54 protein-coding genes, 1 tRNA gene and 1 pseudogene (2 of these 56 only partly in view) are annotated in these 56370 nt (G+C 56.4%); 36 read left to right on the top strand and 20 right to left on the bottom strand.

Going from position 1 to position 56370, the window contains the following annotated elements; translation table 11 throughout:
• On the top strand, positions 1-620 hold the 3' portion of the coding sequence (gene fbpC / locus BWI76_RS06035) for a ferric ABC transporter ATP-binding protein (protein ID WP_004133729.1). The gene continues 427 nt to the left of window position 1, outside the view; the window shows 620 of its 1047 coding nt (coding positions 428-1047); its start codon lies beyond the left edge, outside the window; it ends in the stop codon at positions 618-620.
• A gap of 89 nt (positions 621-709) precedes the next feature.
• On the opposite strand, the gene mmuM is transcribed toward fbpC, so the two are convergent.
• Together mmuM and mmuP are read right to left on the bottom strand one after the other, a co-directional pair.
• Positions 710-1642, bottom strand: coding sequence for a homocysteine S-methyltransferase (gene mmuM / locus BWI76_RS06030; protein WP_004133731.1), 933 nt, complete (start codon positions 1640-1642; stop codon positions 710-712).
• Entirely contained in the window at positions 1629-3035 is a 1407-nt protein-coding gene (mmuP, locus tag BWI76_RS06025) for an S-methylmethionine permease (RefSeq protein ID WP_024359090.1), read from the bottom strand. The genes mmuM and mmuP overlap by 14 nt, the downstream gene beginning before the upstream one ends.
• Positions 3036-3264: 229 nt before the next feature.
• On the opposite strand from mmuP, the gene BWI76_RS06020 reads away from it, so the two are divergent.
• The 4 genes from BWI76_RS06020 to eutC all read left to right on the top strand — a co-directional run bounded on the left by BWI76_RS06020 (position 3265) and on the right by eutC (position 8508).
• Complete coding sequence (locus BWI76_RS06020) at positions 3265-4647, top strand: glycoside hydrolase family 28 protein (RefSeq protein WP_004133734.1); 1383 nt, start codon at positions 3265-3267, stop codon at positions 4645-4647.
• A 308-nt stretch (positions 4648-4955) separates the two neighbouring features.
• Entirely contained in the window at positions 4956-6335 is a 1380-nt protein-coding gene (gene eat / locus BWI76_RS06010; RefSeq protein ID WP_004133736.1) for an ethanolamine permease, read from the top strand.
• A gap of 11 nt (positions 6336-6346) precedes the next feature.
• On the top strand, positions 6347-7735 hold the full coding sequence (locus tag BWI76_RS06005) for an ethanolamine ammonia-lyase subunit EutB (RefSeq protein WP_004133738.1): 1389 nt from the start codon (positions 6347-6349) through the stop codon (positions 7733-7735).
• Positions 7732-8508 carry an ethanolamine ammonia-lyase subunit EutC gene (gene eutC, locus BWI76_RS06000; RefSeq protein WP_004133740.1) on the top strand — a complete coding sequence of 259 codons (777 nt, stop codon included), beginning with the start codon at positions 7732-7734 and terminating at the stop codon, positions 8506-8508. The genes BWI76_RS06005 and eutC overlap by 4 nt, the downstream gene beginning before the upstream one ends.
• A gap of 260 nt (positions 8509-8768) precedes the next feature.
• Here the strand turns inward: eutC and BWI76_RS28285 are convergent, their stop codons facing one another.
• On the bottom strand, positions 8769-8912 hold the full coding sequence (locus BWI76_RS28285) for a hypothetical protein (protein ID WP_162685300.1): 144 nt from the start codon (positions 8910-8912) through the stop codon (positions 8769-8771).
• Between BWI76_RS28285 and BWI76_RS05995 the strand changes: the two genes are divergently transcribed.
• Genes BWI76_RS05995 through BWI76_RS05975 form a run of 5 tightly spaced genes read left to right on the top strand, consistent with a single transcriptional unit; the run spans position 8905 to position 13437 of the window.
• A complete protein-coding gene (locus tag BWI76_RS05995) occupies positions 8905-10011 on the top strand; it encodes an ABC transporter substrate-binding protein (protein ID WP_024359092.1) in 1107 nt (368 codons plus the stop codon). The genes BWI76_RS28285 and BWI76_RS05995 overlap by 8 nt on opposite strands.
• Positions 10012-10031: 20 nt before the next feature.
• The gene (locus BWI76_RS05990) at positions 10032-10931 is read left to right on the top strand and encodes a branched-chain amino acid ABC transporter permease (protein WP_004129493.1); all 900 of its coding nucleotides are present in this window, start codon (positions 10032-10034) and stop codon (positions 10929-10931) included.
• The gene (locus BWI76_RS05985) at positions 10931-11980 is read left to right on the top strand and encodes a branched-chain amino acid ABC transporter permease (protein WP_004133743.1); all 1050 of its coding nucleotides are present in this window, start codon (positions 10931-10933) and stop codon (positions 11978-11980) included. Before BWI76_RS05990 ends, BWI76_RS05985 begins: the two co-directional genes overlap by 1 nt.
• Positions 11967-12749: an ABC transporter ATP-binding protein gene (locus BWI76_RS05980; RefSeq protein WP_004133745.1), complete on the top strand. Its 783-nt coding sequence runs from the start codon at positions 11967-11969 to the stop codon at positions 12747-12749. Before BWI76_RS05985 ends, BWI76_RS05980 begins: the two co-directional genes overlap by 14 nt.
• Positions 12742-13437 (top strand): ABC transporter ATP-binding protein, encoded by a 696-nt coding sequence (locus BWI76_RS05975; protein ID WP_004129484.1) that lies wholly within the window; start codon positions 12742-12744, stop codon positions 13435-13437. Before BWI76_RS05980 ends, BWI76_RS05975 begins: the two co-directional genes overlap by 8 nt.
• 107 nt (positions 13438-13544) lie before the next feature.
• Here BWI76_RS05975 and BWI76_RS05970 read toward each other — a convergent pair whose 3' ends face one another.
• Positions 13545-13727: a hypothetical protein gene (locus BWI76_RS05970; protein ID WP_004129481.1), complete on the bottom strand. Its 183-nt coding sequence runs from the start codon at positions 13725-13727 to the stop codon at positions 13545-13547.
• A gap of 313 nt (positions 13728-14040) precedes the next feature.
• Here BWI76_RS05970 and BWI76_RS05960 point away from each other — a divergent pair, with 313 nt between their 5' ends.
• The 4 genes from BWI76_RS05960 to BWI76_RS05945 are packed head-to-tail and all read left to right on the top strand — an operon-like array spanning position 14041 to position 17104.
• Positions 14041-14850, top strand: a complete 810-nt coding sequence (locus BWI76_RS05960) for an ABC transporter substrate-binding protein (RefSeq protein WP_004133747.1) — start codon at positions 14041-14043, stop codon at positions 14848-14850.
• A 13-nt stretch (positions 14851-14863) separates the two neighbouring features.
• Positions 14864-15682, top strand: a complete 819-nt coding sequence (locus tag BWI76_RS05955) for an amino acid ABC transporter ATP-binding protein (protein WP_004133749.1) — start codon at positions 14864-14866, stop codon at positions 15680-15682.
• Positions 15679-16431, top strand: coding sequence for an amino acid ABC transporter permease (locus BWI76_RS05950; RefSeq protein ID WP_004133751.1), 753 nt, complete (start codon positions 15679-15681; stop codon positions 16429-16431). The genes BWI76_RS05955 and BWI76_RS05950 overlap by 4 nt, the downstream gene beginning before the upstream one ends.
• Positions 16421-17104, top strand: coding sequence for an amino acid ABC transporter permease (locus BWI76_RS05945; RefSeq protein WP_049087351.1), 684 nt, complete (start codon positions 16421-16423; stop codon positions 17102-17104). The genes BWI76_RS05950 and BWI76_RS05945 overlap by 11 nt, the downstream gene beginning before the upstream one ends.
• A 27-nt stretch (positions 17105-17131) precedes the next feature.
• Here the strand turns inward: BWI76_RS05945 and BWI76_RS05940 are convergent, their stop codons facing one another.
• The 6 genes from BWI76_RS05940 to ecpR form a co-directional block, all read right to left on the bottom strand.
• The gene (locus tag BWI76_RS05940) at positions 17132-17836 is read right to left on the bottom strand and encodes a fimbria/pilus periplasmic chaperone (RefSeq protein WP_064371482.1); all 705 of its coding nucleotides are present in this window, start codon (positions 17834-17836) and stop codon (positions 17132-17134) included.
• Positions 17805-19418, bottom strand: a complete 1614-nt coding sequence (ecpD, locus tag BWI76_RS05935; protein WP_223226924.1) for a fimbrial adhesin EcpD — start codon at positions 19416-19418, stop codon at positions 17805-17807. Before ecpD ends, BWI76_RS05940 begins: the two co-directional genes overlap by 32 nt.
• Before the next feature lie 19 nt (positions 19419-19437).
• Positions 19438-21963 (bottom strand): fimbrial biogenesis outer membrane usher protein, encoded by a 2526-nt coding sequence (locus BWI76_RS05930; RefSeq protein ID WP_024359098.1) that lies wholly within the window; start codon positions 21961-21963, stop codon positions 19438-19440.
• A gap of 25 nt (positions 21964-21988) precedes the next feature.
• Positions 21989-22657 carry a hypothetical protein gene (locus BWI76_RS05925; RefSeq protein WP_004133761.1) on the bottom strand — a complete coding sequence of 223 codons (669 nt, stop codon included), beginning with the start codon at positions 22655-22657 and terminating at the stop codon, positions 21989-21991.
• A gap of 60 nt (positions 22658-22717) precedes the next feature.
• Positions 22718-23305, bottom strand: coding sequence for a common pilus major fimbrillin subunit EcpA (ecpA, locus tag BWI76_RS05920; RefSeq protein WP_004133763.1), 588 nt, complete (start codon positions 23303-23305; stop codon positions 22718-22720).
• 152 nt (positions 23306-23457) lie between these two features.
• Positions 23458-24000, bottom strand: coding sequence for an ECP biosynthesis operon DNA-binding transcriptional regulator EcpR (gene ecpR, locus BWI76_RS05915; RefSeq protein WP_004133765.1), 543 nt, complete (start codon positions 23998-24000; stop codon positions 23458-23460).
• Between the two features lie 926 nt (positions 24001-24926).
• Between ecpR and phnC the strand changes: the two genes are divergently transcribed.
• From phnC to phnE (BWI76_RS05895), 4 genes are all read left to right on the top strand, one after another.
• A complete protein-coding gene (gene phnC / locus BWI76_RS05910) occupies positions 24927-25769 on the top strand; it encodes a phosphonate ABC transporter ATP-binding protein (protein WP_004133767.1) in 843 nt (280 codons plus the stop codon).
• Positions 25770-25792: 23 nt separating this feature from the next.
• Entirely contained in the window at positions 25793-26734 is a 942-nt protein-coding gene (gene phnD, locus BWI76_RS05905; RefSeq protein WP_029669800.1) for a phosphonate ABC transporter substrate-binding protein, read from the top strand.
• 69 nt (positions 26735-26803) lie between these two features.
• Complete coding sequence (gene phnE, locus BWI76_RS05900; RefSeq protein ID WP_004132516.1) at positions 26804-27676, top strand: phosphonate ABC transporter, permease protein PhnE; 873 nt, start codon at positions 26804-26806, stop codon at positions 27674-27676.
• Positions 27673-28554: a phosphonate ABC transporter, permease protein PhnE gene (gene phnE, locus BWI76_RS05895; protein WP_004132520.1), complete on the top strand. Its 882-nt coding sequence runs from the start codon at positions 27673-27675 to the stop codon at positions 28552-28554. The genes phnE (BWI76_RS05900) and phnE (BWI76_RS05895) overlap by 4 nt, the downstream gene beginning before the upstream one ends.
• A gap of 144 nt (positions 28555-28698) precedes the next feature.
• Here phnE (BWI76_RS05895) and BWI76_RS05890 read toward each other — a convergent pair whose 3' ends face one another.
• Positions 28699-29361, bottom strand: coding sequence for an HAD family hydrolase (locus BWI76_RS05890; RefSeq protein ID WP_004132522.1), 663 nt, complete (start codon positions 29359-29361; stop codon positions 28699-28701).
• Between the two features lie 214 nt (positions 29362-29575).
• Complete coding sequence (locus BWI76_RS05885; protein ID WP_004132524.1) at positions 29576-30385, bottom strand: sulfite exporter TauE/SafE family protein; 810 nt, start codon at positions 30383-30385, stop codon at positions 29576-29578.
• Positions 30386-30485: 100 nt separating this feature from the next.
• Between BWI76_RS05885 and BWI76_RS05880 the strand changes: the two genes are divergently transcribed.
• Positions 30486-31283: an AraC family transcriptional regulator gene (locus BWI76_RS05880; protein WP_004132526.1), complete on the top strand. Its 798-nt coding sequence runs from the start codon at positions 30486-30488 to the stop codon at positions 31281-31283.
• Positions 31284-31290: 7 nt separating this feature from the next.
• Here BWI76_RS05880 and BWI76_RS05875 read toward each other — a convergent pair whose 3' ends face one another.
• The 3 genes from BWI76_RS05875 to BWI76_RS05865 are packed head-to-tail and all read right to left on the bottom strand — an operon-like array spanning position 31291 to position 35410.
• Complete coding sequence (locus BWI76_RS05875) at positions 31291-33078, bottom strand: aryl-sulfate sulfotransferase (RefSeq protein WP_004132528.1); 1788 nt, start codon at positions 33076-33078, stop codon at positions 31291-31293.
• Positions 33079-33101: 23 nt separating this feature from the next.
• Positions 33102-33845 (bottom strand): ABC transporter ATP-binding protein, encoded by a 744-nt coding sequence (locus tag BWI76_RS05870; RefSeq protein ID WP_004132530.1) that lies wholly within the window; start codon positions 33843-33845, stop codon positions 33102-33104.
• Positions 33842-35410, bottom strand: a complete 1569-nt coding sequence (locus tag BWI76_RS05865; protein ID WP_064371484.1) for an ABC transporter permease — start codon at positions 35408-35410, stop codon at positions 33842-33844. Before BWI76_RS05865 ends, BWI76_RS05870 begins: the two co-directional genes overlap by 4 nt.
• A 222-nt stretch (positions 35411-35632) precedes the next feature.
• Between BWI76_RS05865 and BWI76_RS05860 the strand changes: the two genes are divergently transcribed.
• Positions 35633-36700 carry an ABC transporter substrate-binding protein gene (locus BWI76_RS05860; RefSeq protein WP_024359105.1) on the top strand — a complete coding sequence of 356 codons (1068 nt, stop codon included), beginning with the start codon at positions 35633-35635 and terminating at the stop codon, positions 36698-36700.
• Here BWI76_RS05860 and BWI76_RS05855 read toward each other — a convergent pair.
• On the bottom strand, positions 36697-37641 hold the full coding sequence (locus BWI76_RS05855) for a LysR family transcriptional regulator (protein WP_004132534.1): 945 nt from the start codon (positions 37639-37641) through the stop codon (positions 36697-36699). The genes BWI76_RS05860 and BWI76_RS05855 overlap by 4 nt on opposite strands.
• A gap of 330 nt (positions 37642-37971) precedes the next feature.
• On the opposite strand from BWI76_RS05855, the gene BWI76_RS05850 reads away from it, so the two are divergent.
• Positions 37972-38535, top strand: a complete 564-nt coding sequence (locus BWI76_RS05850) for a C40 family peptidase (protein WP_004099299.1) — start codon at positions 37972-37974, stop codon at positions 38533-38535.
• A gap of 53 nt (positions 38536-38588) precedes the next feature.
• Here BWI76_RS05850 and phoE read toward each other — a convergent pair whose 3' ends face one another.
• Positions 38589-39641 carry a phosphoporin PhoE gene (gene phoE / locus BWI76_RS05845; RefSeq protein WP_004129421.1) on the bottom strand — a complete coding sequence of 351 codons (1053 nt, stop codon included), beginning with the start codon at positions 39639-39641 and terminating at the stop codon, positions 38589-38591.
• Between the two features lie 290 nt (positions 39642-39931).
• Between phoE and proB the strand changes: the two genes are divergently transcribed.
• The 6 genes from proB to BWI76_RS05815 all read left to right on the top strand — a co-directional run bounded on the left by proB (position 39932) and on the right by BWI76_RS05815 (position 46583).
• Entirely contained in the window at positions 39932-41035 is a 1104-nt protein-coding gene (gene proB, locus BWI76_RS05840) for a glutamate 5-kinase (RefSeq protein ID WP_004099297.1), read from the top strand.
• 10 nt (positions 41036-41045) lie between these two features.
• Positions 41046-42299 (top strand): glutamate-5-semialdehyde dehydrogenase, encoded by a 1254-nt coding sequence (gene proA, locus BWI76_RS05835; protein WP_004132541.1) that lies wholly within the window; start codon positions 41046-41048, stop codon positions 42297-42299.
• A gap of 112 nt (positions 42300-42411) precedes the next feature.
• Positions 42412-42487: transfer RNA gene (locus BWI76_RS05830), tRNA-Thr, on the top strand.
• Between the two features lie 163 nt (positions 42488-42650).
• A complete protein-coding gene (locus tag BWI76_RS05825) occupies positions 42651-43835 on the top strand; it encodes a tyrosine-type recombinase/integrase (RefSeq protein WP_004132543.1) in 1185 nt (394 codons plus the stop codon).
• A complete protein-coding gene (locus BWI76_RS05820; protein ID WP_004132544.1) occupies positions 43832-45928 on the top strand; it encodes a DEAD/DEAH box helicase in 2097 nt (698 codons plus the stop codon). The genes BWI76_RS05825 and BWI76_RS05820 overlap by 4 nt, the downstream gene beginning before the upstream one ends.
• 1 nt (position 45929) lies before the next feature.
• Complete coding sequence (locus BWI76_RS05815; protein WP_074168710.1) at positions 45930-46583, top strand: DUF2290 domain-containing protein; 654 nt, start codon at positions 45930-45932, stop codon at positions 46581-46583.
• Between the two features lie 510 nt (positions 46584-47093).
• Here the strand turns inward: BWI76_RS05815 and BWI76_RS05805 are convergent.
• From BWI76_RS05805 to BWI76_RS05795, 3 genes are read right to left on the bottom strand one after another with little or no spacing between them, the layout of a single operon-like run.
• Positions 47094-47660, bottom strand: a complete 567-nt coding sequence (locus BWI76_RS05805) for a phage polarity suppression protein (protein ID WP_004132548.1) — start codon at positions 47658-47660, stop codon at positions 47094-47096.
• A 17-nt stretch (positions 47661-47677) separates the two neighbouring features.
• Positions 47678-47923 (bottom strand): ogr/Delta-like zinc finger family protein, encoded by a 246-nt coding sequence (locus BWI76_RS05800; protein WP_004132551.1) that lies wholly within the window; start codon positions 47921-47923, stop codon positions 47678-47680.
• Positions 47920-48657, bottom strand: a complete 738-nt coding sequence (locus tag BWI76_RS05795; RefSeq protein ID WP_004132553.1) for a hypothetical protein — start codon at positions 48655-48657, stop codon at positions 47920-47922. The genes BWI76_RS05800 and BWI76_RS05795 overlap by 4 nt, the downstream gene beginning before the upstream one ends.
• A gap of 551 nt (positions 48658-49208) precedes the next feature.
• On the opposite strand from BWI76_RS05795, the gene BWI76_RS05790 reads away from it, so the two are divergent.
• From BWI76_RS05790 to fabF, 9 genes and pseudogenes are all read left to right on the top strand, one after another.
• Complete coding sequence (locus BWI76_RS05790) at positions 49209-49475, top strand: helix-turn-helix transcriptional regulator (RefSeq protein ID WP_004132554.1); 267 nt, start codon at positions 49209-49211, stop codon at positions 49473-49475.
• Positions 49472-49804, top strand: a pseudogene (locus BWI76_RS28645) (ash family protein); the annotation flags it as partial. The gene BWI76_RS05790 and the pseudogene BWI76_RS28645, both read left to right, overlap by 4 nt.
• Positions 49805-49828: 24 nt before the next feature.
• On the top strand, positions 49829-50023 hold the full coding sequence (locus BWI76_RS28640; RefSeq protein ID WP_004132556.1) for a host cell division inhibitor Icd-like protein: 195 nt from the start codon (positions 49829-49831) through the stop codon (positions 50021-50023).
• Positions 50020-50247 (top strand): hypothetical protein, encoded by a 228-nt coding sequence (locus BWI76_RS05780; RefSeq protein WP_004098168.1) that lies wholly within the window; start codon positions 50020-50022, stop codon positions 50245-50247. Before BWI76_RS28640 ends, BWI76_RS05780 begins: the two co-directional genes overlap by 4 nt.
• The gene (locus BWI76_RS05775) at positions 50244-50564 is read left to right on the top strand and encodes a DUF5375 domain-containing protein (protein WP_004098169.1); all 321 of its coding nucleotides are present in this window, start codon (positions 50244-50246) and stop codon (positions 50562-50564) included. The genes BWI76_RS05780 and BWI76_RS05775 overlap by 4 nt, the downstream gene beginning before the upstream one ends.
• Positions 50565-50575: 11 nt before the next feature.
• Positions 50576-52909, top strand: coding sequence for a primase-helicase zinc-binding domain-containing protein (locus BWI76_RS05770; RefSeq protein ID WP_004132558.1), 2334 nt, complete (start codon positions 50576-50578; stop codon positions 52907-52909).
• A 1039-nt stretch (positions 52910-53948) separates the two neighbouring features.
• Positions 53949-54209: a hypothetical protein gene (locus BWI76_RS05765; RefSeq protein WP_004132560.1), complete on the top strand. Its 261-nt coding sequence runs from the start codon at positions 53949-53951 to the stop codon at positions 54207-54209.
• Between the two features lie 1017 nt (positions 54210-55226).
• Entirely contained in the window at positions 55227-55784 is a 558-nt protein-coding gene (locus tag BWI76_RS05760) for a winged helix-turn-helix transcriptional regulator (protein WP_024359106.1), read from the top strand.
• 97 nt (positions 55785-55881) lie between these two features.
• Positions 55882-56370, top strand: the start of a protein-coding gene (gene fabF, locus BWI76_RS05755; protein ID WP_049085663.1) for a beta-ketoacyl-ACP synthase II. It continues 783 nt past the right edge of the window; only the first 489 of its 1272 coding nucleotides appear in the window; it begins with the start codon at positions 55882-55884; its stop codon lies off the right edge, out of view.

The following is a 56370-nucleotide window of genomic DNA, read 5'->3' as shown; positions in this document are numbered from 1 at the left end:
AGCGCGTGGCGCTGGCGCGCGCCCTGATCCTCAAGCCGAAGGTGCTGCTGTTTGACGAGCCGTTGAGTAACCTCGACGCCAACCTGCGGCGCAGCATGCGCGATAAGATCCGCGAACTGCAAAAGCAGTTTGATATCACCTCGCTGTACGTGACCCACGATCAGAGCGAAGCCTTTGCGGTTTCCGATACCGTGCTGGTGATGAACAAGGGGCATATCATGCAGATCGGCTCGCCGCAGGAGCTTTACCGCCAGCCCGCGTCGCGATTTATGGCGAGCTTTATGGGCGACGCCAACCTGTTCCCGGCCGCCTTCAGCGAGGATTTTGTCGATATTTATGGCTATCGGCTGCCGAGGCCGCCGCATTTTGCCGCCCACGGCGAGGGCAGCGTCGGCGTGCGCCCGGAGGCGATCACCCTGAGCGATCGCGGCGAGGAGAGCCAGCGCTGCACGATCCGCCACGTGGCCTATATGGGGCCGCAGTATGAGGTGACGGTAGAGTGGCACGGGCAGGAGATCTTATTGCAGGTTAACGCCACCCGTCTGCAGCCGGACGTCGGCGAGCACTATTATCTCGAAATCCATCCGTACGGGATGTTTGTGTTAGCGGATGCCGGGTGATTGAGGCCGGGTAGCGCTCACGCTTAGCCGGCCTACGGTTCGTGCAGGTTGTAGGCCGGGTAAGGCATCAGCCGCCACCCGGCACAAACTCAACGCTGCGCGTTCAATTCGGCAATATCCTTCGGCGTCGTGCGGCAGCAGCCGCCAATCAGCTTCGCTCCCGCCGCCAGCCACTGGGGTAAATATCCCGCCAGCGTTGCACAGGCTTCGCCGTGGTGATGCCAGGTTTTGGAGACCGGGTCATAGTGCTCGCCGGAATTAGGATAAACCACCAGCGGCAGCGCCGTCAGGCTATGCAGATGCGCCAGCGCGGCGGTGGTGTTCTCCAGCGCGATACAGTTAATTCCCAGCGCCACCACCTGCGGATAGTTTGCCAGCACACCAATTACTTCCCGCAGCGGCGTGCCGTCGCTGAGGTGCTGCGCATCGCGCAGGGTAAACGAGAACCACGCGCGCGCGCGCGGATACGCGGTCAGCAGCTCCGCCAGCGCTTTAATCTCGGCGAAGTTGGGTAGGGTTTCGCAGGCCAGCAGATCGGCCCCGGCGTCGAGCAGCGCTTCCACGCGCGGACGATGAAACGCCTGAAATTCTTCATGGCTGCGGAGATAATCGCCGCGATACTCCGAGCCGTCCGCCAGGTAGGCGCCGTACGGCCCGACCGAACCGGCAACCAGCAGCGCGCCCGCCTGCGGGTTTTCCGCCAGGTACGCCTCCCGCGCCTTGCGGGCCAGCTCGACGCTTTTGCCGATCAGCGCTTTCGACTGCGCTTCATCCAGCCCGCGGGCGGCAAAGCCCGCCGGCGTCGCCTGATAGCTGGCGGTGATCGCCACCTGCGCGCCGGCGCGGAAATAGTCGAGGTGAACTTCGCGGATAAGCTCCGGGTTGTCGACCAGCACTTTCGCCGACCACAGGCTGTCGGCAAGATTACAGCCGCGCGCTTCCAGCTCCGTCGCCATCGCGCCGTCCAGCAGGATAAAGGGCCTTGCGTCAAGGAGGGCGGTTAACGGATTATTCTGCGACATGTTGAGGCTCCTGGGTGAGTTTCCGTGAACGAGTCAGATAATACGCACCATAACACAGGGCCACGAACGGGATCCCGCACCACAGCGCAATCCTCTGACTCGGGTCAAACGCCAGACCCACGCAGGCCACCAGGCAAAGGACAAATCCCAGCGCCGGCACCAGCGGATACCACGGCGCGCGGTAGTGCAGTTCGCTTAGCGCCTTCCCCTGCTGCAGATGACGGCGGCGGAACATAAAGTGCGAGGCGCAGATGCTCAGCCATACCGCCACCACCGCAAAGCCGGAAATCGCCGACAGCGCGACAAACACCGTATCCGGGGCCACGACGCTGGAGAACAGCGCCAGCACGCCGCCGAGCATGCTCACCGAAATCGCCGTCAGCGGCACGCCGTTCCTGGTCAATTTGGTAAAACAGGCCGGCAGCGTGTTTTCATTGGAGAGCGACCACAGCATCCGCCCGGAGGCGTAGAGGCCGGAGTTGGCCGCCGACAGAATCGCCGTCAGGATCACGAAGTTAAAAATATCCGCCGCGTAAGGAATGCCGACCTTTTCGAACACCAGCACAAACGGGCTCTTCTCTACCCCCGCCTGCTGCATCGGGATCAGCGCCGCCAGCACGAAGACGGTGCCGATAAAAAAGATAATCAGCCGGGCGATGGTGGTGCGAATGGCCACCGGAATGACTTTATGCGGATTTTCCGTTTCCCCGGCCGCAATGCCGATAAGCTCGGTGCCGGAGAAAGCGAAGTTGACCGCCACCATGGTCATCAGGATCGGCAGACCGCCGTGCGGGAACCAGCCTTCGGCGGTGATATTGCGCAGCCCCGGCGCCGGCGAGCCATCCTGCATCGGAATAATGCCAAAGATCGCCGCCCCGCCGAGAATGATAAAGGCAATAATGGTGATCACTTTCACCAGCGAGAACCAGAATTCACCTTCGGCAAAGAAGCGGGTAGAGATAACGTTGAGGGCGAAAATCACCGCGCAGAACACCACGCACCAGACCCATACCGGCACCTGCGGGAACCAGTACTGCATGCAGAATCCGGCGGCGGTGAAGCTGGAGCCAAGCGCCACGGTCCAGGTCAGCCAGTAGAGCCAGGCCACGGTATAGCCGGTCGCCGGGCCGAGATAGCGTGCGGCGTAGACGTGAAACGCCCCGGTTTCCGGCATCGCCACCGAGAGTTCGCCCAGACACTGCATCACCAGCCAGACCACCAGCGCGCCGATCAGATAGGCCAGCAGCGTGCCCGCCGCTCCGGTGGTGGAGATGATATAGCCGGTATTAAAGAATAACCCTGTGCCAATAACGCCACCCAGCGACAGCATGATCAGGTGGCGGGTCTTCATGGTGCGCTTAAGCTGCCCACCTTGTTGTTGTGTTGTTTGCATTTGACCCCATGGGCGTATAGACATCTAAACATCCAGATAAGAGATTCCTTATACCCCGCCTGTCGCCAAATTGCAAAGCCGCCGGGCCTGTCATCTATGCATTCGCCCAAATCATCATCGCCACTTATGGGCAGAATAACGACAAAAGAGAAACCGTGATCGCCGCACTCAATAAATCAAAACACTGGTGATAATTTTACAAAACAATAAACCAGAAAAGGATAATGCCATGATACCCCGCGCTTTGCCTCTGTGGGCCGCCGCTGCCGCCGTCGGCCTTCTACCGCTGCACGCCGCTCAGGCCGCGAGTTCCGTGAAGTTTCCCGATAAAGTCTGTGATATCACCCACTACGGCGCAGAGGGCCACCGGCTGCAAATCGCGCTCAACACCGATGCCATTCAAAAAGCGATTGATGACTGCGCTGCCGCCGGAGGGGGAACGGTGCGGGTGCCGAAAGGCAATTTCCTGACCAACCCGCTGTTTCTGAAAAACAATATTCAGCTTAAGCTGGAGAAAGACGCCACCCTGGTGGCCTCAACCGAAGAGGCCGCCTATCGCGGCGATGATAAAACCCGATACGCCGAAGCGGAGAACGGCTGGCTGCCGTTTATCAGCATCGCCGACGCGCAAAACGTGGCCATCGTCGGTGAAGGCACTATCGACGGCCAGGGCGCAGTATGGTGGGAGCGCTGGCGGGAAAATATCCGCGCCACCGGCAAGAAAGGCGGTACCGACCGGCCGCGGCTGATTTATATCACCCGCGCCAGCAACGTGCTTATTGACGGCGTGACCCTCACCCATTCACCCAGCTTCCACGTCGTCACCCGCTACGCGCACGATGTCGATATCAACGGCACGCGTATTCTTTCACCGTGGCATGCGCCAAACACCGACGCCATCGACCCTATCGATAGCCAGAATATCCGTATTACCAACAACTATATCGACTGTAACGACGACCATATTGCCATCAAGGCGGAGAAAGCCGACCCGCGCTTCCCGGACGGCGTGGTGGATAACATCTATATCGCCAACAACACTCTGAAGCAGGGGCGCGGGATCTCCATCGGCAGCGAGAGCGCAGGCGGCGTGAATAACGTGCGGGTGGAAAACAATACCTTCGAAGGTTCGATGTACGGCATTCGGATTAAAAGCCCGCGCGGCAAAGGCGGCGAGGTAAAAAATATCGTCTACCGCAACACCAGAATGCATAACGTTGAGGTGCCGCTGGTGTTCTCCGCTTATTACAAAGCCGCGCCGATTGTGCAGGCCGAGGTCGATAAGCTGCTGCAGGCGGGCGGCTTTACCCTCGGCGAACAGATCTATCCGCCGGACAGCGACCCGAAACAGCCCTTCGACAAATACAAGACCCCGCACTTCAGCAATATCACCGTTGAGAATTTAACCTCCACCGGCGACAGCAAAGCGGCGGCCTATATTATCGGTACCCCGGAAGCGCCGCTCAGCGGTTTCCATTTTAGCAACGTCAATATTGAAGCCGACCGCGGCCTGCGCATTCGCAACGCCGAGCTGGAGAGTAAAGGACTTAACCTGCAGGTGAAAGCAGGCCCGGTAATTCAAAAAGACGCTGGCGCCATCGTGCACCAGTAACGCCACATTTGCGGGCAGCTGCACCACGGCGACTCTCCCGCCGGGCGCGGTCTGCCCTTTTATCGATCGTCGTTGGCTTAGAGCCTATCCCAACAGGCGTAATCGTTGCAGACAGTTTGCACACGGACAGCGCGCAAGAACCAGAACGTACACGTAGTACGTGAGGACTCTGAGCACTGCCCAGGGCCAAACTGGCAAATAATATAGCCCTAATGGGATAGGTTCTTAAACCGCCGCGTTTATCAGCGGTATGCCCTGGCATTCTCTTTGCAACTCTCCCGATATCTTTATCTGGCGAGGCAACGAACATGACAGAGCAAACCACAACGCTAAAAAGAACGCTCGGCAGTTTCCGCTTATGGGGGATCGCCGTTGGGCTGGTTATTTCCGGGGAGTATTTCGGCTGGAGCTACGGCTGGTCCCAGGCCGGGACGCTGGGCTTTATGATCGTCGCGCTGGCCATCGCCGCGATGTACTGCGCCTTTATTTTTAGCTTTACCGAGCTGACCACCGCCATTCCGCATGCGGGCGGGCCATTTGCCTACGCCTACCGCGCCTTTGGCCCGACCGGCGGATTTATCGCCGGCTTCGCGACCCTGATTGAATTCGTCTTCGCCCCGCCCGCCATCGCCATGGCCATCGGCGCCTACCTTAACGTGCAGTTTCCGGCGCTCGACCCCAAATGGGTAGCCTGCGGCGCCTATATTATCTTTATGACGCTGAATATTCTCGGCGTGGGCATTGCCGCCACCTTTGAGCTGGTGGTGACGTTATTAGCGATCTTCGAGCTGCTGGTATTTATGGGCGTGGTCGCGCCGGGCTTCTCGTGGAGCCACTTTACCGCTAACGGCTGGGCGGGCGCGGAGAGCTTCAGCGGCCTGGCGCTGCCGGGCATGTTTGCCGCCATCCCGTTTGCTATCTGGTTTTTTCTGGCGATTGAAGGCGCATCGATGGCCGCCGAAGAGGCTAAAGATCCGCAGCGCACCATTCCCCGGGCGCTGGGCGGCGGCATTCTGACCCTGACCGTACTGGCGATTGGCGTGATGATCTTTGCCGGCGGCGTGGGCGACTGGCGAACCCTGGCCAATATTAACGACCCGCTGCCGCAGGCGATGAAAATGGTGGTCGGCAACAGCAGCGGCTGGCTGCATATGCTGGTGTGGCTGGGGCTGTTCGGCCTGGTGGCGTCGTTCCACGGCATTATCATGGGCTACTCGCGACAGATTTACTCGCTGGCGCGCGCGGGCTATCTCCCCGCCAGCCTGGCAACGCTGAACCGCCGCACCCGCACGCCGCATCTGGCGATCCTCGCCGGCGGCGTGGTCGGCATCGCCGCCATTTTCTCCGATTCGCTGATCACTATTAGCGGGATGCCGCTGACCGCCTGTATCGTCACGATGTCGGTATTTGGCGCTATTGTTATGTATATCACCTCGATGGCGGCGCTGTTTAAACTGCGCCGCAGCGAGCCGAAGCTGATTCGACCGTTCCGCGCGCCGCTCTATCCATGGGCGCCGGCCTTCGCCCTGGCGATGGCGGTACTCTGCCTGGTGGCGATGGTCTGGTACAACCCGCTGCTGGCGCTGATTTTCGCCGCCATGATGCTCGGCGGCTATCTGTGGTTTCGCAAGACCGCAGCGGCCCGCCAGCGCGCGGCGGTGGATCCGCAGCTGCGTACGGTCTCCTGAGGAGGCGACACATGTATAAAACTACGCTATCGGGCCAGGTATGGCGCTTTGATAGTCTGAAAACGCTGATGGCGAAAGCCTCTCCCGCGCGTTCCGGCGACGCGCTGGCGGGGGTTATCGCCGGATCCGCCGAAGAGCGGATGGCGGCAAAAATGGCGCTGGCGGAGGTTCCGCTCACCGAGATTCTCGATAATCCGCTGATCCCCTACGAGCAGGATGAGGTGACCCGGCTGATCCTCGATACCCATGACGCCCGGGGCTTCGCGGCGATTCGTCATCTGACGGTCGGCGATTTTCGCGACTGGCTGCTCGACGACGCCACCGACGAAGCGGCGCTGCGCCAGGTCGCCCGCGCGATAACCCCGGAGATGGCCGCCGCGGTCAGCAAGCTGATGCGCAATCAGGATCTGATCCTCGCCGCCAGCAAATGCCGGGTGGTGACCCGTTTTCGCAACACTATCGGCCTGCCGGGGCGCCTGAGCGTGCGCCTGCAGCCCAATCACCCGACCGATGATATGAAAGGCATCGCCGCCAGCATGCTCGACGGCCTGCTGTACGGCGCCGGGGACGCGGTGATCGGCATTAACCCGGCCAGCGACAGCCTGCCGGTGCTGGCGCAGCTTAACCATATGCTCGACGATATTATTCAGCGCTTCGCCATCCCCACCCAGTCGTGTATTTTGACCCACGTCACCAACACCCTGCAGCTGATTGAGCGCGGCGCGCCGGTGGATCTGGTGTTCCAGTCGGTGGCCGGTACCGAAGCCGCCAACAGCGGTTTCGGCATTAATCTGGCGCTGCTGCAGGAGGCCAGAGAAGCGGCGCTTAGCCTGAACCGCGGCACGCTGGGCAACAACGTGATGTATTTTGAAACCGGCCAGGGCAGCTGCCTTTCCGCCAACGCCCACCACGGCGTTGATCAGCAGACCTGCGAAGCCCGCGCCTACGCCGTCGCCCGCCATTTCGAGCCGCTGCTGGTCAATACGGTGGTGGGCTTTATCGGCCCGGAGTATCTGTACGATGGTAAGCAGATTATCCGCGCCGGGCTGGAAGATCATTTCTGCGGCAAGCTGATGGGGCTGCCTATCGGCTGCGACGTTTGCTACACCAATCACGCCGAAGCGGATCAGGACGATATGGATACCCTGCTGACGCTGCTGTGCGCCGCCGGACTGACCTTTTTGATCGGCGTGCCGGGGGCTGACGATATTATGCTCAACTACCAAAGCACCTCGTTCCACGATGCCCTTTACGCCCGCCGTCTGCTGGGTTTGCAACATGCGCCTGAGTTCGCCGACTGGCTAACGAAGATGCAGATTATTGACCGCCACGGCGCGCTGCGTCTGACCGATGCCCGCCATCCGCTGCTTTCCGTCCTGCCGCAAGGAGAACCGGTATGAACCCTCCCGACGCCTGGAACCCGCTGCGCGAATTTACCGATGCGCGGATTGCGCTGGGCCGCAGCGGCGCCAGCCTGCCAACCCGCGAAGTGCTGAATTTCGGCCTCGCCCACGCCCGGGCGCGCGACGCTATCCACCAGCCTTTCGCCAGCGACCAGTTAGTCCAGCCGCTGGCGGAGCTGGGGCTGTCGACGCTGACCGTGCGTAGCGCCGCCAGCGATCGCCATATTTATCTGAATCGCCCGGATCTCGGGCGACAGCTGAACGAGGAGAGCCGCGCCGACCTCGCCGCCAGCGGCGCACGCCCCGCCGACCTGCTGCTGGTGATTGGCGACGGGCTATCGTCGTACGCCGTGCAGCGCCAGGCGGTGCCGCTGATCCGCGCTCTGCTGCCGTACCTGAAAACCCTCGAGCTGAGCCTCGCCCCGGTGGTGCTGGCGCACCAGTCGCGGGTCGCGCTCGGCGATGATATAGGCGAAACGCTGAAGGCCAGAGCGGTGGCAATATTAATTGGCGAAAGGCCCGGGCTCTCCTCGCCGGACAGCCTCGGGGTGTATTTAACCTGGCAGCCGCATCGCCAGCGGCTGGAGTCGGAGCGCAACTGTATTTCTAATATTCGTCCGGAAGGGCTGAGCTTTGATGCCGCCGCTTTTAAGCTGGCCTGGCTGCTGGAGCAGGCCTTTTTGCGGCGGCTTACCGGGGTGCGCCTGAAAGATGAAAGCGATAATCCGGCACTGCATGGAAAAATAAAACCTTTGAGCCAATTAAAATAATAAGTCACGCGAGCAGCAGAATAGATTTTTAATATTATCGGGCGCACCTGAATATTATATTCTGGCGCGCGCTAAAATTGCGGGTTTTCCAGGCCGGGTAAGGCGTCAGCCGCCACCCGGCAAAATGCGTTCAGCGTACCCAAAACAGGGTTGTCATCAGCCTTATGCCCTTTCCTGCAGGTAATAAGAATATTGCATGAGTAAAAATGAAACGGACGTTGTAAGGTAATTCTGCGCATTAAATATATCTCGTTATCTATTCAACATAACAGCCAATAATTCGCCGGGTACGCTGGCGAATTATTTTTCAATGTTATGCAGTCATTGATGGTTAAAGATAAATAATCGACCGACGGTGAGGTAGCAATGAACAAGTTTTCCGGGAAAGCGTCTTTAATGGCCACGCTGGTTGCCGCGTGGGTCGGTGCCAGCAGCGCGCAGGCGGCTGAAATTAAAATCGGCGTGGTATTGCCGCTGAGCGGCGCGCTGAGCGGCTACGGTCAGCCTTCGCAAAAAGGGCTGGATATTATCCAGAGCATTACGCCGACGTTAAAAAACGGCGACACCGTGAAGCTTATCGTGATTGACGATAAGAGCGACAAGGTCGAAGCCGCTAACGCCATGCAGCGCCTGGTCTCCAGCGATAAAGTCGACGCGGTGATCGGCGAAGTCACCTCCTCCAATACCCTGGCGATGACCAAAATCGCCGACGACAGCAAAACGCCGCTGGTCTCCTCAACCGCCACCAACGACCGCGTCACCCGCAACCATCCTTACGTCAGCCGGGTCTGCTTCTCCGACAGCTTCCAGGGCGTGGTCGGCGCTAACCTCGCCTCGCGCGATCTGAAGGCCAAAACCGCCGCCATCGTCTTCGACAGCAGCAACGACTACTCCGTCGGCCTGGCGAAGGCCTTCCGCACGCAGTTCCTGAAAAACGGCGGCACCATACCTATCGAAGTTCAGGCCCCTGGCGGCAGCAAAGACTTTAAGGCCCAGTTGGCCAGCGTGAAGGCGAAGAACGTCGACATGATTTATATGCCGATTTACTACACCGAAGGGGCGCTCATCGCCGTACAGGCTAAACAGCTGGGGCTGAGCAAACCGGTGGTCGGCGGCGACGGACTGGCGGCGGATCAGGTCTTTTTTGACGTTGGTAAAGACGCGGTCAACGGCTATATGACCACCGACTACTACTCGCCGAACGCCAAAGAGCAAACGCCGGCGGGCGAGGTGTTTATCAAAGCCTGGGAAGCCAAATACCAGCAGCCGACCCATACCTGGGGCGCAATGGCGGCGGACGCTTATAACGTCATTATCAACGCCATGAACCAGTGCAGCGACCCGCACGACCGGGTTTGCGTTAACGAAAAAATTCGCGCCACTAAGGACTTCCAGGGCGTGACCGGCACGCTGACGTTACAAAACGGCGACGCTATCCGCAGCGCGGTCATCAACGAAGTGAAGGATGGCAAGCTGGCGTTTCGTACCGTGGTTAATCCTTAAGGTTTTATAAGGGATATCAGATGGATGGTGCCATTTTTCTCCAGCAAGTGGTCAATGGAATGAGCCTTGGGGGCATGTACGCCCTGATTGCCATCGGTTATACGATGGTTTATGGGGTGCTGCGCCTGATCAACTTCGCCCATGCGGACGTGATGATGGTCGGGGCGTTTACCACCCTGTTTTTGTTTTCTTCCATTGGGCTACCCTTCGGGGTAGCCGTTTTCCTGACCCTCGCGCTGTGCGGCCTGTTCGGGATGCTGATCGACCGGGTAGCCTATCGCCCGCTGCGCCAGGCCTCCAAAATCTCAATGCTGATCACCGCCATCGGCGTCAGCTTCTTCCTCGAAAACCTGTTCAACGTGCTGTTTGGCGGCAGCTCGCGCTTCTTTTCCGCACCGGACTTTTTCAATAACACCCGCGCCTTTGGCGACGTGATTATCACCAACGTGGCGTGGATCGTGCCGCTGATTACCGTCCTGCTGCTGCTGGCGATCCTCTGGCTGCTGTACCGTACCCGCTACGGGATGGCGATCCGCGCGGTGGCCTTCGACGTCAATACCGTGCGCCTGATGGGCATCGACGCCAACCGCATTATCTCACTGGTGTTCGCCCTCGGCAGCAGCCTCGCGGCGCTGGGCGGGGTGTTCTACTCCATCAGCTACCCCACCATCGACCCGCTGATGGGGGTACTGATTGGCCTGAAGGCGTTCGCCGCCGCGGTACTCGGCGGGATCGGCAGCGTCACCGGCGCGGTACTCGGCGGCTTTATTCTCGGCTTTACCGAAGTGGTGGCGGTCGCCCTCTTTCCCGAGCTGGGCGGCTACAAAGACGCCTTTGCCTTTATGTTCTTGATTCTGGTCCTCTTGTTCCGCCCGGTTGGCATTATGGGCGATGAACGTCTGGAAAGGAGCCGTTTCTGATGCTCAACGCTACGACTACCGCCGGGGCGCAGCTGCGCAACCTGGTCATTATTGTTCTCTGCGTCGCGCTGCTGGCCGGGATCAACGTCGTCTTCAACGACTACATTATTCGCGTCATCAGCACTATTTTTGTCTTTATGATCCTCGCGGTCAGCTACAACCTGATCAACGGCGTGACCGGGCAGCTGTCGCTGGAGCCCAACGGCTTTGTGGCGGTCGGCGCTTACGTCACCGCCCTGCTGATCCTCTCCAGCGACAGCAAGCTGGATATGTTTGAGATGGCCGCGCCCAGCCCGTGGATCCTCGTGCTGCACGCCGGTTTCCTGCCCGCCTTGCTGATTAGCGGCCTGTGCGCGGCGGCGCTGGCGGTGTGCCTGGCCCTGCCGGTCTTCCGCGTGCGCGGCGACTACCTGGCGATTGTGACCCTCGGCTTCGGCTTTATCATTAAAATCCTCGCTATCAACAACCCGCAGATCACCAACGGCGCGATTGGCCTCAACGACATCCCGCAGCAGCCGCACCTGCTGTTCTGGTGCGGACTGTTCGCCCTGCTGGCGACCGGGATGATTCTGCAGCTGGTGTGGTCGAAGTACGGGCGAATGATGAAGGCGGTGCGCGACGACGAAGACGCCGCTATCGCCATGGGGGTGAACACGTTTCGCATTAAAACCTGCGCCTTCGCCACCAGCGCCTTCTTCGAAGGGATCGGCGGCGGCCTGCTGGCCTCGCTGCTGACCACCATCTCGCCGGGCCTGTTCGACTTTATGCTCACCTTCCAACTGCTGATTATTATCGTGCTCGGCGGCCTGGGCAGCACTACCGGCGCGCTGCTCGGCACCGTGCTGGTGGTCGGCAGCGGCGAGTGGCTGCGCTTTCTCGACCAGCCGCTCCAGTTCTTCGGTCACGATCTGGGCGCGTATCCGGGGCTGCGAATGGTGGTGTTCTCGCTGCTGCTGCTGATCATCATGCTGTTCGCCCGCGAAGGTCTGCTGGGCAAAAAAGAGATTTGGCAAGTGGGCAAAAGGGGCCGCGGCTATGGCGCAAAATAAGGTCATTTTAGAGGTACAGGACGTGACCATGCAGTTCGGCGGCCTGCGGGCCATCGACAGCGTCAGTTTCCACGTCGACGAGGCGGAAATTTTTGGCCTGATTGGCCCTAACGGCGCGGGCAAAACCACGATGTTTAACGTGATTACCGCCAACTATAAACCGACCAGCGGCAGCGTGACCCTGGCGGGAAAATCGCTAAAAGGGCTGAAGCCGAACCGGGTGGTCAACGCCGGGATCGCCCGCACCTTTCAGAATATCCGCCTGTTTAACTCGATGACGGTATTAGAAAACGTGATGGTCGGCCTCGACAGCGCCAGCCGCTATTCGCTGCTGGAAGCGGCGCTGCATATTGGCCGCTACTTCCCCGCCGAGCGGGCGGCAAAGGCCAAAGCGATGGCGATTCTGGACGATATCGGCATCGCCCATTTCGCCGACGTGCAGGCCACCAACCTCAGCTACGGCAACCAGCGCAAGGTGGAGATCGCCCGCGCGCTGGCGACGTCGCCAAAATTACTGCTGCTCGACGAACCCGCCGCCGGAATGAACCCGAAAGAAACGGAAGAGCTGGCGGATCTGATCTTCCGCATGCGCAACGACTACCGGCTCAGCGTGCTGCTGATCGAGCACGATATGCCGTTCGTCAACAAGCTGTGCGAGCGGGTGATGGTGCTGGAGTACGGCAAACCGCTGTTCAGCGGCCTGATGTCCGAAGCCATTCAGGATCCGGACGTGATTTCCGCCTACCTGGGGGACGTTCGTTATGCTTAGCGCGCGCGAGTTAAAAGTGTTTTACGGCGTGATTCAGGGGCTGAAAGGGGTGGACATTGATATTCACGACCGGGAGATTGTGACCCTTATCGGCAGTAACGGCGCGGGGAAAACCTCCACCCTCAACGGGATCGTCAACCTGGTGCGTTCCACCGGGCGGGTCAATTTTCTCAACGAGGATATTTCCCGCAGCCAGACGCATCAGATTGTGCGTAAGGGGCTGGCGCTGGTGCCCGAGGGGCGACGCATCTTCACCAACCTGACCATCGAAGAAAACCTGCGCATGGGGGCCTACAACAACCTCGCCGGCTTTCCCCGCCTGCGCGATCGCATGTACAGTCTGTTTCCCCGGCTGAAAGAGCGGCGTACCCAGATGGCGGGGACCATGAGCGGCGGCGAGCAGCAGATGCTGGCGATCGCCAGAGCGTTGATGAGCGAGCCGGTACTGCTGATGCTCGATGAGCCAAGCCTCGGACTGGCGCCGAAAATTGTCGGTGAGCTGTTCGCAACGATTAAGCAGCTGCGGGAGGAGAATATTACCGTGCTGCTGGTGGAGCAAAACGCCACGGCGGCGTTGACCATCGCCGATCGCGCCTATGTGCTGGAGAATGGGAAGATTATGCTCTCTGGCCCGGCGGCGGAGGTGCTGGCGAATCCGGAGATTAAGCGGATGTATCTTGGGGGATAAAGCTGTTCAGGGCTGCGGCATCGCTTCCTGCGTCGCCGCAACCGCAAACAGCCTCGCGCTACACAAAGCACACCTCGTTCCAGTAGGCTTCACGCGTCCTGCGCCGCTCAGTATGTTTTATCATGGCGAAACCACCTTGTTTCTACGTTGCCAAGCTCAATTCCGTAGAGACTGGCGACCGGTAATATCGCCTCCATAATGCGTTGGGTATCCTGCTGCCCGGCTTCTCCGCCAGATCCAGATAAAGAAGCCAGCCAGCCCGTTATGCGTTGCCACAGCGCCACTTTCATTTTTCTCCTCCGTCGGGAAGCGTTTTTGCCTCGGTCTATTTCAACCACAGTTGACGGCGGGCAGGAAATATCAATTCCGGATTTGTAATTCTGTGGGATGCATATTAAGGGGGAGAGGATCTTCCCGGAGGCGGTGCTGCGCACCTGTCCGGGCTACTTTCCCCAGTTTGGTAGCCCCATGCGGGTAAACAATATCCACAGTTTTGTTAAGTTCTTTTTCGTTATAGATAAGAACTTTTTCTTCTTTGCCGCCGACGGGCGATTTGTGGGAGCGTGATAAACACAAAACAAAACAGGGATTCAGGGGAAAACTATGCGCATTGCAAAAACAAAAATCGCGCTGGCGCTGGGCATGCTGGTGCTCGCCGCGCAGGCTCAGGCCGATCAATTAGCCGATATCAAAGCCGCCGGGGTGGTCAAAGTCGCCACCTTCGACGCCAACCCGCCGTTCGGCTCGGTAGACCCAAAAACGCATAAAATCGTCGGCTACGACGTGGACTTCGCCGAAGCGCTGGCGAAATCTCTCGGCGTTAAGCTGGAGCTGGTCGCCACCAACCCGGCCAACCGTATTCCGCTGCTGCAGTCCGGTAAGGCCGACCTGATCGTCGCCGATATCACCATCACCCCGGAGCGCGCCCAGGTGATTGATTTCTCAACGCCTTACTTCGTGACCGGCCAGCAGTTCCTCGTCCCGGCGAAATCCCCGGATAAGCTTGATGATTACAGCAAAGCGCGCATCGGCGCGGTAAAAGGCACTACCGGCGAACAGGCGCTGCATCAGCGTTTCCCGCAATCGCGCGTACTCTCTTATGACGACATTCCGCTGGCGCTGACCGCCCTGCGCAACGGCAACGTGCAGGCCATTACCCAGGACAGCACCATCCTCGCCGGACTGCTGGCGGAAGCGCCCGACAAGGCCAACTTCAAAATCATCCCCGACCTGCTGAGTAAAGAAGAGATTGGCGTCGGCGTGAAGAAAGGCGAACCGACCCTGCTGAAAGCGGTAAATGACGAGCTGGTCAAGCTGGAAAAATCCGGTGAAGCGGCAAAAATTTACGACGTCTGGTTTGGCCCGAGCACCAAAACCCCGCAGCCGCGCGCCTTTACTATCGAAGCTAAATAAGCAGAAAAAGATTATGTTATCGGCTCTATTTTCACGCTCCGCGGCATCGTCCGCGGATTTTTCGCATCTGCAGCGCGCCAGCATTGAGTTCCGCGATGTCGCCAAAAGCTACGGCGATCATCGGGTGCTGAACGGCGTAAATTTACAGGTTGAACCCGGCGAAGTGGTGGCGATCCTCGGCCCTTCGGGATCGGGCAAATCCACCCTGATCCGCCTGATCAACCAGCTGGAATCCCTCAGCGGCGGCGAGATTTTGATCGACGGTAAACCGACGCGCCAGCTTACCGGCAGCGCCCTGCGCCAGCTGCGCAGCCGGGTCGGCTTCGTCTTTCAGCAGTTTAATCTCTACGCCCACCTGACGGCGCAGGAGAATATCACCCTCGCGCTGGAACGCGTCCACGGCTGGGGCAAAAGCGCCGCCCGCGAGCGCTCGCTGGCGCTGCTCAGCCAGGTTGGCCTCGCGGATAAAGCCGGGCAGATGCCCGCCCAGCTCTCCGGCGGCCAGCAGCAGCGGGTGGCGATCGCCCGCGCCCTCGCCTCCTCGCCGCAGATTATTCTGTTTGATGAACCTACGTCGGCGCTGGACCCAGAGATGATCGGCGAAGTGCTGCAGGTGATGAAAACCCTCGCCCACAGCGGGATCACCATGGTGGTCGTGACCCACGAAATGCAGTTCGCCCGCGAAATTGCCGATCGGGTGGTGTTTATCGACGGCGGCGATATTCTCGAAGTCGCGCCGCCGGCCGAGTTTTTCGCCCGACCGCAGCACGCCCGCACCCGCCGTTTCCTGCAGAAGGTGCTCGACCCGCTGCACCAGGAGAGTGAGGCGTGATCCCGCATCTTGACTGGCATGGCGTGCTGAGCGGGCAGCCGCTGCAGTGGATAATCTCCGGCTTTCTCACCACCGTCTGGGTGAGCGTCGCCGGGATGATTCTGGCGACCGTGCTGGCTATCCTGCTGCTGGCGCTGCGTCTCGGCGGCGGCCGGCCCGGACGCTGGCTGGTGGCGGCCTGGGTATCGCTGTTCCGCAATACGCCGCTGCTGGTGCAGCTGCTGTTCTGGTATTTTGCCGCCTGGAATCTGCTGCCGCTGGGGGCGCGCGATTTTATTAACGACGACCACAGCTGGTCGATTCTGCCGGGCAACGTCTGGTGGCTGACGCCGGAGTTTCTCTGCTCCATGTGGGGGCTTGGGGTCTTTACTTCGGCGTTTCTGATCGAAGAGATCGCCTCCGGGCTGCGCGCCGTTAGCCACGGTCAGCGGGAAGCGGCGCTGTCGCAGGGGTTTACCCCCTGGCAGGAACTGCGCCACATTCTGCTGCCGCAGGGGCTGGCAAACGCCTGGCAGCCGATTATCGGCCAGTATCTGAATCTGATGAAGCTCTCTTCGCTGGCGAGCGGCATCGGCTTCGCCGAACTCACCTACCAGGTACGGCAAATCGAGAGCTACAACGCGCATGCGCTGGAGGCGTTTGCCGTCGGCACCGCGCTGTATCTGGCGCTTGGGGTGGTGATGGGCGTGGCGCTGACGCGTCTCGGCCCGGGAAGAAATCAGCAAAGGAGAGCCGGGTATGAACGCTAATCTGGCGGTGATCGTTGATAACCTCGATTATCTGCTGTGGGGACGGCTGGCGGACGGTATTCCCGGCGGCGTGGTGCTGACGCTGCTGATGGCGATCGGCGCCGCCGCGCTGGCTTTGCCGGGCGGGGTCCTGCTGGCGGGGATCGCCTGGCGCTACGACGGGATCGTGCGGCGGCTGCTCTTCCTGTGGGCGGAGGTTATTCGCGGCATCCCGCTGATCTTCGTGATTTTCTGGCTGTGGTATCTGCTGCCCATGCTCACCGGCAGCGATCTGCCGGGCGCGGTCACCGTCACGGTGGCACTGGCGTGGTTTACCGCCGCGTCGGTGATGCATTCGGTGCTGGCGGGCCTGCAATCGCTTCCCGGCGGGCAATACGAAGCGGCGCTGACCCAGGGTTTTACCCCCGGACAGACGCTGCGCCTGATCCTGCTGCCGCAGGCCCTGCGTAACGTTCAGCCCTCGCTGGTAGGAATATTGATCGGCCTGCTCAAAGACACGTCGCTGGCGTTTATCGTCAACGTACCGGAATTGACCACCGTTGCCGGCCAGGTCAATAACCGAGTGCAGATATACCCTCTGGCGATATTTGTCTTTACCGGCGCGGTTTATTATCTACTGTGCTGCGGCCTGAGCCTGCTGGCGAACCGTCGCTATGCCGGTCGTGCGGCTTAGCGACGAAGTGCGAAAAAAGCTGCCCGGTTACTTAACCGGGCAGTCTTTGGTCATCTTAATAAATTTATCGTTATAGATTATGTAGTGGTTCCCTGGTTGGCGCAGCGAAGCCTGGCGAACAACGTCCCCGGGCCGTAAATACCATGCGTCTCCTTCCTCTTCCGTCGTATCACACCCGGGCTTGATCAGCAGCTTAAACCAGGTATTCCCGGTATTGCTGACGGTACCCGCCGCACGATCGTAGGCCCACTTGAACTGCACCTCGCGCGGGCGAACAACGAGAATTGTGTCCATCACTACCACCGGATCCATACTCACTTCCGTCCCGCTTTGATTACGCATCACGTAATTGCGGGTGGGTATTTCACGGAACGACACCCGGTAATAGCGCTCACGGTTATCTTTCGGGCCGTGGTAGTAAAACTTAAAATATTCGCTCTCCCCCGCCTGAAGGGTGAGCTGGCGCGGGGCAAACAACAGCTCGCCGTCCGCCGGACGGGAGCGCACCTCTTTGCCGCCGGGGCGGTCGATAGCGACAATAGAGACCCGATACAATCTGGCGCTTTTATTGTTATTAATCACCCGTTTAGACGCAAAATCATCTTCCGCCGCCATCGAGAAAGTTAAATTACCGACCGAGATGGCCTGCGCCGCGGTCACCAGTCCGAGCGACAGCAGGCAGATAAGCATCCGCAGCAAATTAGTTAATGTTACGCCACGTCGCCTGAACATGAATTTCTCCTGAAGCACTCACTTCACCAAACCAGCCGTTATCTTCCACCGTGCGCAACGATATCGGGTTATCCATCGGAATGGAAAACTTCACCGTCGTTTTGTCCATCTGCCCAACGTCGCCGGAAATATCCGTCCACGGCGTGGTTAACCACAGGGCATCGGTCATATCATGCCAGGTATCATCACATCCGGCGTCATACGTTTTGATAGCCCCGGTCTGGGTGGTAAACGCCAGGGTCGCCGGGAACGGCACTCTCGACGTACCGTCCGGTGAAGTGAAAATACAGTATGAACGTCCGCCGATCGCCTGCGTTGGTCCCTTCACTTTGATAAGCACTTCATCGGCGGCGGTCTTACCGCTGGTGGTGACAATATAGCCGAAGTCCAGCGACGGTTCGCCGCTACCCACGTAGCCCTCACGCGTCGGCGTTGAGATATACTCATCGGAAATAATGCTGATGCTGAAGTCACGCGGTTTAATGATCAGCGTGTTGGACGTCGAAAACTCATACCACCCTGACTCCGGCGAGGTGGTGTTATAGAAACGGAAATTAAACAGGTCCTTAGTGTTCACGTCGCTGATGCCCAGCGTCACCATCTGCTTAAAAAAGTTGCTTGAGAAGAAAACATACACTGAATCTGATGATTTCATCTCGTTAAACGTATAGTACTGAGCGATGCCGCTTACCGGCTTCCATGAGTTACCGTCGAGGCTGAACTGCATATCGTAGCTTCCCACCGCGGAAGCCAGCGCCGAGTTGCTGATAGCCGGGAAAATATGAATTGAGGTATTACTCAGGCCATTATGCTGCAAATTGTAGTTCACCATTTTGCAGCTCAGACCGGAACGCGTGCCAATCGTCTGCGTGCGGCAGTCGGCGTTGCCTTCACCCAGCGTCGGAACCCCGTCGCTGTTGATAAAGACTTCCGCCAGCGCATGGGTATTAATTAACCGCAGATTGGCCGCTTTAGTATGGGTGACATTACGTACGTACCAGTAACCTGAGGCCTGGTCTTTGCAGCGTGCGCCGCTGCTGGCGTCATAGCTCACCGACGTCATGCAGGAGTTGATGGTCATTGAGAAGCTGCTGCCCACCGACATCTGCTGCAGATACTGGTAGAAAGAGTCGGACATCATGCCGTGCATCCACTTTTGCCCGCCGGGTGTTACCGTTGCGCCGTAGAAGCCGCTGGCATCGCTGGTTTGCGGCTGGATCAGGCTGGTCGCCATATCGCAGCCCGCATACCAGTTGATGCAGCGCAGGCCGCTCAAAGGATGGGAAGCCGGCGAGTTATCCAGCCACATATCGAAGAACCAGTTAGCGTACAGGCCGGTGTTATAGCCATTGTCGATATAGCCGAGGCTCTGCTGATAAATGGTGCCCGAGCCGTTATATTTCAGCCCGGTCCAGCGGTTAGCCCCGGTCATCCGCGGGTCCAGCGCGCCGCCTGGGGTGACGAAGAAGTTATCGTCCGAGTTGTTTTCCACAAAAACAAACTGCATGGCCGCCGCATCGGGCCAGGTGGTTTTGTTTACCGCAGCGTTGACCCGCGTCACGCACAGCGCCGCCGTTAACATGACTAAACATGCCAGCCATTTAGCTTTCATTACCTTCTCCTGTCTGCTGCACGCGGGCATAAGTGGAGAGGCCGCTGCAGACCACATCGCCCACCCACACCGCGCCGCGCGCCTGGCTCAGCTCCAGCGCCACTTCGCAGCTCTGGTTTTTACCGTAACTGAAATCGATGGTGGGATACTTTTTATCCACGTCCATCACAAACTCACCGTTCTCATCGGTGCGGGTACGACCGATGTGGTTATTAATCCGCGCGTTGGCCAGCAGCGTGCCGTCTTCCGCGCGAATCCGCCCGGAGACCGTGACCATCTGCTTCACTTCCGGCTCAATCACCGCCACGTTCCCCGGATAAAGGGTCAGTTGGCTCTTGCGCCCGGTCACGATGTCGTAGCTATCGAGCGAATTTTTGCTGTTCTGCAGCTCCACTTCATAGCGGTTGTACGGCGACAGCGGCAGGTAATTACGGTTGCCGGAGAGCTGCACAATACGGCCGTTCACCTTAGCGCTCAGCTTGCCGTCGTCTTCAAGACCGGTTTTGAAAATCACCCCGGCATTACCGTCGGTGCGGCCGCTGGCGGCGATATTTTTCCCCTGCCAGCCCACGCTGCCGTTGGCAGTCAGGTTGGTATTCACATAGCCATCCACGCCGCTATTCACATTCAGCGTACCGGTGGAGTAGCGGGTATCAAACTGGGCATACGCGCCGCCGCTGAGGGTTTTGTCATCGCCGGTGTCGCCGGAAATCGCCCGTGAAACGTTGGCGCCGATGGTGCGAATGCTGCCTTCATCAAACTGTTTACGCGCCGACAGGTTGGCCATGGTGTAGCCGTTCTGGTGCGTCATGCCGGCGCTGAACCAGTTGCCGAGCGGCAGCGAGAAGTCGAGCGCAATATATTTCCCGGTACTGGCGCTGCTGTCGCCGTTATTAAAGCGCTGCAGGCCCGCGCGCAGGCCCAGCGATCCCCACGAGCCGGTATAAAGCGTCTGATAGTAGTCCGCCGTGTAGTAGTGGCTGTTATAGCGGCGGTCGTCGTTATAGCTGATGCTGAACGTGCCCAGCTTTGACCATAATGAATTGAGATTCAGCGTGCCGCCGATAGCCCGGTTATCGGCATTGCTGCGGCGTATTCTGTCGCCAATCTGCGTTTTTTCCTGGTTGACCCATACCGAGCTGAAGCCGCCGGGGAGCGTGGCGCTGATGCTGCCGATGCTGCTCCAGGAGCTGTCGCTGGCCAGCATATTCTGCAGATTCACGCTAATGGATTCGGTCAGCGGCAGCGTCAGGCGCGTCTCGGCAACGGCGTTGTTGTCATAGCCGTAGCCGGTCGCCGCCCAGCTTAAGGTGCTGAGCGACCCGGAGGCCGAGGCGCCCGCCAGCCAGCTGTCTTTTGCCGGCAGCGTCTTTTTACCGCTTTCGGACCAGCGGTCCATATGGAAGCTGCCGCCCCAGAACTGCCAGGCCAGCGGCGCGCCGGCGCCGCGTCCGCGGCTGAACAATTTATTGACCCGCTGGGTACGCTTGCTGACCACCCGGCCGTTCACAATCACTTCAACATCGACATCATAAATCCCATACGGCAGGCCGCGGGTGTCCACTTCGTGGTTACCCATGGCAAAGTTCTGCACGCTCATCAGGCGCCCGTCGCGGGTCAGATGGACCTCCCCGGCGGCGGGTAAAAAGGCGACCACCGGCGTGGCCGACTGGCTGTTATCGAATACCGTCGAACTGGCCTGGTTGCCCCAGGAAGCGCCGTAGATCTTCCCCGCCGAAACGGCGGTCATCGGGCCAAGGGACTGTAGATTCCAGGTATCCAGCATCCCGCCCGCAAAACGGTGACCGGCAAAGTCGCGCTCATACATCGCTTTATAGACTTCGCTGTCCTGATTGCCGGAGCCAATACCGTACAGCGAGCCGTCGAGCACCAGGTGGTGCTCGCGCAGCGCGGTGACGTTGTTCAACGACAGATAGCTGGAGGTATTATTGCCGCCGTTGCGCATCTGGTTGTTATAGACCCCGAGGTTATAGTTCAGGGTGCTGCTGAGGGTGTTGACGCTGGACTGGCCGATATCTTCGCTGCGCGAACGCAGCACCGTACCCAGCGCCTCCTTCTTCACCACCAGCTGCAGCAGCAGCTGGCGCAGGCTGAGCTGTAGCTGCGCATCATCTGTGAGGCTAATATTGAGTTCTTTGCTGAAAGCTTCATTGGCCAGCGCGGTGAGCTGTTTGCGGGTCTGTTCGCTGACGGTGGCGTTATTATCGTTTTCTTCCAGCTGAATTTGCCGTACGCGCAACACGCCGTTATCCAGCCAGATAAAGGCATTGCCGATCCGCTGATCGTCCTGGGTACCGGTGCTGCCTTTAAGGTGAATAAACAGAGGAATGCTCATTCCGTCCTGCAGCGCCTGGCTGAAGGCCTGGGGGATAATCACGCCGCCGATTTGCTGTACTTTGTCGGAGGCGGCAGTGACGCTAAATGGAACCAGCAAGATGACCATGCCGGAGGCAAAGAGTGTTTTTAATCCTGGAGCGATCCCTGGTTGAGCCATAATGTTGATCCGTCATAAGAAATGTCTATTTCACGGGAACAAACTGCTCGCCCTGCCAGAGCGCGACCCGTCCTTTTTTGTCCGCAACGTTCACGCGCGTGAAGCGACGCTCTTTACCCGGCATCAGGAAGTAATTTTCCTTGCACTCTTTACCGTCAGCCGGCTTCAGACACGGGCCGTAGGCAAGAATGCGCAACGTCGCGTTACCGGTATTGACCAGCGTGCCGTTGGCGTACTGATAGCGGAAGTTTGCTTTTCTTGGCGCCACCACCAGGATAGTGCCGATGCGTGCCGAGGCCGTGGCGACCGCGCTGCGGGTCGAGCCATTGCGCTGGGCATCGCTGAGCGCCTGATCGAACCAGACGATACGGTAATAGCGCTCTTTATCGTCCGCCGGGCCTTTGTAGAAAAAGCGGATCACGTCGCTGGCTTTCGCGGGCAGCAGCAGACTGGCCGGGGTCAGTAAAATCTCGTCCTGCTTATCCATCGGGATGACCTTGCCGCCATCCAGCGGCGAAGAGAGGCGTTCCATATGGATGTTAATTAAGCGACCGCTGTCGGTCGTGTTCTTGATCTCTTTACTCAGCGTGCTGCTTTCGCTGTTCATAAATGAAGAGATATCGCCCACATCCAGCGCCAGGGCTGGCGTCATTGTGCTGAGCAACAGGCTGATGGCCAGAATGTGTTTTTTCATATGAATTCAGTCCGTGAAATAAGGCAGGGGGAATACCCCCTGCCTGGTGCTACGAGAGGATCAGCTGGTCCAGGTCGCGTCGAACTGTACGCTGACGTCACCGCTCCAGATACCTTCCGGCAGGGCGCTGTAGTCAGTGACAGCCGTAGAGCCATTGGTCGTGCCGCTGATGATGGAGAACGTGAAGCCGTCCTGAGCGGTAGTACGACCCGCAACGTTATAGCCGTTAGACAGCGCGCTGAGGTTGCCGCCCAGGATGCCCGCCGCGGTGTCGATCATGGTGGTGTCAGCCGTTTTTTCGACCGCAGCGCCGTTGTAGTCAACGCCCACGCTCAGGGTGGAACCAGAGGTATCCAGCTGAGTCAGGGTGTTGGTGATCAGACGAGAGGTCAGTTTGAATGCGGTCGCGGTGGCGTCACCTTCGATAGCCACATCAAACAGGCCTTTCTGTGAGTTAAAGCCTTTAATCCCTTCGGCATACTGGAAAGCCAGGCTGCCCAGCGGAGTCACCACCAGCTTGCTGGTAGTGTCTTTTTTGGCGGTTGCGGACCAGGTAGCGACTGCCTGAGCAGTAACGTCAGCTGCCTGAGCGACACCCATACCGGCAAACGCGGTTACCAGAGCAATTGCAAGAACCTTTTTTTTCATAGCTTTTTCATCCTGAGTTTATTAAGGGACCTGATGTCCCACGTCTGTGTGCATTTCCCGCCATAGTTCAGGCCGCATAATGTTTATTGCGGCGAAAATTATTTTGGGGTTACGACCTGGTGCACAATTTTAAAATTAACGTCTATTACTAATTACAGCGCGAGCTTATATATCTTTGAATACAGTTTCGCCTCGGCATTTCGCCGATGGGTATAAACCGTTTTCACACTACAATTTTCAATTTTGGCGATAGATTTTGGATGCATTCCCTGCGCCGTCATACGAATTATCTTCATTTCCCTGTTGGTAATTTTGTCTTTCTTTATATCTTTGCGTAGAAAACGACCATTAATAACGTATGCCAGCTCCTGACGAATATCTTTCGTTAAGTCGACATAAACCACGCCACGAATAGAGCCATTGTAATACCAGTAATTGGCCAGCGCTTCCGAGCGCCTTGCGGCAATTAATACAATTTGTTTGCCTTTCATTTCAGCCAGCCACTCATTATCGCGGCGGATAAAATAGTTCAGCGAACTGGCGCTAAGATTAATAAATACAAATTCCCGGCGTACCTTTTCAAGTGACAGGTAAATTAAGTTATCGATATCAATAATTAGCTCAGCGAGTCCTTTAAGAAAATAACTGTCATGCGCTGGCCAAATGCACTGATCCAAAGAGTATTTATAATCCATATAAAGTTAAACCCCATAGTCCTGGAAATCTTGAACGTATCACAACACTGCTGATAGCCCAGGCCTGCAAAGTCTAAGTCAGCAAATTCCCTCTTTAATATATTCAACCCAAAACTCAAAATAGTATTGCTTGAGACAAAGAACGCTAAATGACTTGCTTGTTTCTTGTGTTATCAAATTTAGGATTTTTCGCTATGTGTGTCAATAAGTGCTCTGAGGGCTAATTACCGAACAGGTCAATTTAAGCCAAAACAATAAAAATAAGAATATTGAGTTAAAAACAAAAAGCATTTATTTTCATAGGGTTATTGTGACTGCGTACGGGGATTCTTAAGTGAATATTATATGTTCCAGGATCTTAGCCATTATCAGTTAAGACTATTCTTAATGAGGGTTTCATTCGAAAATGCAAAAAAGTCAAACAAAGTCAAAAAATAAGAATATAATGCCAATAATCAACACAAAGTCAGTGGTTAATTCCATTAACTGGCGTAAATAATGAAATTACACGCCGCACAAAAGGCCTGGTCGCCGACTAAAAATTTATCGAGGTCAATCGTAATCAAGCACGAAAAGATTAACTATTCGGTTAAACCGACTCAGCATGAAGCCTGGCACGAACATCCTGAATGATGCCTCTGCGCCCAAGGCGGTAAATTTCCCCCGCTAATGTCGCATACAACGCCTTATCTTTATCAGAGGAAATACGTATCATTATTAATCTCATTGCCAAAGCGTATTAAAGGTAGCAGACCCTGCGCGAATTCCCGCTTGTGGATACAAAAGTGTGAGCCCTGTCGGGCTTTTTCGCCACCCACTACCCCAACTCTTGCGTCCGTTCACTATTTGTTCGTCTTACTGTCATCCGGCAGTCATATAAAACACCATTAATAGTGCCCAGTTGACTGACGAACCTGGACGCATTTATGAACAGTTCTCTGGCTGCGGTTGCAGAAACCGAGTTTCAACCGTTTACGCCCCCCTATACCGACCGGCAACGCAAGGTCCTGAGCGTACGTAACCTGAGCAAATCCTGGAACGCGCAGCAAACCGTCCTGGATAGCATCAGTTTCGATCTTCATGCGGGCGAACTGGTTGGCGTGATTGGCCGTTCCGGCGCCGGTAAATCGACGCTTCTGCACCTTCTGAACGGCACCCATAGCGCCAGCGGCGGCGAGATCCTGAGCTTCCCAGAAGTGGGGACGCCGCAGGACGTATCAAAGCTGTCAGGCCGCGCGTTAAACGCCTGGCGCAGCCGGTGCGGCATGATCTTTCAGGATTTCTGTCTGGTCCCGCGCCTCGACGTTTTGACCAACGTGCTGCTGGGGCGCCTGAGCCAGACTTCCACTCTGAAATCCTTATTCAAAGTCTTCCCCGACGCCGACCGCGCCCGCGCGATCTCCCTGCTGGAGTGGATGAATATGCTGCCGCAGGCGCTACAGCGGGCGGAAAACCTCTCCGGCGGCCAGATGCAGCGCGTGGCCATTTGCCGGGCATTAATGCAAAACCCCGGTATTTTGCTGGCCGATGAACCGGTCGCGTCTCTTGACCCGAAAAATACGCAGCGAATTATGAATGTCCTGCGCGAAATTAGCGAACAGGGCATCAGCGTAATGGTAAACCTGCATTCGGTGGAGCTGGTGCGTGAATATTGCACGCGGGTTATCGGCGTGGCCAAAGGCCAGATTAGTTTTGACGACCATCCCACGCAGCTGAATCAGGAAATTCTGCACCGGCTGTACGGCGATGAAATTAGCCAATTGCATTAAATTTCACTCACACGGGCAAAATAATGAAAAAGTACATCACTGGCGCAGTTCGTTTATCCGCAGCGGTTGCAGGCATTATGATGGCGTGGCAGGCAGGCGCTGCTGAACAACCGAAGGAATTAAATCTGGGCATCCTAGGCGGTCAGAACGCAACGCAGCAAATTGGTGATAACCAGTGCGTTAAACAGTTTCTCGATAAAGAACTCAACGTCGATACGAAGTTGCGTAACTCGTCCGACTACTCCGGCGTGATTCAGGGATTGCTGGGCGGAAAAGTTGACGTCGTATTAAGCATGTCGCCGTCGTCGTACGCTTCGGTTTATATTAACAATCCTAAGGCCGTCGATATTGTCGGGATTGCCGTAGATGATAAAGACCAGTCCCGCGGCTACCACTCGGTGGTGATTGTCAAAGCCGACAGTCCGTATAAAAAGTTAGAAGATCTGAAGGGCAAAGCCTTTGGCTTCGCCGACCCGGACTCCACTTCCGGCTTTTTAATTCCGAACCACGCCTTTAAACAGCAGTTCGGCGGCACCTCGGATAACAAATATAATAACTTCTTCTCCAGCGTGACCTTCTCCGGCGGCCACGAGCAGGACATTCTGGGGGTGCTGAACGGCCAGTTTGCCGGCGCGGTGACCTGGACCTCCATGGTCGGCGACTATAACAGCGGCTACAGCGTCGGCGCCTTTAACCGCCTGATTCGCATGGATCACCCGGATTTGATGAAGCAAATTCGCATTATCTGGCAATCGCCGCTGATCCCGAACGGTCCGATCCTCGTCAGCAATGCCCTGCCGGCGGACTTTAAGGCCAAAGTCGTTACCGCGATTAAAAAGCTCGATACTGACGATCACGCCTGCTTTATCAAGGCGATGGGCGGTACTCAGCATATCGGCCCGGGCAGCGTGGCTGATTTTCAGCAGATCATCGATATGAAACGCGAGCTGGTTAGCGCGCGTTAATCCCGCCCCTGACGCCGCCGCCCGCGGGCTATCGCGGGCAGCGGCGACTCGTTGAAGACACCGCGACGCATGAATAACACCCATACCGAATTCGAACGCTATTACCAGCAGGTCCGCTCGCGACAAAAGCGCGATACCTTGAGCGGATCCCTGCTGCTGCTGGCGCTCTATTTTGCCGCCGGCAGCATGGCCGAGTTTAATCTCTTTACTATCTGGCACTCGCTGCCCAACTTTTTCGACTACATGTTTGAGACGCTGCCGACGCTGCGCGTCGCCGACCTGTTTGCCGATTCGCATACCAAAGGTTCGCTGGCTTACTGGGGCTATCGTCTGCCGATACAGCTGCCGCTGATCTGGGAGACGCTGCAGCTGGCGCTGGCGTCCACGCTGGTGGCGGTGGCGATAGCCACCCTGCTGGGGTTCGTTGCCGCCAGCAACGCCTGGTCCCCTGCCCCGCTGCGGGTTGCCGTCCGCGTGCTGGTGGCTTTTCTGCGCACCATGCCGGAGCTGGCGTGGGCGGTCATTTTCGTGATGGCTTTTGGTATCGGGGCGATACCGGGCTTTCTGGCATTGATGCTGCACACCATCGGCAGCCTGACCAAGCTGTTCTATGAAGCGGTGGAGAGCGCCCAGGATAAACCGGTGCGCGGCCTGGCCGCCTGCGGCGCGTCGCATCTGCAGCGTATTCGCTTTGCCCTGTGGCCGCAGGTGAAACCTATTTTTCTCTCCTACGGCTTTATGCGGCTCGAAATTAACTTCCGCTCCTCAACGATCCTCGGGCTGGTGGGCGCGGGCGGCATCGGCCAGGAGCTGATGACCAACATCAAACTGGATCGTTACGATCAGGTCAGCATCACGCTGCTGCTGATTATTATCGTGGTATCGCTGCTGGATATGCTGTCCGGCCGCCTGCGGCAGTGGGTTCTGGAGGGAAAAAAATGAATCAGTGGCAAAAACAACCGGATATCGCCGCCAGCCGCCGCCAGCATCGGCATTTATATCAGGCCCAGGGGCGCTATCTGCGCTATGTCGGCCTGCTGGCGCTGGCCAGCGTGCTCTATTATGTCTGGTTCTTTATGCAGTTCGGCATCAGCGGCGGGCAGCTCGCCGCCGGGCTGCAGCAAATCAGCCGCTATCTACTGCGGATGTTCGTCTGGCACGACTTTTTCAACTGGCCGTTTCGCTATTACTTCACGCAAATCGCCATTACCCTGGCGATTGTTTTCGCCGGGACGCTTACCGCAACGGTCATCGCCCTGCTGCTCTCGTTTCTCGCGGCGCGCAACATTATGCGCGGCGTTGTTCCGGGGCTCATCGCCCTGCTGATGCGCCGCCTGTTCGACGTGCTGCGCGGCATCGATATGGCTATCTGGGGGCTGATTTTTGTCCGCGCCGTTGGGCTCGGGCCGCTGGCCGGGGTGCTGGCGATTATCATGCAGGATACCGGGCTGCTGGGCCGTCTGTATGCCGAGGGGCATGAGGCGGTTGACCGTTCGCCGGGACGCGGCCTGACGGCGGTGGGGGCGAACGGTTTGCAGAAACATCGCTTCAGCATTTTTACCCAGTCCTTTCCGACGTTTCTGGCGCTCAGCCTGTATCAGATTGAATCGAATACCCGTTCCGCTGCGGTACTCGGTTTTGTCGGCGCGGGGGGCATCGGCCTGATTTATGCGGAAAATATGCGCCTGTGGAACTGGGACGTGGTGATGTTTATTACCCTGCTGCTGGTGGCGGTGGTGATGGCGATGGATACGCTGTCCGCCTGGCTGCGCCGCCGCTATATCGGCGGCAGCGCGGTGCCGCTGTTTAAAGCTGGTTAGTTTTTTCCCGGGTCGCGCTGCGCTTCCCCGGGGGGCCTGATATCGCGACATTCCCGGAGGCGGCGCATTGCGCCTGTCCAGGCTACCCAAACTGCACGAAAAAGTAGCCCGGGTAAGGCATTTACGCCGCCACCCGGGGGAAAATCACAGCCGCCACGCCAGCACCGGCCACCGGTGCTGCGCGTTCGCCGCCGCCAGCTGCGGGCAGGGATTGACCAGCCGTACGCGATCGGCGCGCAGGCACAGCGGCAGATCGTTAATCGAATCGGTGTAGAAGGTTATCTCACCCGAATAGTCGGGATGGGCCGCCAGCCACAGCTCAAGGCGCACGACTTTCCCCTGCTGATAGCTCGGCGTACCGGCAATCACGCCGCTATAGCCGCCGTCGGCCATCACGACGTCAATGCCCAGCGCCTGCTCGATGCCCAGCTCCGCCGCAACTGCCTGTACCAGCAGGCTGACCGACGCCGAGATCACCAGCATCTGCTCGCCTTTCGCCTGTAAAGTCCGAATCAAATCCCACGCCTGCGGATACACACGCGGCATAACCTCTTCGCGTACGCAGCGCGCCAGCAGCGCGTCCACATCCCGCTTTGCCACGCCAATCAGCGGCGCCTGGATCAGGGCCACGTAATCGGCGATATTCATTTCGCCGCGGTCGTAGTCCTCCATCAGCCGCGCTTCCCGCGCCAGGTAATCGGGATCGTTTACCCAGCCCTCGCGCACCATAAAGCGGCTCCACAGCGTACTGCTGTCTCCCTTAATTAACGTATTATCCAGATCGAAAATGGTCAGCGTTTTACCCATCGTTTATTTTCCCTTATCGGCCACGGCGCCTCGCGAGAGCATGCGCAAGAAAAATGACAGCAGAATGACCCGGACAAAACGTCCGAGATTCACGCATCAGTAAGGCTTTTTCCCGGGTCGCGCTGCGCTTATCCGGACTACAGCTCTACCGCCATTTGCCGAACGGTAGCCCGGACAGGTGCGCAGCACCGCCTCCGGGAAGCAGCTTCCCTTTTCACCCCCACACGCTCATCACCAGCAGGACGGCAATCAGCAATAGCGGATAAATTCGCACATGCCAGCGATCCGGTAAACGCGCCAGCCAGCGGGAGGCGATTTTTAATCCCAGCCAGCTTCCCGCCACCAGCTGCGCCGCCGCCGACAGCCAGATATTGCCGACAAACCCAGCCGGCAGCGCCACCGGCGACAGCCACGCCATCACCAGCCAGGTGAGCGTCGCCGTTGCCGCCAGCGGCAGCGTCAGGAGGTTGGCCATCGCCGCGGCTTCAGACATCAGCACGCCGCGACGGCGCATCAGAGGAACCGTCATCACGCTTCCTCCGACGCCGAGAAAAGAGGCGATCAGGCCAATGACGCCCCCTACCGTCAGTTCATGGGGCGCCGTCGGCACCACCCGGCTGGACGGCGGCGTCATAAATCCGGCGCGAAGGTAGCAATCGATAATGGTCGCCAGCAGGTAGATAACGAACAGCCAGCGGATCCACTCGCCGTTCACCTGAAGCGCCAGCATCGCGCCCGCCGTTCCGCCCACGGCAATGCCGGTGAGGATCGCCCATAAGCGGCGCCAGCGGAGGATACCGGTACGCGCGTGCCGCCAGGTCGCCAGCAGCGCGGAACAGAGCATAACCAGCGCCGAGGTGGCGACGGCGATCTGCATCGCCTGCTGCCCGACGGCGCTTTGCGCCCCCCAGCCGCTGGTTGCCAGTAAATAGAGCAGCGGGACGGTAACGAAACCGCCGCCGAAGCCAAAGAGCCAGGTCGTGATGCCGGAAAGTATGCCGCACAGAAAAAGCCAGTCGCTCATTGGAACGCCTCCACAAAAGGAGGTAACGATATAGAATAAGGCGATGGCCGGCTTACGCTTTAAAGCCAATCTATTACGAATTTCAGCCAGGGCTACACTTATGCGCAACGTTGCGATTAATGACGTCGACCATCTTCCTCGCCCGGTACTGGCGCTGGGCAGCGACTATCCGCCCAATACGCTACTGGAGCGCCACAGCCACCGCCGGGCGCAGTTTCTGTACGCCATGCACGGATTAATGAAGGTCGAAACCGATGACGGCCAGTGGCTGGTGCCGCCGTTCAGCGGAGTCTGGATCCCGGCGACGAAACCGCATCGCGTCTGGATGCCCGGCGTCAGCACCCACAGTCTGTATATTGACGCGCGGGACGCCCCGCGGGAAAGCGAGCGCTGCGAGGTCTTACAGGTCTCCCCGCTGATCCATCAACTGCTGCTGGCCGCCTGTCGGCTACCGCTGCTGTATGAAGAGAGCGGGCGCGATGCCGCCCTGATTACGCTGCTGCTCCATGAACTGCGCGCCGCCGCGCCGCTGCCGATGTTTACGCCGCTTCCGCAGAATAGCCGCCTCGCCGCGCTATGCGCCGATTTTCAGCGCCAGCCGAGCATCCGCAGTACGCCGCAGCAGTGGGCGCAAAAGCTGAGTAAAAGCGTACGCACGTTTAATCGGCTATTTCGCCGCGAGACCGGGATGGCGTTTTGCGACTGGCGCCAGCAGGCATGCCTGATGTACGCCATGACGGCGCTACGTGAAGGGAGTTCGGTTACCGAAGTCGCGCTAAGTCTGGGCTATGAGTATCCGGCCGCCTTTACCGCGATGTTCCGCAAAGCGATGGGCTATTCGCCGATGGCGTTTATCCGTCAGATCAACGGCGGACCGGCACACGCCAGTCCGCCGTAGTCGCGGATTATCCGGCTGCGCGATTCAGCCAGTCAAACAGCGTGTCCACCGAGAGCTGCGCAGGCGCGCGCAATGCTAGCTGCCCCGGTTTAATCAGCAGCAGCGTCGGCAGGCCGCGCACGCCGAGGTCGCTCGCCAGCGCCTGATGCCGGTCGGCATCCAGATAGCGCGTATCCAGTTGAGCAATTCGCGAGCTGAGTTTTCCCTGCGCCAGCAGCTGCCAGAGCTTGCGGCAGTGCACGCAGCGTTCAGCGCCAACGAACAGCAGCACCGGCCGTTCGCTCTCCAGTTCGCTCGCCGCGCCGATCGGCGTGAACGCGCTTTCCGCGACGCGGAACAGCTTCGGACTGCGGCGCAGGGTATCGTTATCGGTTGCCACGCACAGCGCATCGGCGCTTTTACTGTACGGCTGCACGCCCGCCACCCGGACCACGCTTTGCGCCGGTCCCGCTGCCGCCGCGCCGGGCTGGCGCAGGGTTCGTACATCGACCGCCGCAATCGGCGTCTCCTGCGGCTGCGCCAGCTGCGGGATCCAGCCGTAGGGAATGCGGTAGGCGCGATAGACCATATTGTTGTTCAGCGTCTTACCCCAGAACGGCGAAATATATTCCCAGACAATTTCGTGGTCGCGGGTCACTTCAAAAATGCGCCCGTTCGATCCTTCGTTAATCAGGGTATTGCCGTTTTCCAGGCGCTGCATGTTGCTGATGTACGGACTGTAAAAGCGGTACGAATCGGTCGGCTGCGGTAGATCCGCTTCATAGGGCGAGTAGCGCCATTCGATATCGAGGGTCAGCGGGTTGATCTCCAGGATCCGGGAGTAATCGCGCCAGGCGTTTTTCACCCCGTCCGTCGACGCCGGATTCGGCGCGCCGTATCCCGCCCAGCCGCCGTTATCGAAAATCAGGATATTGCCCGCGCCCGGCAGCCCCTGCGGGATCATATGCGCATGGTGCTGGCCGATGATCCAGCCGATGTGCTTCAGCTCCGGCTTGCTGTAGTCCGGGCCCAGCTGCCAGACGATCTTGCCGCTCTGTTTATCGATAATGGCGATAACGTTGGATTCACGGGCGTCCCAGATAATATTGTCGGGATGAAAACGTTCATCGCCGGCGTCATACCACTTATTCGGCCCCAGCGCCGACATCGAGTTGATATGCATCCAGTCGCCCATTCCGCCGCCGCTGGCGCGCATGTTCGGGTTGTTGTACAGAGCGGTGCGCGCCGCATCGTCAAAGCCTAGTTCGTGAAAATGGTCGCTGCAGCGCCACTCCCACACCACGTTGCCCTGCCAGTCAACTTCAATAATGGTGTCATCCAGCAGCAGCTTGTCGGAGATCGCTTCATTGACCAGATTGGTGTGGGCGAGGATCAGGGTATTGCCGCCATCCACCTGCGGCTCTAGCCCCGGCGCGTAGTAGCCCACCGGGTTGCCCGCACGCTGATAGTCATGATGCGCGCGCGCCATCCAGCGCGTTTCATTGCCCGGATCGCTCACCTGCTCATAGCGATCGAATTTCCAGGTGACGTTGCCTTCCCAGTCCACCTGGATCAGATCGAGCATATCCTGCATGCCGTAGCGCGGGTCGCGCTCGCCGCTATGGCCAAGGATTGCGCCGCCGGGCAGGATTTTATTGGGAAAGCCGTGCAGTTCAGGCCATTCGCGCACCACGCGGCCGTTCATATCCACCAGCACCGCGCCGTGTTCGGTGGCCTGGAAAAGGGTGTAGCCGCTCCAGGCGCGCGGCGGATCGTAGAGGGTGGCGCCGGTCGGATAGACGGAAGGATGTCCCATATATTGCTCCTTAAATAAAAGAATCAGGCAGTGGTAATCAGGTTACGAATCTGGCGGCAGGCGGCGCTAAACGAAGCATCATCGCGCTGGCGCGGATGGGGCAGCGCCAGGCTCACCACTTCCCGTATCCGCCCCGGACGCGGCGAGAGCACAACGACCCGGTCGGCCAGAGCGACGGCCTCTTCCACATCGTGCGTCACCAGCAGCGTGGTGGTTCCCGCGCGCTGGTGGATCTGTAAAAGTTCCTGCTGCAGGGTGTGACGCGTCAGGGCATCCAGCGCGCCGAAAGGCTCATCGAGCATCAGGATCTGCGGACGGGCCACCAGGCCGCGGGCAATGGCCACCCGCTGGGCCATCCCGCCGGAGAGCTGCGCGGGTAGCGCGTTGGCGAATTCGCTGAGCTGCACGCGTTCCAGCATTTCCAGCGCCCGCTGGCGCTTCGCCGCCCGGCTGAGCTTTTCATCCGCCAGACCGAGCATCACGTTGTCGAGCACGTTAAGCCACGGAAACAGCCGCGGCTCCTGAAACACAATGCCGCGCTCTTTGCCCACGCCGGTGACCGGCTCGCCGTTGATGCGAATCTCCCCCTGGGTCGCTGACTCCAGGCCCACCAGCATCCGCAGCAGCGTCGATTTACCGCAGCCGCTGCTGCCCACCAGCGCCACCAGTTCACCGGCGGCGATATCCAGGCTGAAATTCTGTAGCGCCGTTACCTGTTGCCAGGATTTACGCACGTGGCGAAAAGAGACCAGAGTCGAAGAGGTCATAGCTGCTCCTGTTGGCGCCAGCGGGTGACGCGCATTTCCAGTAAACGTCCGGCTTTATCCAGCGCCGCGCCGGTGATACCGACCAGCACCATGCCGCAAAGAATGGTGGGCATATCCAGCAGCTGCTGGGCATTGATCATCAGGCTGCCGATGCCAACGCCGGAGGACATGAAATATTCCGCGCCGATATTGCCAAGCCAGGCGTAAATCAGCGCCAGCCGCAGACCGGCGAAGATCCCCGGCGCCGCGCCGGGAAGAATGACTCTGCGCAGGCGCGCTACTTCACCTAACCGCAGCACTCTGGCGACCTCATCGAGCTGCGGGTTGCGCTGGAGCACGGCCTGCCGGGTGCTAAAAAACATCGGAAAGAACGACGCCAGCGCGATAAAAACGATTTTGCCGCCGTTATCGTTGCCCACCCATGCGGTCAGCAGCGGCAGCCAGGCAAACAGGGCGATATGGCGCAGCACGTTGAGCGTAGGGGTGAAGATTTGCCCGGCGCGCGGGCGCAGCGCCAGCAGCAGTCCGCAGAGCAGGCCCCCCGCAATCCCCAGCACGCCGCCGACAAAGGCCCGCCCGAGGCTTGCCAGCATCGCCGCGGTCAGCTCTCCGCTCAGGGCGCCCTGCATAAAGCGCGTCGCCACCGCCAGCGGCGAAGAGAACAACGCGCCATCGATCCAGCCCCACTGGCTTGCCAACTGCCACAGCGCCAGCAGGACCAGCGGCAGCTGCAGCGCCCGCCAGCTGGCCTGCGGTTTCCACGCCAGGCGTCCGGCGGCTGGCTGCGGCCAGAACACCAGACGGGCACAGGCGCGGTTCGCCGCCCACTCCATCAGCATGCCGCTCAGGCCAACCACCGCAATGGTGACGAAGACGATATCCAACTGAAACAGCTGACGGCCCCAGACCATCAGGTAGCCAATGCCTTCCGAAGAAGCCAGCAGTTCGACAACGATAAGCGATACCCAGGCCTGGGACAGCGCCAGACGCAGGCCGGTAAACCAGCCCGGCAGGCTGGCCGGGATCTCCAGCCAGCGCAGCCGCTGCCAGCGGGAAAAGTTCATCACCCTTGCGGCTTCGCTCAGGGTCAGCGGCACGCCGGCCACCGCCTGCTGCGTATTAATGGTCATCGGCACCACGGTGGTTTTGACGATAACCGCCAGCTTGAGGCCGTTATCAATGCCGAACAGCACCATAAACAGCGGGATCCAGCCGAGCGTCGGGATTTGCGCCAGGGCGTAGAACAGCGGCTCCACGCGCTGCGCGGCGGCCGGGACCAGGCCGAACAGCGCGCCGAGCAGCGTGCCGGCAGTGGCCCCCAGCAGCAGGCCAAGCGCCAGATGCTGAAGGCTGAATCCCCACTGCGCCAGCAGGTCGCCGCTCAGCAGCGATAGCGCGGTATCGGCAACCACCGACGGCGCGGGCAAAATTTGCTCCGGCATCCATCCTTCGCGAGCGGCGACGTACCACAGCAGCAGCAGTAACGCCGGCAGCAGCCACGGCCAGCCGTTAAGCCTGAAGCCCGGCCTGGCTGGGGCATCGGTTCTTAAGATCATCTGCGACATATCGGTCCACTTTTCGGCAAGTTATGTCGCTATCAAAACGTGACTTCCCCTTCGCCGCCATTGCGTAAGGCGAATAATCCCGATGCATCGAATGCATTTCAGCCTGCCGGGCGCGCGGCGTCTGATTTAGCTTTTTTTCACCCAAGCTTGGCGAATAAAAGCATTTAACACGCGGCCCGTGGGCTCTTTAGGGTGAGAAAAAACTCAAGGGAGCAACACGTTATGATGAAAGCATTTTTTAGCCGCACCTTGCTGGCGCTGGTGGCGGTCATTGGCCTGGCGGCAAGCGCCCAGGCCGAAGCGCTGCGCACTATCCGCATCGGCGTGCCGGACCAGAGCGCGGGCAGTAAACCCTTTATTGAGGGGCCGGTCGGCATGGCGTTTATCCGCCATCAGCTGGAAGAGGTGTTTAAACCGCAGGGCGTGGAAGTACAGTGGCAGTTTTTCAAAGGTGCCGGTCCGGCGGTCAATGAAGCGTTAGCCAACCGCCAGCTGGATTTTGTCTATCTCGGCGATCTGGCGGCGATTATCGGTAAGGCCAATGGCCTGCCGACGCGCCTGCTGCTGGGCAGCCGCGGTTCGGAATCTTATCTGGCGGTGACCAAAGCCTCGGGGATTAAAACCCTGACCGATCTGCAAGGTAAACGAGTGGCGGTTTATCGCGGTACGGCGGACCAGCTGGCCTTTGACCGTGCGCTGCAAAGCGCTGGCCTCAATGAGCGCAGCCTGCAGGTCATCAATCTTGACTGGAATGCCGGCAAAGCGGCGCTGGCGGCCGGTCGCGTCGATGCGGTGTGGGGCGGCGTTTCGCTGCTGGCGCTGCGCGGCGATAAGATTGATGTGGTCGTCAAAAGCGGCGATTCCGGCCGTCAGAACACGACTCAGGCGGGATTCCTCGGCACGCAGACGTTTATTGACGCCTGGCCGCAGGCGACCCAGCAGATTATTAACGTGCTGGTGAAGAACGCCGCGGAAATCAACGACCCGGCTAATCGCGACGCCTGGTCCGCCGAGATGGCGCAGCAGAGCCAGATCCCGCAGGCGCTGTTTCTCGAAGAGCTGCAGCCGCAGGATCTGAACTTTACCACCTCGCCGCGTATCGACCCGTTCCTGACCGACAGCTTTAGCAGCAGCGTCGATCAGGCGAAATCAGGACGCCTGATCCGCAGCGCTTTTGACGTCAGCCAGTGGGTGGACGGCCAGTTTGTCGAGCAGGCGCTGAAATCCCTGCGCCTGGAAAACCGCTGGCCACAGTACGACGCCAAAGGCCTGGCGAAAGACGCCGGTTAACCTCCCTCCTCCTGCGCCAGCAGCTGCAGCTGATGCTGACGATCGGTATGAAGGATAATCTCAATCAGCTTCTCCACCAGCGGCGGCTGCGCCGCGTGAACCGGAGAGATAATGGCAAACCGGGTCTGCATCAGCCGCCACTCCTCAGGCAGATCGCTGAGCTCCAGCTTAACCAGCCGATGGCTGTGCTGGCACAGCGCGAAGCCGTCCTCGCTGGCGAAGCTAATCGCGTTGGTCTGCGCGAGGGTGGCAAGCAGCGCGTAGATATGGTCGCACTGAATCGCCGGGGTAAAGTCCTGCTGCTGGCTGAGTGTCGCCAGCACCTTGCGCACGCCCGGCGGCAAATAAGGTGCCGCAAAGGGGTAGCGCAGCATCGCCTGGATAGAGACCGGCCCCTGTTTGGCCAGCGGATGGTCGGCATGGCAGACGAAAAAGCAGCGCTGCGGGCTGAGCGGCTGAACGCGCAGCTGCGGGTCGAGCTCGGCCTGCCAGCTGTCGGCGACCACAAAAGGGTAAAGCTGGGAGTTCAGCGCCTGATGCAGCGCCAGCCAGTTATCAATCTGAAAGCGCACCCTCGCCTGCGGTAAAAGGCGATGAAACCCGCCGACGGCGGCCGGAATCAGCCTCGCGGCAGGGGCCGGGCCGCAGCCAAAGGCGACCTCGCCGTTTTGCGCATCGTCCGCTTCGCGCAGCTGGCTGCTGAGCTCCACGTTCAGCTCCTGAAAGCGGCGGGCGTAGGGCAGCAGCTTTTGCCCGTGCAGGGTGAGCGTCGGTAGCTTACTCTGGCGGTCGAATAAAGGATGGCCGACGCTCTGCTCCAGCGCCTGAATGCTGCGGCTGAAGGCCGACTGCGACAGGCACACCGCCTCCGCCGCGCGATTAAAACTGCCGTATTCAACTAGCGCCACAAAGTTGCGCAGTTGGCGAAAATCCAGATGCATTGGCCGCCCCACTCTCTCTTTTAGGCTACAAAAGTACTGGAGCGCAGCCAGGCGGCGCAATGCCGGGATGATGAGGATTTTTCACCCAGTACGGAAGCCGAGTAGGCGTCCAGCATTCGGATATTTGTGAAATATTGTTTCACGAAGAAAAAAATTATTAATATGACAGGTTCGTTTTTTGCCATAAATAATCAGCGTTAATTATCACTGCGCGAACCGGCCTATATTATTTACGTAAGGTTTCGTAAATTTTGCGTTTGGTCATTCTGAGGCCGTAGCGAATCGGCTATAAAATATCACGGCCCGTTTTCAGTGACGAAAAACAATGATATGAAGCCCAGACTCTCTCACGCGCTACTATTTGTTCCTTTTTTGCTTTTGGCAGGATGTTCATCCTCATCAAAACCGCATAAAACCGCCGCCCAGAGTAGCCACTCGACCATTGACGGAGGTTCTGACGATCTGATCCCGGTGATCGCCGCGCTGCACGATCAGATGCATACCTGGGAGGGAACGCCCTACGAATGGGGCGGGACGGAGCAAAGCGGCGTCGACTGCTCCGGGTTTGTCTGGCGTACGCTCAAAGATCGCTTCAACTTGCCGATGGAGCGCATCACCACTCGCGAACTGCTGCACATGGGCGAGCGCGTAAGCCCGCGCCAGCTGCGGCCGGGGGATTTAGTTTTCTTCCGTATTAAAGGCGGCATGCACGTCGGCTTCTATGATACCGACCGTAATTTCCTTCACGCCTCCACCAGCCAGGGCGTGATGCGCTCTTCGCTGGATAATCCGTACTGGCAATCGGTATTCTACCAGGCGCGCCGTCTGCCGAAGGAATATAACGCCCAGATAACGATGAATAACGATAATCTGCATCTGGCGAAAAACCGTTAATCACAAATAATAAAGCCGCCCTGTTACCACGGCGGCTTTATTGTCGAGAAGACTTAGAACTGGTAGGTCATACCGACAGCGACGATATCGTCATCGTTGATCCCGAGCTTATTATCGCTCTTCAGCTGGTTGATTTTATAATCAACAAAGGCGTTCATGTTTTTGTTGAAGTAATAGGTCACGCCAACATCAATGTAGTTGACCAGGTCTTCGCTTCCCACGCCCTCGATATCCTTGCCTTTTGACAGCACGTAGCCCAGGGACGGACGCAGGCCGAAGTCGAACTGGTACTGCGCCACGGCTTCAAAGTTCTGCGCTTTATTGGCAAAACCGCCGCTGATTGGCGTCATTTTGCGGGTTTCGGAGTACATGGTCGCCAGGTAGATATTGTTGGCGTCATATTTCAGGCCGGTCGCCCAGGCTTCCGCTTTTTTACCCGTACCGCGGGCCAGCAGGTTCTGATCGTTCGTACGGTCGGAGCTGGTGTAGGCCGCGCTGACGGCGAAATCGCTGCCGCCGAAGTCATAGCTTAACGCGGTGCCAAAGCCGTCGCCGTTCTGTTTTTTAGCTTCACGGCCTTCGTTTTTGCCCTGGTACTGCAGAGTCAGATCCAGGCCATCCACCACGCCGAAGAAGTCGGTATTGCGGTAGGTTGCCAGGCCGCTGGCGCGTTTGGTCATAAAGTTATCGGTCTGCGCGGAAGAGTCGCCGCCGAATTCCGGGAACATATCGGTCCAGGCTTCGACGTCGTACAGCGCGCCGAGGTTACGACCGTAGTCAAATGAACCGTAGTTTTTGACTTTCACCCCGGCGAACGCCAGGCGCGTTTTCTGCGAAGAGTCGCTTTCGGTTTTGTTGCCGGAGAACTCCGATTCCCAGCGGCCGTAGCCGGTCAGATCGTCGTTAATCTGCGTTTCGCCTTTGATGCCGAAACGAACGTAGGTCTGGTCGCCATCTTTGCTGTCATAGTCGCTCATATAGTGCATCGCTTTGACTTTGCCATAGACATCCAGTTTATTGCCGTTTTTATTATAAACTTCTGCCGCCTGGGTAGCCGAAGAAGCAATAAGACCCATCATCATTAATGCCAGTGAGCTCTTTTTCATTATCTAGTCCTGGTGATTTATTTATACGCGCTAATCAATTCCGGGCGGAAGCCCTGTCAAAAACTGCAGGTTTTTTAACGCTCTAATATTAAAAATTTATGACAATATGGAACTTTTTATAAAAAAGGGTATTTAATTATTTCCGTCATGAATGTGTCACGTTTCCCCGCCAGAATGCCCGATCCGCGCAAGGAAGTGGTTCGTCCACCACGCCAGGTGTTGGCAAGCGGGCTGACTCCTGTTACAACATCAACTCGATATCGAAACTCCTTTTTGAACGGCAGAGAATCATGAGTGATAGCCAGACGCTGGTGGTAAAACTGGGCACCAGTGTTTTAACGGGCGGATCCCGCCGCCTGAACCGCGCCCATATCGTTGAATTAGTGCGCCAGTGCGCACAGCTGCACGCGATGGGCCACCGAATTGTGATAGTGACCTCCGGGGCGATCGCCGCCGGACGTGAGCACCTCGGCTACCCGGAACTGCCCGCGACCATCGCGTCCAAACAGCTGCTGGCGGCGGTTGGCCAGAGCCGTCTTATCCAGCTGTGGGAACAGCTGTTTTCTATTTATGGCATTCACGTCGGCCAGATGCTGCTGACCCGCGCCGATATGGAAGACCGCGAGCGTTTCCTTAACGCCCGCGATACCCTGCGCGCGCTGCTGGATAACAACATCGTGCCGGTGATTAATGAAAATGACGCCGTGGCGACCGCCGAGATTAAAGTCGGTGATAACGATAATCTTTCGGCACTGGCGGCGATTCTCGCGGGCGCAGATAAACTGCTGCTGCTGACCGATCAGCAGGGCCTGTTTACCGCCGACCCGCGCAACAACCCGCAGGCCGAGCTGATTAAAGACGTGTACGGTATCGATGACGCCCTGCGCGCGATCGCGGGCGACAGCGTATCGGGTTTAGGTACCGGCGGTATGGGTACCAAGCTGCAGGCCGCCGACGTCGCCTGCCGCGCGGGCATCGACACGATCATCGCCGCCGGTAGCCGTCCGGGCGTGATTGGCGACGTGATGGAAGGGGTTTCCGTTGGCACCCGCTTCCACGCCCAGGAGTCGCCGTTGGAAAACCGTAAGCGCTGGATTTTCGGCGCGCCGCCGGCGGGCGAAATTACCGTGGACGCCGGCGCGACCCAGGCGATTCTCGAACGCGGCAGCTCCCTGCTGCCGAAAGGGATTAAAACCATCACCGGCAACTTCTCGCGCGGCGAAGTGATCCGCATTCGCAGCCTTGAAGGCCGCGATATCGCCCACGGCGTCAGCCGCTATAACAGCGATGCGCTGCGCCGCATCGCCGGGCAGCACTCGCAGCAGATCGATGCCATTCTGGGCTATGAATACGGCCCGGTCGCCGTCCACCGTGACGACATGATTATCCGTTAAGGAGCTGAAAATGCTGGAACAAATGGGCATTGCTGCCAAAGCGGCCTCGTATAAACTCGCGCAGCTTTCCAGCCGCGAAAAGAACCAGGTGCTGGAAAAGATTGCCGACTATCTTGAAGCGCAGACCGACGCGATCCTGCGCGCGAACGCTGAAGATCTGGCGGAAGCGCGCGCCAACGGTTTAAGCGAGGCGCTGCTCGATCGCCTGGCGCTCAACCCGGCGCGCCTGAGCGGGATTGCTAACGATGTTCGTCAGGTCTGCAGCCTGGCTGACCCGGTCGGTCAGGTGATCGACGGCGGCCTGCTCGACAGCGGCCTGCGCATTGAGCGACGCCGCGTGCCGCTGGGCGTAGTGGGCGTGATTTACGAAGCCCGTCCGAACGTGACCGTCGACGTCGCCTCTTTGTGCCTGAAAACCGGCAACGCGGCGATTCTGCGCGGCGGCAAAGAGACCTGGCGCACCAACGCCGCCACGGTGAAAGTGATTCAGCAGGCGCTGCAGGAGTGCGGCTTACCGGCGGCCACCGTGCAGGCGATTGAGAGTCCGGATCGCGCGCTGGTCGGCGAGATGCTGAAGATGGATAAGTATATCGATATGCTGATCCCGCGCGGCGGCGCAGGTTTGCACAAGCTGTGCCGCGAGCAGTCGACGATCCCGGTGATCACCGGCGGTATCGGCGTTTGCCATATCTATATTGACCACTCCGCCGACGTTGCCGAAGCGCTGAAGGTTATCGTTAACGCCAAAGTGCAGCGCCCGAGCGCCTGTAACTCGGTCGAAACGCTGCTGGTGCATCAGGATATCGCCGAACGCTTCTTGCCCGCGCTGAGCAAACAGATGGCGGAAAGCGGCGTCAGCCTGCACGCCGATGCGGCCTCCCTGCCCGCGCTGCAAAACGGCCCGGCCAGCGTAGAACCGGTGAAAGCGGAGCAGTATGACAATGAGTATCTGTCGCTGGATCTGAACGTGAAGGTGGTGGCCGACCAGGATGAAGCGGTAGCGCATATTCGCGAGCACGGCACCCAGCATTCCGACGCCATCCTGACGCGCACCTTGGGCAACGCGAACCGCTTTATCAACGAGGTGGACTCCTCGGCGGTGTACGTCAACGCCTCTACCCGCTTTACCGACGGCGGCCAGTTCGGCCTCGGCGCGGAAGTGGCGGTCAGCACCCAGAAGCTGCACGCGCGCGGCCCGATGGGCCTGGAAGCCCTGACGACCTATAAGTGGATTGGTTTCGGCGACGATACCATTCGTGCTTAATGCTAATTGGGTGATGCAAAAGTAGCCGTTTGATTCGCAAGGGCATTGACGCATCACTCACTTAGTTTTAACCTTCTATCCCGTGCTTACGCTCGTCAGCACGTCTTGCAGGGCCGATATAGCTCAGTTGGTAGAGCAGCGCATTCGTAATGCGAAGGTCGTAGGTTCGACTCCTATTATCGGCACCATCTCAACTTCCCCAAACGTCCGTATTCATCCATAAACACCATGATTTATAAAGATTTTACTGATTTTCAGTCCATCATTGTCCGTAACCATCCAGTAGAATCTGATACTGAATGTGTATAGGATTGTGTATATGTTCCTGTTCGGTCTTGGATTCCTATACACATGCCTTTAAACGATATGCAGATTCGCCGCGCTAAGCCTGAAGCTAAAGCCTATACACTTGGAGATGGGCAAGGCTTGTCATTACTTATAGAGCCTAATGGAAGCAAGAGCTGGCGATTCCGCTATCGCTATGCCGGTAAGCCCAAAATGATCTCGCTTGGCGTGTATCCGACGATTACCCTTGCCGATGCTCGCTCTCGTCGTGATGATGCCCGAAAACTGGTCGCGGAAGGAAAGAACCCGAGTGAAGTTCGAAAAGAGCAGAAGATCGCTTTGCAAACGGAATCCGAAAGTGCGTTCGAAAAGATAGCTACAGAGTGGCATCAGATGAAGTCCGCCAAATGGTCGGCAGGATATGCGTCAGATATCATGGAAGCGTTTCAAAACGACATTTTCCCGTATGTGGGGACAAGACCCATCGGTGAAATAAAACCGCTAGAACTGCTTAATGTGCTGCGTAAAATTGAAAAACGCGGGGCGTTAGAGAAGATGCGCAAAGTGCGACAGCGTTGTTCAGAAGTGTTTCGTTATGCCATAGCTACTGGGAGAGCTGAATTTAATCCTGCTGCAGATCTCTCTAGCGCCCTCGAAGTACATCAATCCAATCATTTCCCGTTCCTAAAAGCTGATGAGCTACCAGATTTTCTTCGTGCCTTACACAGTTACACAGGGAGTCGGCTGGTCCAGATTGCTACGAAATTACTCATGATTACGGGTGTGAGAACCATCGAATTGCGTGCTGCATTGTGGTCAGAATTTGATCTAGATAACGCTATCTGGGAAATTCCTGCTGAAAGAATGAAAATGCGCAGGTCACATCTTGTGCCATTATCGACTCAAGCGTTAGATTTACTTAATGAACTCAAGATGATGACAGGTAACTATCGTTATGTTTTTCCGGGGCGGAATGATCCGAACAAGCCTATGAGTGAAGCAAGTATAAATCAGGTCATCAAACGCATTGGTTATGGTGGAAAAGTTACTGGGCATGGTTTTAGGCATACTATGTCGACAATTCTGCATGACCAAAATTATAATAGTGCTTGGATTGAAATCCAGTTGGCACATATTGATAAAAATTATATTAGAGGTACTTATAATCATGCAAATTACATTTCACAAAGGAAAGAAATGATGCAGGTTTATGCAAATATGATTTTAAATTTAAATGAGGGTCACTTATGATCGATTTTTTTGGGATTGAATCAGGTAATATCGCCCTTATTAGGATGTTTGAAGCAGCTTTAGCTGCGAAAAAAAACATATCAGGACAATATTTTAGAGGGTTTCCTGTAGTATACCTAGCAGATAGTACTCTCAAGCTAAATGGGCTGTTGTGTTCTCCAGAACTCGGCGTAGTAATTTGTCATGTCATGGAAGAAACTGAGGTCAATGAAGACTATTTAGATTCTATAGACCAAATCCACATGAAATTTAAAAGTAAATTGGGTGAAGTAAAACTCCTTAGAGTTAATAGGACTCTACATGTCCCAATAAATACAATTGTTTATTGTCCTAATGTAAAAAATAGTGAAACATTTTCTGGTGAGGATGTTTTATTTATTAACGCATTAGATGACATCACCAACTCTTTATCTGATGTTAAATGGAATTACCCAGAGAGTTTAAATGTTTTATTATCTAATATTCAATCCCTTTCTAAACTGAAAAATACAAAAAAAAGAAACTCAGTTGAAAACAGCGAATCAAAAGGCAGCGTACTGAAAAAACTTGATAATATGCTGTCCGTGCTAGATCCTTGTCAATTAAGAGCTGTTTTAGAAAATATTGATGGTGTTCAAAGAATTAGAGGCCTTGCTGGTTCTGGTAAAACAATTGTATTGGCAAGGAAAGTTGCACATATTCATTCACAAAAACCTGATTGGAAAATTGCAGTCACATTCAATAGCAGATCTCTAAAAGAGCAATTCAAAAATCTTATTGAAACATTTTCTGATGAAGATGGAATTGATTGGAAAAAAATTGATATCATTCATGCTTGGGGTGGAACATCATCTAAAGGATTATACTATGAGGCTTGTTTAGCTCACAATATTAAGTTCCATGATCTAAGTAGTGCAAAAGCAATAAAAAAATTTGATGAAGAGATATTTCAAGCGGTTTGCAGAGATTTTCTTGAAAATAAAAACAAAGATATTAAATTATATGATTTTATTTTGGTTGACGAAGCTCAGGACTTTTCATCAGAATTCCTACAAATTTGCTATTCATTATTAGATGATAATAAGAGACTTGTATATGCTTATGATGAGTTACAAAGTTTAAGTGACAGATCGATGCCCTCACCTGAAGATATATGGGGGATGGATGAGAACGGACAACCAAATGTTACATTCCAATCCAAAGAGCAAGATGTGACCCTAGATATATGTTACAGAAATCCTGGTGCAGTCCTATCTTCAGCTCATGCATTAGGTTTTGGTATCTATCATAACCCAATGATTCAAATGTTTGATTATGAAGGCCTTTGGCAAGAAATCGGATATGAGGTTCTAGACGGTAAATTAGCTGAAGGTGAAAGAGTTGTACTTGGCAGGACTCAAAAGTCTAGCCCATCCTTGCTTAGTGGCCATAATAGCATTGATGACATTATTAGTTTTGTTGATTTTGACAATAAAAAAAATCAATCCGATTGGATAGCCCAAGAAATAATAAAAAATGTCACACAGGAAGAGCTCCTGTTTAGTGATATTTTGGTAATCCATCCTGACACTCAGAAAATGCGCACTGAAGTTGGCTATCTACGTGGGTTGCTTTTTGATGCCGGAATAAATTCTTCTATAGCCGGAGTGACAAGCTCTCCTGATGAATTCTTTTCCGATGATAGCGTTACATTTACATCCATTTTTAGAGCAAAAGGTAATGAAGCTGCTATGGTATATATCATGGATGGACAATATTGCAATGCAAGCAATAGGAGAGCATGGCGTAGGAATATACTCTTTACAGCAATGACCCGCACTAAAGCTTGGTTGAGAGTATGTGGTGTAGGTCAGTATTTTCAAGAGCTAAAAAGTGAGTTTGAAACTGTAAAACAAAATGGTTTTCGTTTAAGTTTCATATATCCTACGACTGCGGAGCGAGAGACAATGAGGGTTGTAAATAGAGATATGACCTCAGCCGAGCGCCGTCGTGTCAATGAAGCTAAGAGAAGCGCTGCAAATTTAAATATATTATTAGATGATGGAACAGTTAATATCGAAGATATCCCATTAGAAGTTAGAGAGCAATTAATTAGAAAATTGATGGGAGGTTGAAATGACGCCGGATGAAACGTGTGATGCAATCAATAAAATTACTCGTCATTTGATGACAGTGGGGCTTGCTGATTCACAAAATTTTTCGCGCGTTGAAAATAAAGGGGATCATGTAAATGTAGTTTATAAAGGCTATAGTGATGTTTCCAAGGCCCTCAGAGATGTATCATATAAAGAAATGTATGAGTTCTTAGATGAAAAGGATCAATATTCCATTAAAATGCTTGATGGTGGATTAATTCATTACAAATATCGCTTTGTTGGGCGGGGAGTATTAGAAAAGCATACATTAGCTTATTATCCAGCCCCTCATTTTGAGTCATTCCAAAATGATCCAGAGCTATTTTTAGATGAGAGTCACTTTTACTCAGAAGTGATAAACAAAAATATCCTACCAGTCCCTTTGCGATTTGATTATGCGCCTGAGGATGCTGAATGCATTGAACATCCGGCATCACATTTGACCTTAGGGCAATATAAGAATTGTCGAATCCCATTAGCGGCTCCACTTTGTCCTGTGAGCTTCACTAATTTCATACTACGCTCTTTTTACAATACAGCTTTCGTTTCTATTGAACATAGCCAGAAAAATTTCTTACACACAAGAACAATACTCCCTGAGGAGGAAAAAATCCTTCATTTTAATATATGGTAAAGCAAGTCGCACACCATTCCCTCCTCTTCACACCTAGCGGTTTTCATGAACGTTTAGGTGTGGTCAAAAGGACGGTATCGGTATGAGTACATCAATTGTATTCAATAGCAGGGGGTGAGTGACTTAAAAAAACTTCTACATCGAAATGATCCCCCTTCAGGGACATTTCTTGCCCATCACCGCCCTTTCAGAGGTTTGTCACGCCCTCGAACAGCACCGCACCACCCACCAACACTCCCACGAACCCGCGCAGCGCAGCGACGCGCTCAGGCCGCGAAATTAAATATCATTAAATAAATACTTTACCGCTGGCGCGCAGTGCTTTCCCCGCCTCGCCTGCCCGCTTCGTGGGTCGGTTTTCATGCAGGTGCATCGGGGGGCTCAGGCCGCGCCGGGACAGGGCTGCGAAGGGAGTGACGGGACGGGAAAGCGCATGCAAAACCATGCACCCTGTGGATGCATGGCTTAATTCGGGAAAAATAGCGGTATTTTCGGGGATTTTTGGCGGGGCTACCTGCCGGCCAGTTCCGTGCGCCGGCGGGAATAAATCAGGCTCTGTGCGGGGGTGTATTTTTCCTGATTATCCACCCGCGAAGCCGCGTCAGGCCTGAATCCGATGGCCGTTAAAATATCGCTGTCTTGTGCGGCATAATTAATTTCTTCACCGGTACTCAGCCACACGGACAGCGCTTCGCGCAGGTAATGGGCCGAACGGTCGAGCGCATGGCCGGTCAGGAGTGCGGGCTGCTGGCTGAGTCCCATCAGTTCCGGGGCGAGCGTGGCGGCCAGTTCTGTGCCGTGTGCCTGCATAAAATCATTCAGCCGGTTGCGGATACTGATGCGCTGGACCGCTTCATGGGAGCGGATATAGCGCCCGGCGGCCTGATTAATCTCCCATTTTTTGACGTCCATAATGTCGCGCAGTTCCTGCATAATTGCCGGGATACGTTCATCCCCGGCCAGCATCTGCTCGCGGTATTCCTGCTCTGCGGCCGCCAGTTCGGCTTTACGGTCCAGCCAGGCGGTTTTGTTATTCTGACAGGCCTCAAAGGCCTGCTGTAGCGTAATGGCGGTCATGGTCAGTTCTCCCCTGATTAATGGCGGTATGGCGAGCTGTAGCAGCCCTGCACTTTACGGGGTGCCGGAGGTGTGACCGGCTCCGCGACAGGCGGCGTTTTCTCCGCCGGAGGACGGATAACCTCGTCGATAGCTTCAGTGGTGCGGAACGTCGCCGAGCAGTCAATATTGGTGCACTGGTGGTAGCGCTGTTTGACGTTCTCCGACAGATAGCGGGAGGTACGGGTATGCGCCGACTTTTTGCAGAACGGACAGTGCATCATGGCAGCAGCCCCCGCGCTTTCAGGTCAGCCTCGCGCTGACGCATTTTCTCCTGCCAGACTTTACGCTCGCCGGGTGTGCTGGCGGCGTCATGGTCCATATGCGGAAGCGCAACGACCGGGAAGCCGGTCAGGGAGAGCACTGGCTCATCGGCTGGCGTGACAGAGAAGGCGCTCACTTTCCCGGTCAGGAAGGTGACCACCTGCTGCATAACCTCCTTCTCCGGCTCGGTGTACCCCTGATGGCCGGTGGTGTTGGCCAGCGGATTTTCCATCACCTCTGCTTTCAGCACCATCGCCCGGACCAGTGGCCCGAGGGTGTCATTCAGCGCGCGGTTAAGCTCTTCCTCAGCATATTTACTCAGCACAGCATGATGCGCCTGGCGGAATGCCCGTGCGGTGCTGTTGCAGGTGGCTTTCAGCTGGTCACGTTCAAAGGCCAGCACGTCGGTCAGGTTGCCACATTCCTGCGCCAGCTCCCGGCGGGCCACGCGTTCGATATGGCCGCTTCTCAGCTCATCGGTCAGCATGGCGCCCCCGGCGCGGAAAGCGGCGCGCCAGGTGCGGGTGTCGCTGCCGTTGTCCTGTTCCAGCTCTGCTTTCTGCTCCTCCGCGCGGGTGATGGCCGTCAGGGTGTCCTCCATCCGGCGGGCCTGTTCAAGATGGGCCTCTCTGGCTGCGGCCAGCCGCTCCAGCGCCGGTTTCAGGTAATCAGGGATAAAGGTGTTGTCGGTCATGGCAGGTTTCCTCGTGGTTTCAACATGAGGTGATTCTGCCGTGGCACACACAACAACACGACCTGTTGCGGTTGTGGCAGTTCTGGCACAAACAGGACGTCAAAACCCCGGCTTGCCAGAGAAAGGTCTCAGGAAAAGCATACTCACCGTTTGTTTTTTTACTGTTAACTATTCACCACTGTTCACCATAAGAAAAAATATAAGTAATACAGTAAGATAAAGGGTGAACAGTTGAGAGGATGACTGTTCACCGTCTGTTCACCCTGGCTATTTATTAACCGCTGACCGTTTTTGAGATACTTAGAATTATTTGGGATAAATAATTAATTTAAAATTCCATTTAGTAATTAATCGCTTTGCCAACAATGGCCAATAACGGTCAATAATGGCCAATATAGGCCAGCACCTTTTTTTGATTAAAAATTAGCCTGTTGTGTGGTGAGACACCACAAAATGACTTGTTGCCCTCAGAGAAAATATTCACAAAATAGAGAGCTACCCGAGGCCGGACGGACACGACCGGCACTGTATGGACTTTATGAGGTAGCCCGATGCACACCGCTTTTTCTTCCCCGTCTTCTGCCCCTGCCGCGCCGCTGATGCCGGTTTCTGATGCCGTTCAGGAGCGCTTTATTCGCCTGCCCGAAGTGATGCATCTGTGCGGGCTGTCCCGCTCCACGATTTACGACCTCATCAGCCGGGAGGCTTTCCCGAAACAAATCTCGCTCGGCGGAAAAAACGTGGCGTGGGCGCAGTCGGAAATCACCGGGTGGATGGCCGACCGTATCGCTGAACGCAACCGGGGCTATGACGCATGATGATGCCCGTTCCGCAAAAAGCCCCTTTTTCTGGCTTGCTTCCCTTCGCCGTTTCCAGGTATAGTTTTGTCGCTGTCGCAAAATCGGCAGCCGGGCGTAGGAACCCGAGTTACTTATTGGCGACACCAGACGCGCCATGCGTCTTTTTTTACGTCGTTGCTCAGGCACACCCATTTTTCGGGCTGTGGTGCTTATTCCATAGCCCCTGTCAGATAATGGTGGTCCGGGCGGGGCAGCCTTCGGGCTGGCCGGTTTCCAATAAGGCCGGTATTCCTACCCCCGTTCGGGTCACCACCCATGAGCGTAGGAACTCCGGTGGTGGCAATTACCGCTACTTATTGGAGGCTGCCCCTATGGCTACAACCCTCACCCCGTCACACCCGCAGTTTGTCTTTGTGTTTGCCGCCGTTCGTCGCGCAGACCGCCAGCCCCGTATCTGTATGCTCCGCGCCGTCGCCGGGGATGAACACGCCGCACGCCTTTCCCTCGTTCGCGATTACGTCCTCTCGTTTGCCGGGCGTCTGCCGGTGGCGGAGGTGCGCGCATGAAACAGCCCGCCATCACCGTCAAAGACCTCGAATGCCTGGAGCACCTGCGTAACGTCGGCCAGTTCGTCGGCGAGCTGATGCAGGTGCAGGACTGCACCTCCCTGCGTCGTGACCCGACCCAGCAGTTACAGCTTACCTCCGTGATTTACCTGATGACCGCCCAGCTCGACGGCGTGGTCGAGCGCTGTAATCACCGCTGGTTCACCGGGGAGGGCAACGTATGAAAACGCCATTACCGCCCGTATTGCGCGCTGCCCTGTATCGCCGCGCTGTCGCCTGTGCCTGGCTGACCCTGTGCGAACGTCAGCACCGCTATCCCCACCTCACCCTCGACGCGCTGGAAAGCGCCATCGCTGCCGAGCTGGAGGGCTTCTACCTGCGCCAGCACGGCGAGGAAAAAGGCCGTCTGATTGCCTGTGCGCTGCTGGAAGATTTGATGGAGGCCGGGCCACTGAAAGCCGCCCCGTCGCTGTCCTTCCTCGGGCTCGCCGTGATGGATGAGCTCTGCGCCCGCCATATCACATCGCCTGTACTGCACTGAGGGAGAAAACCATGAAAATGAACGTAACGGACACCGTAAAACAGGCGTGCGGCCACTGGCCGCGCATTCTCCCGGCGCTGGGAATGAAAGTGATAAAAAACCGCCATCAGGCCTGCCCGGTGTGTGGCGGCGCTGACCGTTTCCGCTTTGACGATAAAGAGGGGCGCGGCACATGGTTCTGTAACCAGTGCGGCGCCGGTGACGGCCTGAAACTGGTTGAGAAGGTATTCGGCGTGTCGGCATCCGAGGCTGCCGGGAAGGTGAACGCCGTCACCGGCCACCTGCCACCGGTGGCCCCGAAGGTGACAGCAGCCGCAGAGGCTGAGACTGAAGCCGACCGCAAAGCAGCAGCCGCGCTGGCCGTCAGACTGCTGGAGAAAACCCGCCCGGCCACCGGCAACGCTTACCTGACCCGCAAGGGCTTTGCCGGTCGTGAGTGTCTGACGCTGACCGCGTCTCACAAAACCGGCGGCGTGGCCTACCGCGCCGGTGATGTGGTGGTGCCGCTGTATGACGAGTCCGGCACGCTGGTTAACCTCCAGCTTATTAATGCTGAGGGGCTCAAGCGCACCCTGAAAGGCGGCGCGGTAAAAGGAGCGAGCCACACTATCGAAGGGAAAAAACAGGCCGGGAAACGTCTGTGGATAGCGGAGGGCTATGCCACGGCCCTTACCGTGCATCACCTGACCGGCGAAACCGTCATGGTGGCGCTGTCGTCCGTGAACCTTCTTTCTCTGGCGAGCCTTGCCCGCAGCAAGCACCCGGCCTGTCAGATTATCCTCGCCGCCGACCGTGACCTGAACGGCACCGGCCAGACTAAAGCCGCTGCGGCCGCTCAGGGCTGTGAGGGCATTGTTGCCCTGCCGCCGGTGTTCGGTGACTGGAATGATGCGGTGATGCTGAAGGGGGAAGACGCCACGCGGAAAGCCATTTATGCCGCCATCCGCCCACGGGCACAAAGCCCGTTTGACACCATGAGCGAGGCGGAATTTACCGCCATGAGCGCCAGCGATAAGGCAATGCGGGTGCATGAACATTACGGCGAAGCGCTGGCCGTGGACGCCAACGGCCAGCTCCTGTCCCGCTATGAAAACGGCATCTGGAAGGTAATTCCGCCGTCTGACTTTGCCCGCGATGTGGCCGGACTGTTCCAGCGGCTGCGCGCCCCGTTCTCATCGGGGAGAATTGCGTCGGTGGTGGAAACCCTGAAACTGATTATTCCCCAGCAGGAGGCACCGGCACGCCGTCTGATTGGTTTTCGCAACGGGGTACTCGATACCCAAAGCGGCCTGTTCAGCCCGCACAGCAAATCGCACTGGCTGCGCACGCTGTGCGACGTGGATTTCACCCCGCCGGTAGAAGGGGAAACACTGGAGACCCATGCGCCGAACTTCTGGCGCTGGCTCGACCGGGCGGCCAGTGGCAACCCGACAAAACGTAACGTGATTCTGGCCGCGCTGTTTATGGTGCTGGCGAACCGCTACGACTGGCAGCTCTTTCTCGAAGTCACCGGCCCCGGCGGCAGCGGGAAAAGTATTCTCGCCGAAATCGCCACGATGCTGGCCGGAGAGGATAACGCCACATCAGCCGACATCGACACGCTGGAGGACCCGCGCAAGCGCGCCTCCCTGATAGGCTTCTCGCTCATTCGTCTGCCTGACCAGGAGAAATGGAGCGGTGACGGTGCCGGACTTAAGGCCATTACCGGCGGCGATGCGGTCTCCGTTGACCCGAAATACCAGAACCCGTACTCGACGCATATTCCGGCGGTCATTCTGGCCGTGAATAATAACCCGATGCGCTTCACCGACCGCAGCGGGGGCGTGTCACGTCGCCGGGTGATTATCCACTTCCCGGAGCAGATAGCCCCGGAGGAGCGCGACCCGCAGCTCAGGGATAAAATCGCCCGCGAGCTGGCCGTGATTGTGCGCCAGTTGATGCAGCAGTTCAGCGACCCGATGAGCGCCCGCGCCCTGCTCCAGTCGCAGCAGAACTCCGACGAGGCGCTCAGTATTAAACGCGACGCTGACCCGACGTTTGATTTTTGCGGCTATCTGGAAATGTTGCCGCAGACCAACGGGATGTTTATTGGCAATGCCAGTATCATCCCGCGTAATTACCGTAAATATCTCTATCACGCGTATCTGGCCTATATGGAGGCCAACGGCTACAGGAACGTGCTCAGCCTGAAAATGTTCGGGCTGGGGCTGCCCATGATGCTGAAAGAGTACGGGATGAACTATGAGAAGCGGCACACAAAGCAGGGGATACAAACCAACCTGTCGCTGAAAGAAGAAAGCTACGGCGACTGGCTGCCGAAGTGCGACGAACCCACCGCGACTTAACCTGTCTCAGACCGGCAACCGCCGGTCTTTTTGTATCTGCCCCTTCCTCAAGGGTGAACAATCCACTGTTCACCCTTCACCGTATGTTCACCCTGTATCACTATGAAAGTATTAATAAAAAACCAAAGGTGAACAGTGTGAACAGTTAAACCCAAAAAAAACTTTTTACCCCCCCTTCATCACCATCGTATTGCGGTGATGGTCGCCGGAAACAGGCCAGAAACGCGCTGAGGTGAAGAGTTGACTGTTCACTCTTCACCAACCGTTCACCATCTATCACTATGATATTAAAAAGAAAAACAAGGGGGTGAACAGTGTGAACAGTTAAAGGCAAAAAAACTTTTTCTTACTGGGAATTGAGCTCAAAAAAAGAACGCCATCGACGATGTGTATAGGGATGTGTATAGTTTTATTTATCGAACTTAAATTTTACTTATATATCAATGCGTTGATTTGATTAGTTGATTCCTATTATCGCACTCACACAACAAAATCCATTAAAAACAATAACTTAAAGAGTATTTCTCTCTCAAGTTACGATCTTCTTTTAAGGGATTCTATGACCAACAGTTGCCGCTATGGTTAACAGTGGCTACTCAGGGATGTTAGCACGTAGCGGCCTGTAGCTGTAAAGCTCGAACAGGCACAAAGCGTGAACAGTCCACACGAACCGCTATCAACTCGAAGCTGATGACGCTGCCAACGTCTTTAAACCATCCCAAAACAGATTGATCGCACGCATTTAAGCCCGATGTGCGGCCTTGTGCCGCCTAAACAGGTGAATAGTGGTAAATGCCCCGGTAGCTACAGATCCGGCTCTGCCAGCGCTTCGCTCACGCTCCGAAAGGTACACCAGTACCCTGATAAGGTGTGATCCTTCTGACGACCTATAGTGGAACAAGCTGGCGAGTTAAGAAGAGAAAATGTAAAAATAACTTTGGAAGACTTTTTCAATACATTCAAGCGCTTTTCAATCAAACTCTCTCGTAATGGAGAATTTGATGATCAAGAAACTGAGTTCAAAGAGTAAGGAATCATCATGAGCATTTACTTTAATGAGCACGATAGCGCTATTGGATACCACGTAGAAGGACGTTGGACAATCAAAGGAGATTATTTGCAAGTCGAACAGGGCACGAACATTCCGGGCGGCTTGTACAAAATTAACGATAATATAGTGAAATTCCCATTCGACTACAAAGAGGTTGAGGGAGTAATCGATACTGAGAAACTCACCTTCACCGTGAATGGTCAAGCGTATGCAATGAAGAAAATGAAAACAAATCCGTGGGATGTATAGCTTTAAGGGGGCTGGCCAAACCGCTGGCTCATATGAGTTGATAAGCAAAATTAATTTCGTCAGGAATGTGTTGGGAAGACTTACAATTCAAAGAGATGAGTAATCTTAAAAGCCCTGACCATTGCAGCCAGGGCTTTTAAGGTACTACAGACTTCAGATTTAACATTAATGGACTTAATAAAATGATACAGCTATTTATACTGCTTTCAAATGTACCCGTTCACTACAGATAATATTGGGCATTAATACTAAAAAACCTCCCTCTATATATCTCATTATACACTGCCTGCGCTTTCAAGAGCTAAGCGTGGCTACTTAAACAAGCACATCACCCATCGCGACATATACTCTTTGATGCGTTGCCCTTTACTGATACGGTTGCCATCAAAAAACGAAACCGCCAGCATAAACTAAAAAAACAAGGCCTTACATCGTCGCGCTAACACTACCATTTTGCGAATCAGCACAATCACTACGAGGCCTGAAAACGAACTACATCCCAAACTACAAACTTCGTGGCCTGTAAAGCAAAATGGCTTAACCCAGAACTTCTTTTCATTTAGCAACTTACTAACCACTTTCATTGTGCTGCTGAGTACTAATTTACTTATTTGAGATTTGCGGTCAATACTGTTTTTTAAAACATGTTTTTATTAACAGCGATAGTGACTGTGCTGCATCCCGCTATTCATTGTATCGATGCTCCTGGCACAGGGCTGCCGTTTCAGCCCTCACCACCGGTTTACTCAGGCTTGCACCTATCTGCCGCGATGCAGCATTTGTATTTGGAATGCAGTAACTCGACTTAATCAATATTCATCCGGTACTTTTCAATGCACTTGCCCGGTACACCGCCGCTTTCCGCTAAGCCGTATCGCCACCCTGTATTGGTATATCGCGGTCTACCTTAACTACTGCGCCATGAACCTGCTAAGAGAACATTTTTAAGTGACTTGCATTTTGATAGTTACTATGTCAATTTGCTTCTGAAAGCCACCAATTCATTCAGGTCTGCCCATGAAAAATGAACCGCTTTTTCACGCTCCCTGCCCCATCGCCCGTAGTCTTGGCCGCATCGGTGACAGTTGGAGCATAATGATCCTGCGCGACGCCTTTGCGGGCTTTACCCGCTTTGACGAGTTCCAGAAAAGCAGTAACGTCGCGCCCAATATTCTTTCGCGCCGCCTGAAGTCACTGGTAGACGATGGACTACTGGAGAAGATTTGCTACAGCAGCACACCGCCTCGTTACGAATACCACCTCACGCAAAGCGGTCGCGATTTTCGCATGGTGCTGCTGGCGTTGGCGGAATGGGGTAACCGCAACTTCGCACCCGAAGGCCGTCAGATGCAATTGGTGGAAAGTGAAACCCTGCGGCACGTGGAGCCGATCCTGGTCGATAAAGCTACCGGTGAAGAGATTATCCCGGATAAATACACCATGGTGCCGGGACCCGCAGCCTCGCCGATGATGAAATACCGTCACGAATATTTGCAGCGCAAACGCGAAGGTTATAGTGGGCAAAAATTCCAACCCGAGTCTTATAGAGATGCCAGCGATGAATCCGGCCAGTAAAAAAAGAGCCTTCATCATGATCGTTTTTTGATGGCCGTGCTGCTGGTTCTATTAATGGAAATACCGCCGGAACACTAATATTACAGGAGAGTTGATTATGGGCGTTTCAGTTAAACGCATTGTCATAACCGGGATGGGGATTGTCAGCCCTCTGGGGTGCGGCGTACAGCATGTCTGGCAATCTCTGCTGGCAGGGAAGTCAGGTATTACAAAGCTTAGCGAGCAGTTGGTCGCGGATATTCCCTGCAAAGTGGCTGGACTGGTTCCGTCCATCGAACACGATGCGTTGCACGGCTTCGATCCACTAGCGATCATCCCGGCCAAAGAGCGCAAAAAGATGGATCGCTTTATCGAGTTTGCGCTGGTTGCCGCGCATGAGGCGCTAACGCAGGCCAGGTGGTCGCCTGAATCAGCGACAGAACAAGAACGCACCGCAACGGTCATTGCCACCGGGATCGGCGGGTTCGGCGAGATCGCCAATGCGGTACATACGACGGATGAGCGCGGGCCGCGTCGCCTGTCTCCGTTCACCATCCCCTCTTTTCTTGCCAACCTGGCCGCCGGGCATGTGTCTATCGCCCACGGT

This window comes from Klebsiella sp. M5al (assembly GCF_002090195.1).
Lineage (GTDB): Bacteria > Pseudomonadota > Gammaproteobacteria > Enterobacterales > Enterobacteriaceae > Klebsiella > Klebsiella grimontii.
This window is presented reverse-complemented; position numbering and strand designations above follow the sequence as displayed.

Coding starts and splice junctions, on each gene's coding strand:
- mmuM (WP_004133731.1), bottom strand. CDS start 1,642: ATGTCGCAGAATAATCCGTTAACCGCCCTCCTTGACGCAAGGCCCTTT.
- BWI76_RS05930 (WP_024359098.1), bottom strand. CDS start 21,963: ATGGCTCAACCAGGGATCGCTCCAGGATTAAAAACACTCTTTGCCTCC.
- BWI76_RS05790 (WP_004132554.1), top strand. CDS start 49,209: ATGCACACCGCTTTTTCTTCCCCGTCTTCTGCCCCTGCCGCGCCGCTG.
- BWI76_RS05970 (WP_004129481.1), bottom strand. CDS start 13,727: ATGAAAGTGGCGCTGTGGCAACGCATAACGGGCTGGCTGGCTTCTTTA.
- BWI76_RS05850 (WP_004099299.1), top strand. CDS start 37,972: ATGAAGCCCAGACTCTCTCACGCGCTACTATTTGTTCCTTTTTTGCTT.
- BWI76_RS28640 (WP_004132556.1), top strand. CDS start 49,829: ATGGCTACAACCCTCACCCCGTCACACCCGCAGTTTGTCTTTGTGTTT.
- eat (WP_004133736.1), top strand. CDS start 4,956: ATGACAGAGCAAACCACAACGCTAAAAAGAACGCTCGGCAGTTTCCGC.
- BWI76_RS06020 (WP_004133734.1), top strand. CDS start 3,265: ATGATACCCCGCGCTTTGCCTCTGTGGGCCGCCGCTGCCGCCGTCGGC.
- BWI76_RS05995 (WP_024359092.1), top strand. CDS start 8,905: ATGGCCACGCTGGTTGCCGCGTGGGTCGGTGCCAGCAGCGCGCAGGCG.
- BWI76_RS05825 (WP_004132543.1), top strand. CDS start 42,651: ATGCCTTTAAACGATATGCAGATTCGCCGCGCTAAGCCTGAAGCTAAA.
- BWI76_RS05940 (WP_064371482.1), bottom strand. CDS start 17,836: ATGTTCAGGCGACGTGGCGTAACATTAACTAATTTGCTGCGGATGCTT.
- BWI76_RS05945 (WP_049087351.1), top strand. CDS start 16,421: ATGAACGCTAATCTGGCGGTGATCGTTGATAACCTCGATTATCTGCTG.
- phnE (WP_004132516.1), top strand. CDS start 26,804: ATGAATAACACCCATACCGAATTCGAACGCTATTACCAGCAGGTCCGC.
- BWI76_RS05980 (WP_004133745.1), top strand. CDS start 11,967: ATGGCGCAAAATAAGGTCATTTTAGAGGTACAGGACGTGACCATGCAG.
- BWI76_RS05770 (WP_004132558.1), top strand. CDS start 50,576: ATGAAAATGAACGTAACGGACACCGTAAAACAGGCGTGCGGCCACTGG.
- BWI76_RS05880 (WP_004132526.1), top strand. CDS start 30,486: ATGCGCAACGTTGCGATTAATGACGTCGACCATCTTCCTCGCCCGGTA.
- BWI76_RS05865 (WP_064371484.1), bottom strand. CDS start 35,410: ATGTCGCAGATGATCTTAAGAACCGATGCCCCAGCCAGGCCGGGCTTC.
- phnD (WP_029669800.1), top strand. CDS start 25,793: ATGAAAAAGTACATCACTGGCGCAGTTCGTTTATCCGCAGCGGTTGCA.
- BWI76_RS05860 (WP_024359105.1), top strand. CDS start 35,633: ATGATGAAAGCATTTTTTAGCCGCACCTTGCTGGCGCTGGTGGCGGTC.
- BWI76_RS05955 (WP_004133749.1), top strand. CDS start 14,864: ATGTTATCGGCTCTATTTTCACGCTCCGCGGCATCGTCCGCGGATTTT.
- BWI76_RS05875 (WP_004132528.1), bottom strand. CDS start 33,078: ATGGGACATCCTTCCGTCTATCCGACCGGCGCCACCCTCTACGATCCG.
- BWI76_RS05815 (WP_074168710.1), top strand. CDS start 45,930: ATGACGCCGGATGAAACGTGTGATGCAATCAATAAAATTACTCGTCAT.
- BWI76_RS05925 (WP_004133761.1), bottom strand. CDS start 22,657: ATGAAAAAACACATTCTGGCCATCAGCCTGTTGCTCAGCACAATGACG.
- BWI76_RS05985 (WP_004133743.1), top strand. CDS start 10,931: ATGCTCAACGCTACGACTACCGCCGGGGCGCAGCTGCGCAACCTGGTC.
- BWI76_RS05795 (WP_004132553.1), bottom strand. CDS start 48,657: ATGACCGACAACACCTTTATCCCTGATTACCTGAAACCGGCGCTGGAG.
- mmuP (WP_024359090.1), bottom strand. CDS start 3,035: ATGCAAACAACACAACAACAAGGTGGGCAGCTTAAGCGCACCATGAAG.
- BWI76_RS05805 (WP_004132548.1), bottom strand. CDS start 47,660: ATGACCGCCATTACGCTACAGCAGGCCTTTGAGGCCTGTCAGAATAAC.
- phoE (WP_004129421.1), bottom strand. CDS start 39,641: ATGAAAAAGAGCTCACTGGCATTAATGATGATGGGTCTTATTGCTTCT.
- BWI76_RS05780 (WP_004098168.1), top strand. CDS start 50,020: ATGAAACAGCCCGCCATCACCGTCAAAGACCTCGAATGCCTGGAGCAC.
- eutC (WP_004133740.1), top strand. CDS start 7,732: ATGAACCCTCCCGACGCCTGGAACCCGCTGCGCGAATTTACCGATGCG.
- BWI76_RS05855 (WP_004132534.1), bottom strand. CDS start 37,641: ATGCATCTGGATTTTCGCCAACTGCGCAACTTTGTGGCGCTAGTTGAA.
- BWI76_RS05870 (WP_004132530.1), bottom strand. CDS start 33,845: ATGACCTCTTCGACTCTGGTCTCTTTTCGCCACGTGCGTAAATCCTGG.
- BWI76_RS05990 (WP_004129493.1), top strand. CDS start 10,032: ATGGATGGTGCCATTTTTCTCCAGCAAGTGGTCAATGGAATGAGCCTT.
- BWI76_RS05820 (WP_004132544.1), top strand. CDS start 43,832: ATGATCGATTTTTTTGGGATTGAATCAGGTAATATCGCCCTTATTAGG.
- BWI76_RS05890 (WP_004132522.1), bottom strand. CDS start 29,361: ATGGGTAAAACGCTGACCATTTTCGATCTGGATAATACGTTAATTAAG.
- ecpD (WP_223226924.1), bottom strand. CDS start 19,418: ATGTTAACGGCGGCGCTGTGCGTGACGCGGGTCAACGCTGCGGTAAAC.
- BWI76_RS05775 (WP_004098169.1), top strand. CDS start 50,244: ATGAAAACGCCATTACCGCCCGTATTGCGCGCTGCCCTGTATCGCCGC.
- BWI76_RS05765 (WP_004132560.1), top strand. CDS start 53,949: ATGAGCATTTACTTTAATGAGCACGATAGCGCTATTGGATACCACGTA.
- BWI76_RS06005 (WP_004133738.1), top strand. CDS start 6,347: ATGTATAAAACTACGCTATCGGGCCAGGTATGGCGCTTTGATAGTCTG.
- BWI76_RS05960 (WP_004133747.1), top strand. CDS start 14,041: ATGCGCATTGCAAAAACAAAAATCGCGCTGGCGCTGGGCATGCTGGTG.
- BWI76_RS05800 (WP_004132551.1), bottom strand. CDS start 47,923: ATGATGCACTGTCCGTTCTGCAAAAAGTCGGCGCATACCCGTACCTCC.
- phnC (WP_004133767.1), top strand. CDS start 24,927: ATGAACAGTTCTCTGGCTGCGGTTGCAGAAACCGAGTTTCAACCGTTT.
- phnE (WP_004132520.1), top strand. CDS start 27,673: ATGAATCAGTGGCAAAAACAACCGGATATCGCCGCCAGCCGCCGCCAG.
- BWI76_RS05975 (WP_004129484.1), top strand. CDS start 12,742: ATGCTTAGCGCGCGCGAGTTAAAAGTGTTTTACGGCGTGATTCAGGGG.
- proA (WP_004132541.1), top strand. CDS start 41,046: ATGCTGGAACAAATGGGCATTGCTGCCAAAGCGGCCTCGTATAAACTC.
- ecpR (WP_004133765.1), bottom strand. CDS start 24,000: ATGGATTATAAATACTCTTTGGATCAGTGCATTTGGCCAGCGCATGAC.
- ecpA (WP_004133763.1), bottom strand. CDS start 23,305: ATGAAAAAAAAGGTTCTTGCAATTGCTCTGGTAACCGCGTTTGCCGGT.
- BWI76_RS05760 (WP_024359106.1), top strand. CDS start 55,227: ATGAAAAATGAACCGCTTTTTCACGCTCCCTGCCCCATCGCCCGTAGT.
- BWI76_RS05885 (WP_004132524.1), bottom strand. CDS start 30,385: ATGAGCGACTGGCTTTTTCTGTGCGGCATACTTTCCGGCATCACGACC.
- proB (WP_004099297.1), top strand. CDS start 39,932: ATGAGTGATAGCCAGACGCTGGTGGTAAAACTGGGCACCAGTGTTTTA.